Origin of the sequence: Pedobacter psychrodurus (genome assembly GCF_032678585.1) — a bacterium.
GTDB classification, from domain to species: domain Bacteria; phylum Bacteroidota; class Bacteroidia; order Sphingobacteriales; family Sphingobacteriaceae; genus Pedobacter; species Pedobacter psychrodurus_A.
Map to the genome: position 1 here is coordinate 1 of NZ_JAVTSN010000036.1, position 57671 is coordinate 57671.

Consider the following 57671-nt stretch of genomic DNA (forward strand, 5'->3'; position numbering starts at 1 on the left):
TGCCGCTGCTGTCAGGTTTAGGAACAAAGGTAGGTGAACGCTGCAGCCCCAAAAATGAAATACGGTTTTGGCCAATTTAGCCCCGGTTGTAGCGATACCCTGCAGCAACGAAGTATGAGGCAGCGAAGCGTATAAGCGTAAAATGGGAAGAAACTTAATGTTTTGAACTGGCCATGCGCTTCATAACAAAATTTGTGTGTTGAAAATGAAGCGTTTGTAACCCTGCTTTAATCATTAAATTGCTTTTAACACCCAGGTTTCGCGGATTCGGCCAATTTTATTCGCCTGCTCTTTCATTTTTTTTAGTAACTCACCATCAATGTATTTTAATGAGGAAAGCTGATGCCAAACTGAAGTTGCTTTGGTGATTAGCTTAAAACCTTGTTCTAAAAAGAAGTGTTCTGCCTGTTCAAAACTTTCAAACTTATTATCTTCTACATGGTGCGCCTCCAAAAATTGAGAAAAATGATCATTGTTCTCGTTTTTAAGTGCAGGGCGTTTAACATAAATATCAGCAGTGATCCAATAACCACCCCTTTGTTTTAACGATTTGTGGATGGTTTTACATAACGATATCTTTTCTTCGGTATTCAAATACACCAATAAACCTTCATTTATAATACTAACCGGACCAAGCGGCATTTGGTTCAGCGCATTCAGAAAAGCATCCTCGTCCAATACGTTTAAAGCTTCGGTTCTGAGTTTTCCTTTTAGGTTTAATTTCTCCTCAACAATTAGCCGCTCAACCAAATCTTTCTTGATATCGATAATGCCTTGCAGATCGGTATCCAGGTAATAAATAGTTGGATGCCTTAAAACCAGATCCAAGCCTCTAAAAGAGTAACCAGAAGAAATTTCTAAAATATTTAAAGAGCCAGAGGCAAAAAGTAAACTATCAAGTGATAAATACCTACTTTCGAAATGCACCAACCGTTTTAAAAATACCTCATCAAAATCTCTATTTGATAAATGTTCAAGCGCGTTATTGCCATAAATTAATTTTACGGCATCAGCAACAAAGGGAATATCCGTTAAGCTTTTGGCCAGCAATAGCGATTTTGCTGATGGACTTATCGAACTGTAATCACGATTCATTTGTAATTATACCAAAAAAATCTCTGTCTAAAACGGATACTTATTAAATGCGACCTGACTCATTGCGCTTTTTTCGAATAGCGCAATACAGGATTTATTATATTGAGGATCGAAGTTTACTTCTCCAGGCTCCAATGTTTTAGGCACATTGGCATTTTCCATAAAGAAGTAAACTTTTGTATTGCCATACTTGGTATGGGGCATTAAATTACCGTAATCTTCCATTTCTTGCCATACCGAATCTTTAACCGTTACTACATAAATCCGCTGTACAGGCCCGGTGTTGTTGGCATTTCGGTATTTCACGATTTCCTTGAAGCCTGCTTTCATATCTTCAATCCCCGGTTGGTCAAAAACATCTTTGACCATGAAAAATATCAGTATTAAAACGCCTATCGGGATGATATAAACTAACGATTTTTTGTTCATGCCTACAATAAAGGCAATATTTTCTCCATAACCGTCAATCCTTCGTCAATATGCTTTTGTTCGATACAAAGTGCTGGCCGGAAGCGGATGGTTTTTTCGCCACAACCTAAAAACATCACATTGTGTTCCAGTCCTTTAGAAATGAAAGTATTCCGCATTTCTTTGGTTGGGAAATCGAAAGAGCATAACAAGCCTCTTCCGCGTACATTGCTCATCTGATCGAATTTATGCGATAGACTTTCTAAGTTATCCTTTAAATAGGCACCCACTTTTGTGGCATTTTCACAAAGCTGGTCTTCTTCTATAATCTGTAAAATCTGTGTAGAACGTACCATATCTACGAGGTTTCCGCCCCAGGTAGAATTGATCCGGCTTGGCACTTTAAACACATTCGTTTCAATTTCATCTACCTTATTACCGACAAGGATACCACAAACCTGCATTTTTTTACCAAAAGCAATGATGTCTGGTCGGGCTTTTTCGTTAAAATGTTGATGGCACCAGAATTTACCTGTTAAACCAACACCGGTTTGTACCTCATCGTAGATTAAAAAGGCATCATTTTCATCGGCCAAAGTTTTAAGCTGGATCAGGAACTCTTCCCTCAGGTGATTATCGCCACCTTCAGATTGGATCGGCTCTACAATGATTGCACAGATATCATCTTTATTGTCGGCAAAAGCTTTTTTGATCTGCGCCAATGAAGTTTCTTCGGTTTGGATGGCATGACTTAAATGATCTCCCGAAAGCGGAAATTTAACCTCTGGAACAGAGACCCTTGGCCAATCAAATTTGGCAAACCATTTGGTTTTATCGGGAAGTGTATTAGTTAAACTTAAAGTATAACCGGTTCTTCCATGGAAAGCCCTTTCGAAATGTAAAACCTTAAAACCTTTTTCTTCATTATATCCTTTTGCGAAGTTTTTTTGAACCTTCCAGTCCATGGCTACCTTAATTGCGTTTTCTACCGCCAAGCCGCCGCCAGCAATAAAAAATGCATGTGGCAAGTAAGCTGGAATACCAACTTTAGAAAATGTTTCTACAAACTGTGCGTATTGCTGGGTATAAACATCCGAATTAGAAGGATTTGCCAGGGCCGCCTGAAAAAGACTTTTTTTAAATTCTTCATCATTGATCATTTTAGGATGGTTATAACCCAAAGGAACGGAAGCAAAACAAGTGAAAAAATCAAGTAAGGTTCTGTTGTATTTCGAATCGTAAATGTAGGCACCATTACTTTTCTCCATATCGTAGGTCAGGTCGAAACCATCAGCCAAAATATGCTTACTTAAAGATTCGTTAACGCGATTTGCTGGTACTGTTAATTGATACATAAACTTGGTTTTGGTACATTTCAAATTTAGTTAAATGTGCCTGAAATCAAAATTTAAGCGCTTTTTGTACCCTAATGGTAAAAAATAGGTTTAAACAGTTTAAAGTATGATTATAGACAAAATCGGGTTTTGGACTTCGCAGATGTGGAAAACTTTTTTGCTAAAACCTAGCGAAAAATTTTTAGTTCGCCCATTTTTAGTGGTCAATGCAGGTTCGGTACCCTTCTTGCATATTTCACTAATAGTAGTGACCCCTCCATTTCATTGCAAAGTGGCCGCCAATTGGATTGCCGAGTAAATACAATATTGTTCCTTTCCTTCTGAACAAATACCAACATCTCCTCCCAACTGCTTTTTATATTCAGTTTTTTCTAAAATAATCCATCCTGGACTCAAATTAGCCCAAAACCAGACGTTCTGGGTAACCCAAGTTACGAAATCTCAGAAAATGCGATATAAGCAGCTCAAAAGGACTGATGAACTAACACCATACCTTTAATCATAGAACTTCCTACAGGCTCTAATTTTGCTTAAATTCGAAGTAATATTTCTTGAAACTATGATCTAAAAAAGCGGCTAAGACAACCAAAACGGCCACTTTGCTCCGAAATCGAGCGTCAGTTTGAAGCAAAATGAGACGTCACTTTGAAAACGGAACGAACGGCCATTTTTCCTGAAATACCCAGCCTTGTTTCTTAATAATGTTTGCAGCCAGGATTTATGCGCTTCGGCTTGATGATACGGCTTGTTTCTCTAAAAGTTCAATCAAGGCCTTGGCTGTAGGTCCAGCCGAAAGCGGATTTTGCCCGGTAATGAGTAATCCATCTGTTTCTACGTGTGAAAGGAAGGGTACTAGTGCGGTTTTTAGCTTTGCGCCAAGTTCTTCAAGTCTGGTTTGCAGCAAATAGGGCATATTGCCACTACGGCCAACCATGGTTTCTTCGGTATTGCTGAAGGCAGAAATTGTTTTACCTTTCAGAAAACCCGGTCTTTGTTTTTCTGCGTTGATTAGCGCTGCGGGGCCATGACATACTGCGGCAACGGGTTTGCCTGCGTCAAGAAAATCATGTATCAAAATTCCGCTGTTGTTGTCAAAGGCCAGATCCCATATAGGACCATGTCCGCCAGGATAAAATACAGCATTATAATCTGTAGAGTGGATCTGGTTCAACGCTGTTGTATGTGAGAAAGCCTCTTTCGCTAATTCATCATCCAAAAATCTGCGGTTGGAACCGGTAATGTGTTCGGTCAGTTCACTCATCGGATCAATGGGTGGCCGGCCTCCTTTTGGACTGGCGAGGCTTACCGTAAAGCCGGCATCAATAAACTCATAATAAGGATCGGTAAATTCACCTAACCATACACCTGTTTTGTTCTCCGTGTTTTCCATCCCGCTATGCGAGGTAAGCACCATTAATATCTTCTTCATCTGGTCTTATTTAACATCATCTGGACCCAGTTCATTGCCTTCCTCATCGATCCGCTGGTGCTCGTCCCAATTTGACCCATCGCCGGGTTTGGTTTGTGGCTTGGTATCAGCTTGATTTTCTTGCTGTGCTTTTTCGTCTTTTTCTTTTGGATCTTCCATTTTTATTGATTTTTAGTTTAATTGATAACAAAACAGAAACACAATGGTTCGGGAATGTTGAAAAGACTTCGCGGAATAAGCGCTCTTTTAAATGGCCTGGTAAACAGGTTTACCAGGTTCCGATATGCGGAAGGTGAGGTTGATCCTCGGGCCGACATTCCTGGTAGTTTTTGGTATGTGGTGTTCGTACTGATCCTGCATAGTCTCATCCATCAGTAGAAAACTTCCAGGGGTCAGCGGTATATCCAAAATTGGAATGTCTTTTCTGGATTTATGGCGGACCTTAAAAATTCTGGTATCACCGAAAGTTACCGATGCAATATGATGATGTCTGCCGTCGGCTGGAAGGGTATCACTGTGCCAGGCAACCGAATCCTTTCCGTCTCGGTAAAGGTTTAACAATACGCGGTCAAAGATAACGTTACAGGTGTTTTCTGCCGCTTGTTTGATCTCCAGCAGGGTAGGCGTCCACTCGTTTCCGTTTTCACCACCATAATAGGCCGTCAGTCTGGGGTCAGCTACTATTTTATCATACATTTTACGCGTTCGCTGTTGCCAGGGTGTTTCGTTACGGAGCGTATTGAAATATTTATCAGCCAAGGTCTTGCTGAAAAAATGTTGCCATAACCTTAAGCTTGTTTGCGGGAATTGGAAATCGGTATACATTTTTATGCCTCCGTCAAACAGTTCCGTCTCTTCAAAAAGGGTCATAACGTAAAGTTACACTTTTTAATTAAAAACTAAAAATATTAGTATTTTGTGTGTCCATAACACATGATTTATTAAGTTTTGCCAGCAAAGCGTTACTGGTAAGGAGGGATCATAAGGATAACTTTGTTTAAATATTCTCATATTAAATATTTTATTTAGACTGGTCTGTCTAAAATTATAATTTTGTTTCATGAAAGAGAACAGCTTGCGCGAGCGGTTATTGGATACCGCTGGGCGTTTATTCTACGAACAGGGTTACCAGCAGACTGGGATTAACCAGATTATTGCCGAAGCAGGTATCGCCAGGGGTTCATTTTATTATCATTTCAGTTCCAAAAGTGGATTGCTGGTGGCCTACCTTGATCGTTTTGTGAACAATTGGATTGTGGGTGCTGATATTTTTCTCGCTGAAATCATAGATCCTAAAGCGCGTATTGCCGGACTGATCAGGTACCGTATCGCGAACCAAAAGAAAAATGGATTTAACGGTTGTGCTCTGGTGAAAGCAAATGCGGGGCTTGAGGCGGTAGACGGAGAACTGCGCAAACATATAGGAGAGCTTAAACAGCAGATGCGTGATTATGTTGCAGCTGTAATATCCCGTTCTGGCCATCAAAAGATTCTTTCTGATGAAGCATTGACCGATATGGTGGTGCTATTGGCTGATGGTGCGCTGGTGGGCACGGCGATTTATCACCATACAGAAGATCTTGAAAAAGCAGTTGAACTAATCACTGCACTGGTATGAACCGTCATGTTTCGCCATGGTTGGCGCTGTTGATTGTATTAACCGCTCCACTGTTATCCGTTATTGATGTATTTATTATAAACGTTGCTATTCCCTCAATCAAAACAGGTGTTCATGCGAGTGATGCCCAGATTCAGCTTGTTATTGCGGGCTATCTTTTGGGCTATGCTTCATTTTTGATCACAGGAGGAAGAATGGGCGATCATTATGGGAGAAAGCGTATTTTCTTTTGGGGAATGGTCGGTTTTACGCTGTTTTCTTGCCTTTGTGGAGTATCCCAAACGGCTACCCAGCTCAATATTGTGCGATTTTTGCAAGGGGTAAGTGCTGCTTTCATGGTTCCACAAGCCATTGCTTTTATCCAGGTGCTGTTTACCGATCCAACAGAACGGTCTAAGGCGGTCGGCTGGTTTGGTATTTCACTAGGTCTGGCTTCCATTATCGGGCAGGTGTTGGGCGGTTATTTTGCCGGGGGACATTTTTTTGTAGCAGGATGGAGGCTGATTTTTTTGGTCAACCTGCCGATCGGTATTTTATCGCTTTTGGCGGCACACCGCTATCTTCCCAAAACGGTTAGGCATAAGGGAGCCAAAATGGATGTTTCCGGTGTGGCAATTTTAACGCTGGCTTTGTTCAGTCTCATTTATCCACTCATTCAGGGACGCGAATCGGGCTGGCCCTGGTGGAGTTTTGCCTTATTGGTATTATCGGTACTGATCTTTGCATTTTTCTTTTTTAATCAGCGTAAAAAGAAATCGCTGGGCAAAAGCCCTTTGGTTGATGAAATGCTATTCGGTTTTCGCGATTTTAATATCGGTCTTTTGGCAGTGCTGTTCCATTTTATGATGCATACCTGTTATCTGTTGATGAGTGCGGTTTTCCTGCAAAACGGACTTGGTTTAAGTCCGTTGGTGTCAGGTCTGTATTTTGTTGCTCCGGGGCTGTTGTTTACATTAACTTCGGTATTGGCTTCAAGGTTGTTGCCCAGATATGGCACGCTTGTGATGCAGGTCGGGATCGTAATCATTGTCTTGACTTTTGGCCTTCAGATCGGTTATTTTAAAACAGGTGTCAGCGTGGTCACACTTTTTGTGCTGCAGGCACTTTATGGGTTTGGGAATGGTTTGGTGCTGCCTTCTTTATTGAATGTTACCCTACGCACAATGCCTGCTGAATTTGCGGGTGCCGCTGCAGGAATTTATTCCACTGTGCAGCAAACAGCTTCGGCTTTGGGTATCTGTATTATTGGCGGTCTGTTTTATAACATCAGTGAAAGCACCAAAAGCCCACAGCTCGCTTTTCATTATGGGCTTGTTGCAGATATTGTTTGTCTTTTACTGGTCAGTGTACTTTTGTTTTTCCTACCTAAAAAGGTGAATAGTAAGGTAGTGGATCATATTGGAGAATAAGCGGGCTGCCTGAAGGGATCTGGCCTATAATATGGGGCAAACAACGATTGTTTTAACCAACTGCCATTGTTGCCAGAATGTGTTACTTAATTCCCAGTTGGTGAAAAATATAGGCCAGCAACATTAAAATCAGTTGGAAAGATAATGCGCCGAGAATACAACATATGATCGCTTTAATATAATTTATTACCTTTTTTTCGCCAAAAAATTGTCCGATGGACCAAAAGATGTAAAAATATGAAGCAAATACGCCAACAGATGCTATTGGCTTCGTTTTAAATATTATCGAAATAAAAGCAGATAAACTAATGATCAAAAGCCCCTGACCAACCGAGTAACATAATAAAATGGTGATTTCGTAAACGTTGTATTTATGCTTTTTAAAAAACAGAGCAGTCCATAATGCTATGAAGAAGCCTATAATAAGTGAAGAATAACCTATATGGTTATTTGTCCAATCACTAATCTTTCTTTTTTCTAAAAATGTGTCAATGTTCCCAATTTTCTGGTCGAGTGAAAAGAAAATATATTCAATGTGGAAAAAGTGAAAAATAAGCGTGAATATCGTACCTGATAATATCAAAAAAATTAGCGGTTTTGTAACCTTGCTTCTGTCTTCCAAAATAAAATTTCGAACTAATCTTCCTGGTCTGACAAATAATTGTTTTACTGTGAACAAAAAACCGCTTTCAATATGTAGAAGGTGTTTTATTTCGTGAATGATATACGATGAATCGATCCGTTTTAACTTATTGTGGTGCGCTACACTGTCAACTTCTTCCATTTTAATTTTCAATCTGCGTTTTGCTGGTTTATAATTTTTGTTTACTTCTCAATAAGTGAACGCTATAATTTTTAAAGTAGAGTTCAGACATTAAAATTTTCCTACTCATGGATACAAGGCAAATATATCACATAGTTGTGATATTTGTGTTATCGGATATCATATTGGGACAATCCTAATTCTTCAAATAATAAAAATGCCTCAGAACCAGAGCTCAATTTTTAGGATCCTTGATATTTACAGTTTCTCGTCTTGAAGATTAAATATCTATACGCCATCTAAATAATTGATTTTCAGGAAAATAATTTGAAATATTATAAATCTTTGCCAATGTGATCTTGAAATCTATTCGGAATCAAATTCACTGATAAAATCAAGGCCTAATGCTTGGCCTATTTGTTGGGCATTGATCCCAATATCTTTGTTCAGCGTAAGCACCAGAATGGCATTTGATGTTGGTGAAATGTACATATCGTCTACTTCTAGGATCATACGCTCGGCAAGATCCAAATCTTGTACTTCCATGATAATGATTTCATCAAGCCGCTTTTTCGCTTTGTTATAGTAAAAATTAATATTCTTGATTTCACTGTTCTGCAGCCCCGTACTTTTAATGATTTGCGCCGGGCTAACTTTAACTTCTCCAGTCCATAAATAATGTTTTAGGTTTGTTTTTGAATTTGATTCTGGATGATCCAACTGCCCAAGATACCTTAGAAGACCCTGATAAGAAAACTGTTTAGGATTTAGACTTTTGTCCTGATAAGCGATTATGGCATTACAGGTTTCCATCTTGTTTTTTTTAAATAGCTTCCTAAGTTGTTCGGTATCAACCTGGCTATCCCTTGCAATCGTATTAATGTCTACAAGATCATCGTAATACTTAAAGATCATCAAGTCCTCATCATAGGTATCAAGACCTGTTTCTTTGCAGAACTGGCATCTTAATGTGGGTGAGGGTTCTGAATCCTCGTCGTGGCCTCCTATTGATGGCCCGTGATCATATGCTGCCCAGGCCTTTAAGTATATATTTTGATCTAAATAGGTTTCCAGTAATCTTTCGGACTCGATTTTTCCGGCCCATAGGTGTGTTATATGCATAGCGGATTGATGTTGAAGAATAAAACTATTGAAAATAAATCACGTATTTGTGATATTTTATAAAAAAGTTAACTTTGATTTTACTTCCTGAATTGATATGGCCAGCTTGATCAATGTTTTCATACCATTAGAAATTTTCCTTAAAGAGTTTGACAGTCTTTTAGCAAGCTCGGGCATGCATGTTTATGTCGAAAAGAAAGTTGGCAAAAAAAGCGTATTGCAAAACTTCAAACAAGGAGAAGCGCTTCCAACATCTGCGACTAAAGGTCATCCGGAAGTTTATATCACTTCTGAGGCTTTTGATCCGGAAAAGTACGCGAGTATCTATGATGATGGTTTTTGTATCCATGCCATTGTGCTACTGGGTGGTAGATCTACGCCCGGTGAGCTGGAGAACCTGAGCTTAAGGGTGATTTCGAAGACGCCGGATAAAGTAATAAAATACTTTTTTAATAAGTTGAACAAATATCTTAAAGGAAGCGGAGATTATGGGATAGGAGTGGGTGAAGGAATGTTATACAGCAAGACATTTTATCATCTTAAAGAAGTGAAAGGCAAAACTTTATGGTTCGATTTTGACAGGAAGTTCGGTTCGGTTTTAATCGGCGCAAGCTAAGCACAAAATTGGAAGCTCTGCCGCGTATTTTAAATTGTGCTGATTATTTTCTGTCTACAGTAAGGTCCTCGATTGAAAACGACTCATCAAGTAAGCAATAAATCTCCATATCCGGGTATTCTTTTTCAGCCTCAAAAATAAGCGAAAATACTGAGTCCGGATAAAACCTCACCATTGTAATGTTGAGGTCTCTTTGAAGATTGATATAGTCGCTGCTGGATGGTTTGTAATCAGAACCGGTATAGGCTGCATCGGTTAGCTCATTTGCAATAGCAATCATTAATCTATCCAGAATTTCTTTGGTAAGCCCTTTTATCCAGATTTGCGATATTGAAATCAGCGCATTAAAATCCTCCAACTTGCTATCCTCTTCTTCAAGATCAAATTCAATTGCGATTTTTCCAATATGAGGCAAACAAAAATTTGCATTTAACCTATCTTCAAGGAGTTTTAAATCCGTAAATCTTTCCATTTTTTCACTGATGTCTATCTTTTTGTTGTGGATCAGATTTTAAGCATTCAGGTCTTATATAGCTGAAATGAGATGTGGTGTCCATATGGCCGCTTATTTGCCGTCCATCAAGCTTCCAGCTTTCCCGTTTTCTAACTCTAGTTGCAAAAGCTGCCCTTTACAATCACCGCTGCAGTACGGTAAAGAGATTATTCCAGTTAAGATTAAAAATAGCTCGTATTTTTTCTTCATTGTAAAAATTGCTACTAGCCTTAGCCTGTTTTCTGCTTCAGAAGACATAAGAAAAGTTTAAGGCCTTTTAGGTATACCAAAAATAATAAATAATTTTTAAATCACAAATATGAGATATATTTTGTGTGCGTATTTAAGGTTGCTAATTCGGATTCTGTTCCAAAACATGGTTCCGTTAAACCGAAATGATTAAAATTTGACAACAGTTGAGTCGGCTGTTTGTGGCGCAATATCTTTGATGATGGCTTAAAAAATTGCATTTTGCAGCAAAGTTGAATGAAATGTTGAGAAAAGTTACGGATGGACCGGTTAGGAATAAGGAACGCACGAGGGATAAGATGATCGTTGCGGTGGGTGAGATTCTGAAAAAGGATGGTTTTTCTGGACTGAATATCAGTAGGATTGCTGATGAGGCCAAAGTTGACAGAAAGCTGATTTATGGATATTTTGGGAGCCTGGAGGGGCTGGTGCAGGCCTATCTCAATAAAAATGATTATTGGAAAATCAATGAGGAGGATATAGAAGGAATGGTGCAAACAGGTAGAGCAGATGGTGGGAAAGCGCTTGCATACAGTGTACTCGAAAATCAATTCGATAGCCTGATCGGCAACGAAGAAATGCGGCGGATCATCACCTGGGGCTTAAGTGAAAAAATGCCAATGTTAAAGGAGCTTGATCTAAAAAGGGAGAACATTGGCGACCAAGTACTGCGTGAGTTGATTGATGAGCACTTCGCAGGTAAGGATAAAAACTTTAGGGCGATGTACGCCTTATTAATGGGTGGAGTGTATTATCTTACGCTGCATGCCAAGATGCAGGAAAATCCATTCTGTGGCATAGACCTTCAGCAGGTTTCCGGTCAGGAGGAGATCAAAAAAGCACTCAAACAGTTTATCGATCTGGCCTATCTATAATGATTTGTATTTAATTATTCACTGCCATTTACCCCTTCTGCTATGGGTTCTGGATTTAATACAAATCTTTTGATTTTAGGATTAAAACGAACATTGAGATAACCACCAACTCTTCCAATTTGATTGGAAACGATAAAATCATTGCCTTTTCCAGTGGTAATATTATCGTAGATGATGGTCATCAGGTTTCCTGTCGGCGTCTCTACTGCCTCAAAATCGAGTATTTGAAAAATTTTGTTGTCTGCCTTTTTGATGATTTTTAAAGCAGTCATGCTGGCATCCCTGCCTTCCGTTTTCTTTGCGTATAAGCCCTCGAAATAGTAGTCTTTCAATGAAGGAGACTGAAGGATCTGGATATTGTTAAAGGATTCTGCTGCGAGGTCGCTGAGCCTGTTTGTAAGATTTAAGTTTACCTTTAATCTGTTTTTGCCTCCGCTCCAGCTACCTGTTAACTGTTGAAGCGAAAAATGAAGACTAAAAGTGGCAGAAGTCTGGTCACCCTTCCCAATTTCATAAAATTTAATCTTCTGGGTATTTTGATTAAAAACACCCTCGAGCCTTATGGGATTATTGAATCTATCATATTTATAAACACCAATAATATTATAGTTTTTTTTTGCCGGCTCTCCAAAATAACCTTCTTTTAACTGGAATGATAAAGTAACGGCATGCCGGTCAATAAATCCGGTGTAATTGTAGATATCATACCAACCAGCAAAGGTTTTTATTGAAGTAAAAAAAAGGAGAGTTATCAATACAATAAGTTTTGCTTTCATGATTATGAATGGGGTCATTATTCTGGCCCGGCAATATGCTCATTTTTTTCCTTTGCCACACACTTTGGTTTCGCGTTATCACGATTTTTCCAGACTCAGCAGGGTTTTGCGGTTTTCTGTAACCTCGCAGAAAAATGAAAAGGGTTGAACATATTTTGTCCAACCCTTTCTCTTTATCGTTTATAGATCTGAGTTCTGTTGTCTGTAATTTTACCTTTCCAGTTTAAACCAAAACCAAAGTCGTAGTGGTTTCCATCTAAATCTTTATAGGTTTCTACATCGAAAGGAACATCTTCTTTTTGTTTTTCAACGGTACTCATGTTTGCTGGCATCTGAATAGGCAATAAACCTGAAGGCTCATATTTGCCCGAGATGATATCTAAAACAGCTTGAGAGGAAACACTGAAGTTTAAAACAATAGCATCGGCATGCGATTCGAATTCGCTGAAAATCATGGGTTTGGTAGCCGTAACCGAAACAATTACCGGTTTATCTTTCATCATTTCTTTAGTGTCGAGGATGGTTTTTAAATCCATTGTATTGCTTGCTGTTACCGATTTACCTCTGAAGCTTCTGTCTGTAATTGTGGGGTCGATTACCGGATCTCCTGCTGCCATACTTTTTTCGCGGGCATCGCTTGCCGTATAAGTACCATACTGAAGCGTAATTGGAATATAACCATTCCCACCATTTTTGCGGTCTTCAGGATCGTAACCACCCAAGGCGCTTTGCGGACTGCTTACAAATACGATAGCAAAATCGGCCTGCTGTGGATCTGAAGTAAAGTTGTAGTACTTTTTAATCGTATTGGTATCTACAGGGTAATCGAATTTTGCCGCTACAAAATTACCCCACCAATCTTTACTGGCAGGCGTATAGATTTTCGGAACATAAACCGTTTTCTTTAATTGAATTGGCAAAACAGATTGGTGGTTTTTTAATAAAATAACCGATTTAACCTGTGCTTCATACCCTGCTCTCATAAATTCTTTGTTGCCCACAATTTCCTGACTTTCATCTGCATTGAGGTATGGGTTTTCGAATAAACCTACACGGAAAATATTTTTTAACAAACGGATGCCCGAAATTTCGAAACGTTCTCTGAAATTCTTTTCTCCAAATTGTTTTACACCCATTTGGTAAGCTTCCAGAACGGGTTTAACATCGTTATTTCCGCCAAACTGGTCAACGCCGGCCAATAAAACTTTATAATGTCTTTCAGCAACAGATAGTTTTTCTACTCCCCACGATTTTCCTGCAAACTGATCAGGTGTTTTACCTTCGTCGCCAGTGATTAACCAGTCTGTACAAACCACCCCATCGTATTTATATTTATCGCGGAGTAAATCGGTAATGATGTATTTACTAAAGCCATTGCCCACATTTTCTTTGTTTTTCGTGTCCTGATCAAAAGAAATGGTATAATAGGGCATTACCGCCGAAGCTTTGGCCGTTTTTCCATTTAATTTAAAAGCACCATTAATAAAGGGGCTAATATGTTCCTGGAGATTATTGCCCGGATAAACAGCAAACTTTCCGTACGCCCAGTGTCCATCGCGGCCACCTTCTTCAGGGCCACCGCTTGGCCAGTGTTTCACCATCGCATTTACGCTGTTATAACCCCATCCATCCTTAATTTCTGCTTTGCCCAATGAGGTTTGAAAACCATCAATGTACCCTCTGGCCATATCCGTAGTGAGCTTGCTGCTTTCGCCAAAAGTCATGTTGATACGGTACCAACGGGGTTCTGTTCCCAAATCAATTTGTGGTGAAAGTGCCGTGGCTATACCTAAGGCCCTATATTCTTTAGCTGCAATTTGCCCGAATTGTTGAACAATTGTCGGGTCGAATGTTGCCGCCATTGCCAGGCCATCTGGCCAAAGCGAAATCTGTCCGCCCGATCCCTCATTAAACTCCGAAGTTACGGTAGCGGTATGTCTGGGGTCGCTACTGTTGTTCGTTGGAATTCCCAATCCAATGGCTTCAACAAAAGCCTGCGCATTATTATTCCAAAGTGCAGCATCTTTTGGCGATTTTACAGTTGTAATGAGCACATGACGTAAATTATCGTTCTTTAAAAATGCCTTTTGCTGATCGGTTAAATCAGATGTTTTAGCACCGCTTTTTGCAAAAGTTTTACCACCGTACATACCTGCTCTAATACCGCTTTCTGCACCAGGGATCGATTGGTGGATACTATAAAGCATCAATCCGGCAATTTGCTCAACCGACATTTTTTTAACGAGGTCTTTTGCTCTTTCCTCTGCCGGTAAACGCCAGTCTTCATATTTGTCGAGCTTGCCGTTTTTGTTTAAGTCCTTAAATTTTAATCCATTTAAGATAAGGATTTTTACTCCTGAAAGAGGGGAATAACCTAAGGTTGCTCCGTTTTTGTTGGTCACCGTAGTGAAAACATCCTGCGCCATAAGCCCAGAAAAACCCAGCATAAAAAGTCCGGTAAGGAGAATTTGGCTAATAAACTTTGATTTCATAATCTTTATTGTTGATGTCAGATCTGATTTGGTTAGGTAAATCCACTTGAAAAGATTTATCATTGTATCATATTGATACAATGATAAAATTATTTTCTAAGAGTTCAAAATTTATATTTTTGTGTATGGATGAAATGTCGGTATTTGAGCAAAGGAGTAAAGCATTCTATCAAACCCATCTGCCTCACATTTCGATAGATTGTGTGGTTTTCGGGTTTCATATCAATACCCTTAAAGTTTTGCTTGTTAAAATGAAAGGGCAAGAAAAATGGGCTTTGCCGGGTGGTTTTTTAAATAAGGAGCAAGACTTGAATGAGGCTGCAAAAACGATCCTTGAGGAGAGGACAGGCGCCGAAAAAGTTTTTTTAGAGCAATTCAAAACTTTTGGTGAGCTGGGAAGATCAGAAAGCGATCTGGGTTATATGCCGGAAGATTTTTGGTTCAGACAGCGATTTCTTTCCATCGGTTATTATGCCTTGGTGGATTATGAAAAAATTATGCCCGTTGTGGATGAAATTTCAATTGCCTGCGAATGGAAGGATATAAACGATCTGCCGGAGATGATGATGGATCATCGGAAGATTTATGAAGAAGCATTAGCGGTAATGCGTTTTCAATTAAATTTTAAACCAATCGGTTATAACTTGTTACCGGAAGAATTTACGATGCCCGAATTGCAAAAACTGTACGAAACTATTCTTGGCAAAACACTAAGCCGGGGGAATTTCCAGCGTAAAATGTTGGCCTACGATATTTTTATCAAACATGATAAAGGAAGGAGAGGCGGGGCACACCGTTCGCCAATTCTATACAGTTTTGATCAGGATAAATATAATCACGCACTTAGCAGGGGATTAAAGGAAGCCTGGTAAATGTTTGCAGATTTTACGCTTATATGGCTAAGGTTTTTACCAGTGTAGCTACTTTTTTGATTGGGCATAACACCACATTTGTATCATATTAAAGCGATGGGATATGAAAAATGAAATTAAAGGAAAAGTTGTTGTTATTACTGGTGCAAGTAGTGGAATTGGCAGGGCGATTGCCAAAGAACTGGGGCGTGCAGGTGCAAAAATAGTTTTGGGTGCGAGGCGAAAAAAACAATTGAGCAACTTGTCTGAGGAAATCAACAATCAAGGTGGAGAATCATCCTATATAGAAACGGACGTAATAAATAGAACTGCTTTGGTAGCATTGGTTAATAAAGCTGTCGATAATTATGGTACATTGGATGTAATCATCAACAACGCTGGTGTTGGACAGTTGAGTAGAATCGATGCCCTTGATGTGGAAGGTTGGGAAGAAATGATCGATATTAATCTTAAAGGTGTATTATACGGAATGGCAGCAGCTATACCTGTCTTTAAAAGACAAAATTCAGGGCATATCATCAATATTATTTCTACCTCTGGAATAAAAATTGTGCCCGAACAAGGTGTATATGCCGCAACGAAAAACGCCGTACGTACAATTGCAGAAGCCTTTAGGCAGGAATCGGATGGAACTATCCGCATCACGGGAATTTCCCCAGGCGTAGTGAAGACTGATTTGGCAAATGGTATGAAAAATGAGGCTATGAAAAACGCAATTATCGAAAATATGGAGAAAATGGCCATAAGCCCTCAAGCCATTGCCGATGCAGTAATATACGCAATGAGTCAACCCCTTGATGTTGAAGTGGGTGATATGGTTATCCGTCCGTCGGCGCAACGCTAAAATTTTATCATATGCAAACAGGTCCAGATCACTATCATTTTAAAAGTATTTCAAAACTGATGCACTTTTTGGGATATCCCGCACCTTTGCACCCATTGGTGGCTTTGGTTAATTATGATAACCTGGTGCCACCATCTTTCGGGGCTGGAAAAAGGATCAGTCTTGATTTTTATAAAATTTCGTTTAAGGATAAATTTAGCGGAAGTGTAAGGTATGGCCAGGGCTATTATGACTTTGAAGAAGGTGATATGGCATTTTTGAAACCAAGACAGGTGGTGGTATCTTCAGGTCATTCTGACGGTTACGAAGGTTATGTTCTGTATTTTCATGCCGATCTGATTAAGAATTATGAATTGGACAGTTTGATCAACCAGTATGGTTTTTTTTCATACGATGTTTCTGAAGCATTGTTTTTATCGGCAAAAGAAAAAGAAATCATTTCAGGTTTATTTGCCGGGATTGCTACGGAGCTTGAAAACAATATTGATCAGTTTAGTCAGGATGTGCTGGTATCCCAACTTGCGCTGATCCTGAATTTTAGCAACCGGTTTTACAACAGACAGTTCATTACCCGAAAGCAAATCAATCACCAAACAGTGGCTGCGCTGGATAAGTTACTTGATGTTTACTTTAATGATGGTGTCGGACTCAAAAACGGACTGCCTACGGTAAAATATGTAAGCGGACAAATGGGTTTATCAGCGCGTTATCTGAGTGATATGTTAGGTTCACTTACCGGATTAAATACCCAGCGGTACATTCAGGATAAGATTATCGAACATTCCAAATCCTTGCTGGGGGCATCATTACTTTCGATATCAGAAATCGCTTATCAGCTTGGTTTTAGTCATCCACAATCGTTTAGCAAGTTTTTTAAGATCAAAACAGACCTCTCGCCATTGGCCTTCCGGCAATCGTTCAGTTGATAAAAGTATTTTTATCCGTCAGCCATTTCTTTCTTTGATTTCCTATCGATTTTCTCTTCATTTTTCGAAGGTTCTAAAGGATTGTAATAGTTCTTTAACATCACAAAGATTGATCGGATAAATAGCGCAGCTTAATTGTTTGAGTTAACATTAACTTAATACGGATCGTGTTCTTTTGTCAAAGATTGCAATGAAAATGCACAATGACATGATAAAATACCTTATCCTCCTCTTAATACCCCTAAGTTTTATCTCTGTTACCAAGGCTCAGGACGAAAAGTTCGAATCTATAATTTCCGTTAATCAGAAAAATCCAACGCAGGCCTTAGTTGAACTGAAGAAAATTTATGCAAAGGCCATTGATGGAAATGATGAACTTTTAGAAGGAAAGTGTTTACAGCAAATGGGAAAGGTTTGTTATACCCAGGGACACTTTAGTCTATCCTTAGAGTTTTTTTTAAAAGCCGATCATATCTTTAATATTGAAGAAAAACCCTTACTTATTGCAGCTAATTTGGCCGATGTGGGCATTTTATATTATTATATGAAACAGCCTGTTAAGGCCATGAATGCCTACGGAAGAGCCCTGAATATCTATAAAAAGCACGATGATTTAAAAGGACAGGCGGCTGTTTTTGGAAATATCGGACAACTTTACGAAAAGCGGCAAAATTACGATAGTGCCTTTTATTACCAGAGGATAGCCTTAAAAATAAACGAAAGGATTAATGATAAAAGTGGCGCCGCTAAAATATACGAGAATTTAGGAAGCATATATGAAGATCAGGAAAAATACGACCTGGCTTATGCAAATTTCAAACAATCGCTTGATCTTTATAAGCTCGATCATAACAATTTAGCGAGCATTGAGGTGATTAATAATTTGGGCGATATTTTGCGCAAAACCGGTCGCTACAAAGAAAGTATTAAACAAACTGCTGCGGCAATGAAACTGGCCGGCGATTTGGGCAATATTTATCAACTGGCATCATGTTGCAGAGATCTGGGCAAAGCCTACGAACTGTTGCATCAGATGGATAGTGCTTATTTTTATGTTAAACTCGGCTATAAACATACGATCGACCTTTACTCTCAGGATGGAGCAAGGCAAGTAGCTTTTTTACAGGTATTGTACGACATCAACAAAAAAACCACTGAAATAAATAAACTGGAAAATGATAAAAAAGTGAATAGAATCATTGCTTTTGCCTCAACCATAGTGGTTATCTTATTAATTGTGTTGGGTTTTGTGGTTTTCAGCAGGCAACGCTTTAAACTTAAAGATCAGCAAACATTGGCCAGGCAAAAGGATATCGAACACGATATGACGAGTTTGGCGTTAAAAAATCTTCAGCTCGAAGAACACAATCTAAAGCAATTGCTCGAGGTTAAAAGTAGAGAACTGTCTACCCATACCTTAAACCTGATTAAACACAACCAGTTTTTGGAGAACCTTCGGACCACCTTACAGGCCATGGTAAAAGAAGATAAGCGCGATCAGAAAAAGCAGATGAACCAAATCCTGACAGAAATTAACCAGAGCTTTAACCACGAGCGTAACTGGAAAGAATTTACTGTTGCTTTCGAACAGGTACACCATCAGTTTCTCGAAGGCCTCAAAAAATATAGCAACGAGCTTACTTCTGCCGATATGCGCCTGATCGCATTGCTAAAAATGAATCTCGATTCAGGAGATATCGCAACATTGCTTGGCATTTCTACTGATAGTTTGCGGGTATCTCGTTACAGGCTCCGGAAAAAGTTAAATCTTGCACAAGGTGATAATTTATCAGCCTTTATTCAGGCGTTATAAGCGTTACATCAGCTACAATATATCTGCTCTCTTTAACCCTTTTTAGGGGCTTAACAATTTGTTAATGTAACGGTAATAAAAGCATAACGGAGTTTTTTGTGATATGTAATTAGTTGATAATCATTTGATTGTATTTTTATGTTGCTTTTTGATATATGGCCTTTGTAACGCTGTTGCCTTTATGTAACCCCAATAATTTCTTTGTGTAAACTGGTGTATACACCTTTGCCCCGTCGATAAATAAAAAGGACATTACCAAACAATGAATAAACGATTACAAATTCTGTTTTTACTTCTTTTTTGTGCGGGCACAGCCAATGCCACAAAACTGAAGGGCCACGTTTATGATAAACAGACCGGAGAGGCTATAGTAGGTGCTACGGTGGTTTTAGAAAGCCCAAGGCGTATCACCAATACAGGTCTGGATGGGACTTTTGAATTTAAGGATGTAAAAGTAGGTGCTGCCACCATCAGTGTAAGTTACATTACCTACAAAACGATTATCCAAACCGTAACTGTGGTGAAAGAGGATAATGATCACTTAAAGTTTTATATGGAAAGTGATTCGAAAAGCCTTGATGATATTACCATTAAAACCAATGCCGTGAGTTCTACCGATCAGGGGGCAAGGCGTTTGGAAAAAAATGCTACCCAACTGATGAACATCGTATCCGGCAAGTCGATCGAGATTTCGCCAGATTTAACCGTTGCAAACGTGATGCAACGTATTTCGGGAGTTTCCATTGAGCGCAACAGCAATGGCGACGGACAATACGCCATATTAAGGGGCATGGATAAACGCTATAATTACACACTCGTAAATGGTGTGAAAATCCCGAGTCCGGACAATAAATACCGTTATGTTCCGCTTGATCTTTTCCCTTCCGACCTGCTCGACCGCTTAGAGGTGTATAAAACCCTTACACCGAATTTAGAGGGCGATGCCATTGGTGGAGCCATTAACATGGTGATGAAAAATGCGCCCCGCCAGTTACAGGTAAATGCGAATATCTCAACCGGTTACAGTCAGTTGTTTTTCGATCGTAAGTTTGCCAGTTATGATGCTTCAGGTATCAATTATAAATCGCCTTATGAGTTAAATGGAAAAAGCTATAATGCTACACAGAACGACTTTACAAAGGGCACGATTGATTATAAATATAAAAATCCGGCGCCTAACTTAATCGGAAGTTTATCTATAGGTAAACGCTTCCTGGATGAAAAACTAGGGGTGATTTTAGCCGGAAGCTATCAAAATACATACCGTGGCAGCAACAGTACGTTTTATAACAATGCTGTTGTTGGAAGTGATACGTATGCCACCATTACAAGTAAAAGTTACCGCGAATTTTCTGAGCAACAGCAACGTACTGGTTTACACGGAAAAATTGATTACGTTTTTAACAAAGATCATCAGATCAGCCTTTATAACGTGTATGTTAACCTGAAAAATCAACAGGTTAGAGATGCGGTAACCACCACTTATAACGGAGTGTATAATCCTACCGCAGGAAATGCAGAATTGGTTTACGATACGCGTAGCCGCTTAACCGAACAGCAGATTTACAACAGTACCCTGCATGGCGATCATAAATTCTTCGATAGTAAATTTAAGCTACAGTGGTCTGCGGTTTATTCTTCGGCTAAAAACGATGTACCCGAAAATACAAGTATCAGCCTGAATGGAATGGAACAAAATTTTCAGCGCAAACGTACCAGTTTGGTTAATAGTAATCCGGTTACCCGTAGGTGGGAACGCAATACTGATGAAGATTTAGCAGGTTATCTGGATTTGACCTATCGTGTTTTAACAGGTGAGCATAAATTGGATATCATGGCCGGAGGTTTATATCGCGATAAACAAAGAAGCAGCTTCTTTAATAATTACAGTTTGGCTCCGAACGCAGATGATGCACACGATATTTATGGGGTAGATTTTCAGAATTATACCGATCTGAACCTGGTGGTAAGTAACCCAACTGGAGCGGTAGCCAATTCGCTTACCTATGATGCAACTGAAAAAATCGGTGCTGGTTATGGAATGTTTAAATATGCCTCAGCTAAGTTAGAAGTAGTTGGTGGAGCGAGGGTAGAGCATACGAATCAGGGTTATAACCTGCTTTTTGCGGCAGGAGAATCCTTTCCAAAGGGAAACCAGATTTACACGGATATATTACCCAGTTTAACAGCAAAATATTTTCTAACAGAAAAAGCTCAATTGCACGCTTCTTATTACAAAGCGCTAAACCGTCCGGGATTCTATGAAATTGTGCCCGGAAAAGTAGTCAATGAAGAATTCCAGGAACGCGGTAATCCAAACCTGCAACGTGCACTGGCCGATAACTACGATCTACGGTACGAGCTTTTTCCAGGTGCTTCTGAGCAATTGTTGGTTGGTGTTTTCTATAAAAAGATCAAAAATCCTATCGAATATACATTTCAGGCTGATGCCACCCGCGGACAGGATATTTATTATACCCCCGGAAACTTTGGTACGGCAAATAACTATGGTGCAGAATTAGATTATATCAAGTATTTCAGTAAAATCGGCTTAAAAGCCAATTATACCTATACGCATTCGCGTATTGTTACCACTAAAACGACAAGAAGCATTAATAGTACAACTGGTGATATACAGGCGCTTTCTGTTGATCAGGAACGCCCGCTTTATGGTCAGTCGGCACATATTGCCAACGTATCGTTATTATTTAAAGACAGTAAAAAAGGCTGGGACGCTCAAATTGCAGGTGCTTACACTGGGCCGCGTATCAATACGGTTTCTCAATTTTTAAACAACGATTTATGGCAGGAAGGATTCATCCAGATGGATGCATCTGCCGAGAAACGCTTTAAGGGTGGAATCAGCGTTTTTGTAAAAGCCAACAACATTTTAAATACGCCAACAAAATTATTTATTAAAGGTACCAATCCAGAAAACGATAAGATCAATGAAGATCTGGTTAAAAATGGAAATACATTGATCAGAAGTGATTATTACGGCCAAAACTACCTTGTTGGCTTCAGATATAAATTTAATTAATTAGAATTTAAAGATACAAAGACATGAAATCGAATCAGATTTTTAAATTATTGATCCTTGTTATGCTTGCCTTAGCAGGATGCGAAAAAGCCAATGTGGATGTAGATACCACTGCTGTTGATGGTTCAGCAATCGGAGAAATTTCGGGTGTTTGGGCAAAAGGTAGCACTCAGGTAATTAAAGGTGATGTGGTGATCCCGGAAGGTAAATCCTTAACCATCGAAGAGGGGGTAACGATTTTAATGGATACACTTGCAAAACCCGAATTTATCGTAAAAGGTAATCTTTATGCGCTGGGAACTGCAGAAAATCCAGTTAAGTTCACGGTGAACGAATTTTATAAAACACCAGCCAAAAAATTCGGGAAACTTTGGGGCGGTATTTTGGCCGGACCAACCTGTGAAGAATTGGTGTTAGATCACGTTATTGTTGAATATGGTGGATCTGCAACTTCAGATGCCTCAACATCTGTTAAAATGGGACTTTATAAAGCTAAAGCTGGTGAAAACTTGCCCGCACTTTGGTTTGCGAATGCAAATGGTAAATTAGTCGTTCAAAATACTGTTTTCAGAAACCTTCAGGAAGATTGTACCTACATTGAGGGCGGAAAAATTATTTTTGCCAACAATGTTTTTTATACCACTGGTGTAACAGGGGGAGAAGCCATGAATTTTAAATCAGGCTGCCTGGCAGATGTGGCTTATAATTTAGTGTATAGTACCAATACCAATGCTTTAAAATTATCGAACACAGGAGATAAAACACCACAGGCCTATATTATTGCCTATAACAATACCATGGTAAATACAGGCTGGAGAAGACCTACAGCCAAAGGAGGATCAATTTGGTTGGAAAGTACCGTACGTGCCGATCTTTATAATAACTTGTTTGCCAATGCCCGTTTCGGTGTAAAAAGAGATCCGAAAAAACCGGAAGATAGCCGCTCTGCTTATAGTAATAACTGGTATTACGGCTATGATCAAACCACAGTTAATCAGTTTCAGCCAACAGGCGACATTGTTGGTGGTAAAAATGATGTAATTAGCAATGTTGCCCAGGCCAACGACCCTAAATTTGTAAATTATCCTTTAAATACCGCGCTAAGCAATGCCGATTTTAATACCACCTGGGATTTTCATTTGCAAGGAAATTCTCCTGCACTGGGCAAGGGGATTACAAACTTTACCCGTCATCATCAGGGAGGAATTGTGATGAAAAATGGAATTACTTATACCTCACCACAGCCGTCAACCTTTGTTGGTGCTTATGGAACTAAATTATAAAATGAAAAGAAATTATATTTTAAACCTGACTATACTTGCCGCTTTAAGCGTAACCGCAGCTTGCAATAACAGTACAATAAAGAGTAGTACCGATATAGCTGAGGTAAAACCATTGTACATTTCAGATACTGTAGATTTTGACACCGATGACCCGGCGATTTGGGTAAACCCTGCAGATCCGGCTCAATCGCTTGTAGTTGGAACCGATAAAGATGAAAACGGTGGCCTGTATGTTTTTGATCTTAAAGGTAAGATCATCAAGGCAAAAACCGTTAAGGGCTTAAAAAGACCAGATAACGTAGATATTGCTTATGGTTTAACCTTAAACGGAAAACCGACCGACATTGCAGTTACTACAGAACGTTTAAGCCACAAACTCAGGATTTTTTCCCTTCCGGATATGAAGCCTGTAGACAATGGGGGAATTGAGGTTTTTGTAGGGGAAACTGGCGCCGAATTTCGCGACCTGATGGGGATTTCCATGTACAAGAACAAAGCCGGACAGATTTATGCAATTGTTGGTCGTAAAAGCGGGCCAAAAGAAGGATCTTATCTTTGGCAATATTTATTAACTGATGATGGTAAAGGCAATGTAAAAGCAGATTTGGTGCGGAAATTTGGTCAGTACAGCGGGAAAAAGGAGATAGAAGCCATTGCTGTTGATAACGAACTGGGGTATGTTTATTACTGCGATGAGCAGGTAGGCGTGCGCAAATATTATGCAGATCCAGAAAAAGGAAATCAGGAACTTTCATTTTTTGGTCAGGGCGACTTTGCTGTAGATAATGAAGGAATTGCAATATACAAAACCGCTGTAGATAAAGGTTATATTCTCGTTTCTGATCAGGGCGCTAAACAACTCAAGGTGTACAATAGGGTAGCTGATCAAAAAGGTGGAGTTTTTAAACATCCTTTGTTAGCCACGATTAAGTATGCAGCAAACCAGACTGATGGAATTGATGTCGTATCTGTTCCGCTAAACGCGGATTTTAAACATGGTTTGCTAGTAGCGATGAGTGACGATAAAACCTTTCATTTTTATAGATGGGAAGATATAGCGGGTAAAAAACTTGCCATAAATTAGATAAATGACGAAGTTAATTATCTAATCACATTATTTCAGGTAATTAAGATTTGTTGATAAGATAACATAATTGCACCCTTGGGTTAAAATGCTTTCTCTTGTTTTGCAATTAAAGAAAAGACGATATCAACATGGAAAAACAAGAGGTAAATGTAAAATCAGATTTGCAGCAGTTTATTGATAAGTTTGAACCTATAAAGTTTAAAATAATGGCCAAAGGAGTAGAAATAAGGGGAATAAATGATATTCATAGAAATATTACCCAGGCCAAAGAAATTATCGAGAGAATGAAGCTTAAGCTGGTGGTATCGCACAATGCCGAAATGCTCAGTTATCGTGGTTTCGAAGTAAATAATCTGTAATTAATTTTAAGGCCTCGTGTTAACATGAGGCCTTTATTTTAAAAAATACCTGTGCAGATGGCTAGTTGACGTATTTTTTAAAAACATTAACCAAACTTTCTGCAATAACCTTATTTCCTTTATCAGATGGATGCAACCCATCGTAAGTCATCTTCATGGCATCTGTAGGATAAGGGTAGTCATCATCTTTTGGATGAAAGGGTATTGTTGATGATTCAGGATAGCTATAGTTTTGGTAATTCCCTGTGGATGGATTTTTTAATCTTTTAAATTTAACCAGTTTTTCTAGTGTAAGCTTTTTATTGTGATAGAGATCAACAACAGGAAAATGCTCATGTTTGCCGATTTCGGCTACGGCTTTCGCAAACATTTCTAAAGTTTGTCCGTTTTTTTCTTTGTACGATCCATAAGCATTGTTATTTGCATCGGCTATATACACAAAATCATTTCGCTGCATAGGCGTAATCAGCACAATTTTGGCATTAGGGTTCAAACTTCTAATTTTATCAATAATCTTACGATAAGCACCACTGGTAGTGCCTGTGCCCGTATTATTGATGTAATCATCAATTGATCCAACAGGAATTCCTGACCACCAATCGTTAGTGCCCAAAAAAATAGAGTAGAGGTCTGATTGCTCGATGCCCAGCTTATCTATTGCATTTGCAATGCCAACGGTAGTCCAGCCGTTATGCCCCTGATTAATATAGTTAACATTTGGCAATCGCTCTTTAACCCTATCCAGATAGCCTTTTTGCGTTCTGTTACCCGTTTCATTCAAATGATTATTCAGGTAGGTAATAGAATCGCCAATGGCTGTCCATTTCATTTCTTTTGCAGGAATAAATGAAAAGTTAATAATGGCAATGAATAAAAGTGACGAAATTAATGGCTTAAATGCTTTTCTGCTCATATGTATAAAAATCTTCGTTCATCTACGGAAAAGATCAGCGATGAATTTAGGGAGAATATTTTAAGTTTTAAGAGTAGTTTATCCTTTTAAAAAAACAGATAGCTGGATATAACCGGAAATATCTATTTTTTTAGGGCGTTGATCGATTTTTGTTTCTTCTTATTTCAAGGCCATATACATTTACATCAAGCAACACGTTCATCACAAGTTAAATAATTTATAGGGGGTTCCTCAGTAATGCGGAACCTTTTTTATTCAACGGTCATTATATTTCTCAAAAAATCAAGTGCATCGGCAGAATGAAGTGCTGCAGTTGATTGCATGGTCAGTTCAGCCGTTTCTGAAGCTCTTTTTAACATTTGTTTTTCGTAAACTGAAATGGCTTCCTGACTATTTTGGAAATCTTCATTTTTAAAACATCGGCTCAGTTCCAAAGCATCAAGCATAGCCATATTTACGCCTTCGCCAGCATAAGGCGGCATCAAATGTGCAGCATCACCAAGCATGGTTAAGTTTGAAACCGTTTCCCAGCTCTGATCAAAAGGCATACAATATTGCGGGCGGGGAACAAAAGCTGTTGATGCATTTTCAAATAGTTCTAACCAAATAGCATCCCAATCTGAAAACTCATTTTTAAACCAATTAATCACCTGGTGTTTATCTGAAAAATCGATACCAGATTCGTTTGCCCAATTTTCTGTTGTATTACAACCCGTGTAAAACACTAAACTGCCATCACCTTTCGAACTTACAATCAGGGATTTTTCGCTACCCATGGCAAATATTTTTCCACCGTTTAATAAAGTATGTATTTTCGGGCTTGCAGTTGCTGATGCATAAACAGCCCCTTCTACAACAGTAACCCCCGAATAAAATGCTTTGATAGGGGTGATGTAAGGTCTGATTTTGGAGTGAGCACCATCTGCGGCGATGACGATATCAGCCTGTACCGAATTTCTATTTTTAAATTCGATCAGCCACGAATCTCCCTCCGGCTTTAACGTTTCGAAATGGCTGTTCCAGATCACGGTGTCTTTCGCTAATGAATCTAGAAGAATCTTTTGTAATGGTCCGCGATCTATTTCCGGGCGGAAAGCCTCTCTATTTTGGGTATCGTTGTCCTCAAATACAATATGACCATGTTGATCCACAATACGTGTGCGATCGGCCCCGGGGCGAAAATTTGCCATAAAAGCATCCATAAGGCCAGCTTCGCGAAGGGCTGCCAGTCCCGATTCCTCGTGTAGGTCTAAAGTGGCTCCTTTTGGGCGTGCATTTTCATCGGTATCGCGTTCGTAAACATTTACGTTAAATCCGTCCATTTGCAAAAGTCTGGCTAAGGTTAACCCCCCAGGACCAGCGCCAATGATGGCAATTTTTTTATCTTTAATATTCTTCATTGTTTTTCTGATTTAATTATCCCTTTAATTATGATTTCACAGCTGGTTAAAATCATTTCTTCATTAATTATCTGTATTGGCCGATCTAAATGATCAAAATATTCGGCTACCAGATCTTGGATGGGCGAAAAGAGTAAGGCTCTGAGTACATCATGTGGTAAATCTGGTATCAATCCGGCCTCAATATTTGTTTTTAAGAAGACGTGGATGGGCGCGAAGAATTCACCTTGCCGAATATTTTTTGCCTGAAAAGCATTATTTAACAAGGGAGAAGATTTTCCATATTGGATTAAAGAGAACGAAGGTTTATTGTTTTTAAGGTAATGAAAAGTATTTAACCATAACCTTTTCATGCCTTCGTCAAAGCCCATTTCAGGATCAAAATTTTCCAATACCGCTTTTTCATAAGTACCGAGAACTTCTTCAATAAAAAGTTTTACCAGTAAATCTTCCTTGTTTTCATATTTAATGTAAATCGTACGGGGCGATATATTGGCTGCTTTTGCCAACTTTTGCATGCTCAGGTTTTCCAGCCCTTCTTCAGAGATGATCTGTAGCGCAATAGATCGGATTGCTTCTTCTTTCGCTAAATTTTTTGGCCGCATATATTCCTTATCATTAGTACGGATCAAAAGTAAGTAAACGTTTGTTTACTTAATAATGTTCTACGAATTTTTAATTTCTGGTGACAATCAGAGGATTGGTAGTTGGATAAATTTTTGTTTTGAATAGTCCGGGGGATGCGTATTATAGTTTGTTTCTTAGGTAGGTATCCCTACAAACCAAAATTTTGAAATACCCAATCGCCTCGGATCGTGTCCTCACGAATCGAAATTAGGATGATACGCCGTTTAAAACTTATCCTTCATCCCAAAGAGCCCCATCAGTCCACCGGTATGGACAGCCAGCACTTTCTCCTCTTGACGGATTATTCCTTTGTACTGAAGATCCTGGATGGCGTAAAACATTTTTGCGGTATAAACGGGATCCAAAAGCAAGCCTGTTTGTGCAGTGAAGGTTTTGATAAATTCGATCAATTCGGGGGTGGTTTTCGCATAACCTCCGAAATGATAATCGAGGTGAAGCTCCAGGTGACTGGAAAGGAGAGTGTATTTCGCTATTTCATCTTTGATAAAAGAGCCCCCTTTTAATACAGGGATGATGTGTAGTTTGGTATGTAACCCGTGTTGCTGAATTCCTTTTAATAAGCCAGCTGCAGTGGTTCCGGTTCCGGCGGCGCAGAAAATATGGTCGTATGTTTCGCTTAGTTCACCAATTACTTCTGCACAGCCGATGGTAGCTTCGACAGATGCGCCGCCTTCATCGATAAAATAAGCCTGGGCATCATCCGCGAAGTGTTGCTGAAACAGCATTTGCTTATTGCGATAGCTTTCACGGTCGGTAAAAATGAGTTTCATGCCAAATAAACTGCACAAAAGCAACATTTCATTTTTCACTTCTTCTCCACGAACAAAAGCGGTCGACTTTAAGCCCGATCTTGATGCTGCGGCGGCAGTTGCCAAAAGGTGATTGGAATATGCACCACCAAAGGTAACCAGGTGCGTTTTGTTTTCTGCCTTGGCTCTGGCTAAAATATATTTGAGTTTACGCCACTTGTTACCAGAAATATAAGGGTCTATAAGATCATCCCTTTTAACAAAGAGCTGGCTAAAGGGCATAAATGCTAATTTTTGTACAGGGCTATATATTTCTTCAAACACGCGTAAAAATAAAGAATATATCAGAAAATTAATTTCTATTAACTTATACCTGCATTAACCACGATACTTTACGGTATACAAACAGCAAAATAAATGCCTTAGAATGTTTTGATTGTGCGTAAAATAAGTCTGTTTTTCGAAAACTGCAATCATTAAAAAATTCTTGAAGTTAAAAGTTTATTTTTGCGCCATGGAAAATGTGGTCGAATTGCAGGAATCAGAAGAGCAGGAATTATATGAACATCTCAAAATCATTGTAGATAAAGGGCAGTCTTTGCTGCGTATCGATAAATTTTTGATGGTGCGCGTAGAAAATGCCTCTCGAAACCGTATTCAGAATGCAATTGATGCAGGCAATGTATTGGTTAATCAGAAACAGATCAAATCGAGTTATAAGGTTAAACCTCATGATGAGATATCTATTGTTTTGCCCCATCCTCCACGCGATACCGAAGTTTATCCGGAAGATTTACCGCTTGATATCATTTACGAGGACAGCGATCTTTTAGTGGTAAATAAAGCTGCCGGCATGGTGGTACACCCGGGTTTTAACAATTATACAGGTACTTTGGTTAATGCCTTGGCATTCCACTTTGAGCAGCTTCCACAATTGCCAGGAAACGATGGTCGTCCGGGTTTGGTACACCGTATTGATAAGGATACCTCGGGTTTATTGCTCATCAGTAAAAATGAAAAGTCGATCACACATTTGGCGCGTCAGTTTTTTGACCACAGCATTACCCGTAAATATATTGCGCTGGTTTGGGGTGATATCGAAAATGATGGAACGGTAACGGGTTACATTGGACGAAGCGTGAAAGACCGCCGTGTAATGGATATTTACGATGATGAAGAAAAAGGCAAATGGTCGGTAACACACTATAAAGTATTAAAACGGTTGGGATATGTAACCTTGATCAGTTGTGAGCTGGAAACTGGCCGTACGCACCAGATCAGGGCACACATGCAACACATTGGACACCCATTATTTAACGATGCCATGTATGGTGGCGATAAGATTTTAAAGGGAACTACCTTTAACAAATACAAACAGTTTGTAGACAATTGTTTCGAAATATTGCCCCGTCAGGCCTTACACGCACAAAGTTTAGGTTTTATTCATCCAAGCACTAAAGAATACATGTATTTCGAATCTCCATTACCACCCGATTTTAAAGCCGGTTTAACCAAATGGGAAAATTATATCGTTACATCATAAAATATGCTTCAGGAGTACCTTTTATTTAATGATGAATTTCATTCAGTAGATGTTCCGGTTTTGATGGCTTCGAACAGAAGTTTCAAATTTGGCGATGGACTGTTTGAAAGTATGCGGATGATTAACAACAAGCTGCAATTTGCCGATTTACATGCCGATAGGCTAACTGCGGGTATGAAAGCGCTGAAAATAGATGGTCATGCCTTAATGGACGATTATTTTTTGCGTCAAAAAACAACAGATTTAGCCAAAAGAAACAAATGGAACGGTAATGTACGCTTTCGCCTTTCGGTTTATAGGGGCGGAGCGGGAGTTTACACACCCGAAATCAATAAAGCGGGTTATGTTTTGGAAGGAATTCCTTTAAAAGCTTCCACATACGAATTAAACAGCAAAGGTTTAATTATTGATGTATTCGACGAAATAACCAAACCGGTTAATAAACTATCTAATTTTAAAACATCCAATGCCCTGCTTTATGTAATGGCCGGACTATTTAAAAGCCAAAACCGCTTAGATGAAGCGATGATCCTGAACCAATATGGTTTTCTTTGTGAAAGTATCAGTGCCAACGTTTTTGTGGTTTATAATAAACAAATTTATACTCCTTCATTGGCTGAAGGCTGCGTAAGTGGTATAATGCGAACGGCGATTATGCAATTGTGCAAAATGAACGATATGCCCTTGATCGAAGCGCAGATTAATCCCGAAATATTAAAGGAAGCCGAAGAAGTTTTCATAACCAATGCTACGCAGGGGATTCAGTGGGTGATGGGCTACGGCAGAAAACGTTATTTTAACGAGGTGTCGAAGTTTTTGATCGATAAACTGAATGCCATTTAGTTCACTGGTTCATTCGTCATTGGGTTAATCGGTTAATTGTTTAAATCGGTTAACTGATTACAAACGCTAAATCGCTATCCCCTGGTCTGGGCGCACAGACCATCAACAATAAATTTAAAAGAAGAGTTGTCAACTTTCAGGCAGACAGGCTAGTAAAGTTGACAATTCTACATATATTATCATTAGCTCATTGGGTTAATTGTTTAAATTGGTTAATTGACTTTAGACTCCAGGCTTCGGACTGCTGTTCACAGTATCTTTTATGTTATAACCGCATTTATCTAAATCAGAGGTATTTTATTTTAGAGAATTTTGGTATTATTGGTTACACACAAATTTAACCGAAATGAAAAAACTACTCATTCTCGTGATGGCTTGCTATGGCCTGAACGCCCGTTCGCAGGAGAACGGATCCAGAAACTTTCTGTACCTCAATTCAGATTCAATCGTTTATGCCCAAAAGATCAGGCTACGCCCCGATTTTTCTGGTTCCTGGACAATTAGGGCCGATTCCAGAAAGGTGCCAACAGGCCAGGTCAAGTTCTTTAATAATGAAGATGGTTTCTTTGCCAATACAAGGAAACTCAATTTTTTAAGACAGTCGTCCTTTGCGGAGAGAATCATCGAAGGTAAGATCAATCTCTACCAGGAGGTTGTTTACGATGATGCTCCATTTGAGGGAGATTATTACAGGTTTAGAGATTATAGACGACAGGTTGTAAACACAAGAATGTTCTTTAACAAGGATTTTTCTGATCTGAAAAAGGTGAGTTATAATAATCTGAATGAGGCAATGGCCGATAACCCTAAAAGTTTAGCCCTCCTAAAACGCTACCGAAGTACTAAAATAACCGGAATTGTAATGTATGTAGCGGCAGGAGCAGCAATTATAGCGAGTGGGGTTACACTGATGTCGGGCTCAGGAATTAAACTTGATGGAAAAGTGCCAAGCCTCGAAAATCGAAGTTATACCGGCAGTTTTGTTTTATTGGGTCTTGGTGCCGGCTTAAGTTTAGGAGGCTTTCTTGTAGGCGAGTCAGGTAAAAAGAATATAGAAAGAGCTATCGATAATTATAACCGATAGTTTATATTGAACAAACAGGCAGGTGATATCACCTGCCTGTTTGTTCAATATATTAATTTTTCAATTATTGATGGCAGATGATTTTTGTTTTCCTAATTTAATCTGTTTTTTAGTAAAGCAAAGCTTGTAGTGCTTCGGTTCCGCTAGTCCCGCCCTCTGCTTAATCCCGATAGAAGGAATCGGGGATAACGCTGTCGGTCGGGTTTATTTAACTCAGGTTTGCAGTATTATCCATGCTGCGTAAACCCGATCGAAGCGAGACCAATTGGCAAAAGCGGGAGCCAGGGTTGGATGAAGCCAAAAGCTACTGCAACTGCTTTCCAAAAAAAATAATGATTTATTAATTGCTATCGAATCAAGATAACGGCCATTTATGGAACCAACTAAAAGAGTTGTCAACTTCCTTGCAAACTGGCTATTAAAGTTAACAACTCACGCTCCAAATTACAACCGCATCCCCCTTAAAAAGTCTTTGATCAACATGCGTTTTTTACCCTCGTACTGAATATCCAAAAGTTTGATGAAACCATCCTTTGCGGCAAATTTTAGATAGGTCTTACCATCGGTTAAAAATCCACCTGCGGTAATGCCAGGTTCTTTATCTTCTATTTCTGCCTTAAATACCTTTAAATTTTTATCGTTAAGTAAAGTAAAAGCCGTTGGGTAAGGACTTAAACCGCGGATTAAATTGTGGATAGCCTGGGCCGAATCGTTCCAGTCGATTTTGCAATCTTCTTTAAAAATTTTTGGTGCATGTTTTAAATCATCACTTTGCGGTTGTGGCTGCTCCCTTATATTACCGGCTTCAATGGCATGGAGCGTTTTAACCAAAAGCGCTGCACCAACAACCATTAGTTTATCATGCAGTTCGCCAGCAGTTTCGTCATCAGCGATCGGAACACTATCGCTTAATATAATATCTCCTGTATCAATTTGTTCTTTAAGGAAAAAAGTAGTTACACCACTTTCTTTCTCTCCGTTAATAATGGCATGGTTAATTGGCGCTGCACCCCGGTATTGTGGCAACAACGAACCATGTAAATTTATGGTTCCTTTGGCAGGCATGCTCCAAACCACCACTGGTAACATCCTGAAGGCTACCACCACTTGTAAATCAGCCTGGTATGACCTTAATTCCTCGATAAACTCAGGGTTTTTTAATTTTTCGGGCTGTAGAACAGGGATTCCTTTTTCTACAGCATATTTTTTTACCGCACTTTCATTCAGTTTTTGGCCACGGCCAGCAGGTTTATCTGGTGCAGTTACTACCGCAACTACATCGAAATTGGCTTGAACTAAGGCATCTAAAGAGGCTACTGCAAAATCGGGCGTACCCATAAAAACTATTTTCATAACGAAATGTTGTGTTTCTAAAAATAACGTGGCTACCCGCGTTAAACTTTTGCAAAATAACTAAAAATAAACCCATACTTATAGGCAAAAAATGGTACAAGGCAAAGATGTTGTTAAAGCAAGTGGATTGGTGTACGTAACTGATGTTATGCCTGGGATTTACCGAAAAGGGAAACCTGGTAAATTTCATTATGAAGATAAGGATGGGAACAAAATTACCGAAGAAAAACACCTCGACCGGATAAAAGCACTGGTTATTCCCCCCGCCTGGCAAAATGTATGGATAGCCAATAAACCGAATGCGTATTTACAGGTCACCGGGATAGATGCGGCAGGAAGAAAACAATATAAATATCATGCAAAGTGGACCAGTCGCCGATCGGAAGATAAATATTTCCGTCTATTTGAATTTGGAAAAGCTTTACCCAATGCCAGGAAGAATCTGGAGAAAGATCTGCGTAGAAAGGATTTTGATGAGCGTAAGGTACTGGCCATTTCGGTAGATGTGCTTCAAAAAACATTGATCCGTGTAGGTAACGAGAGCTACAAGCAGCTTTATGGTTCATTCGGCCTCACTACCCTTCGTGATAAACATGTTAAAATTGAGGGCAGTAAAATCACCATGGATTTTATAGGTAAAAAGGGTGTTCAGCAAAAGGTAGAACTAAATGATCGGTCGCTGGCCAAACTGGTTAAAAAATGCAGGGATATCCCCGGGCAAGAACTTTTTCAATTTTATTCTAACGGAAAAGAACATAAAAGCATCGATTCGGGCAAAATAAATGCCTATATCAAAGAAATTACAGGTGATGATTTTACGGCAAAGGATTTTAGAACCTGGGGCGGGACGCTCGAAGCCTTGCGCCAGTTTTCAAAATGCAGTACCGATGAAAGTTTAAATCTAAATTCGAAAAAAACCATTGTCACTGTTTTAGATTGTGTAGCGAAAAAATTAGGAAATACAAGAGCCGTTTGTAAGAGTTCTTACGTATATCCCTTATTGCTTATCGCCTACGAAAACGATGCGCTTGGCAAATACATGAAAAAAATGAACAACAATAAAGTTTCTGGTAAATTGGGTTTGGCGCATGACGAGAAAGTATTGTTGTCGTTTTTAAAATCGAATAGTAAATAGAAAACCCATTATATTTGTTCTTTTACCCCCTATATGTATATTAACCTTGACGATAACGCAGCTATTTTTTACACTTTAATTGAAGAATCTCCAATGCCAATTGCATTATATATTGGAGAAAAAATGATCATTAAAGTAGCCAACAAAGCTATTCTTAAGGCTTGGGGGCGAGACAGTACTGTTATCGGGCAAGAGCTTGCCAATGCATTACCCGAACTGAAAGATCAACCGTTTTTAGGGATCCTGCAAAATGTACGCGAAACCGGGATTGCTTACGAAAGTAAGGAAGACCGCGTATTGCTCGTTAATGATGGGGTATTGCAAACCTTTTATTTCGACTTTATTTATAAGCCTTTAAAAGATGATGAAGGCCATGTTTGGGGTATTTTAAACAATGCTACCAATGTTACCGAATTGGTTAATGCCCGGTTAAAAGTAAAAGCCAGCGAAGAACTTTTCCGGAAAATGATCCAGGATGCACCAGTGGCAATAGGTATTTTGAGAGGAGAAAATTTTATTATAGAGCAGGCAAATGAAGATTTATTGAGGATTTGGGGGAAAACTGATAAAGTTATTGGCTTAAAACTGATAGATGGTTTGCCTGAAATCAAAGACCAGCTTTTTCCTGAATTATTGGCTCAGGTTTATAAAACAGGCGTAGCACATTATGGCTATGAAACCATGGCGAGGATAGAAAGAGATGGTGCTTTGCAAGATTATTATTTCAATTTCGTATATGATCCGATCCGCGATCAACATAATGTAGTTACGGGGATTATGGTCGTCGCCAATGAAATTACCTCTTCGGTGCATTCGCGCATGGAAGTGGCCAAAAGCGAGGAACGTTTCCGAAATTTATTGCTCGATACACCAATGGCTACAGGCTATTATGAAACTGAAGATATCATTATCTCTTTAGCCAACGATGAAATGCTGCGGTTTTGGGGTAAAGATAAAAGTGTACTTGGAAAACCGATGGAAGAAGCTATTCCCGAATTAAAAGGGCAACCCTTTATCGGTATTTTAAAAGAAGTCTATCGAACCGGTATCCCTTACCACGCTGATCAGCAGGAAGCGCTATTACCCGTGAACGGTAAATTGGAAAAGGTATGGTTTAATTTTACCTATAAACCTTTGCGCAATGCCGAAGGTGAAGTTTACGCTATTTTACATGCAGCTATGGATGTAAGCAAGCAGGTACAGCTTCAGCAACAAAAAGACGAATTTTTGGGTATTGCAAGTCACGAACTGAAAACACCTGTAACCAGTATCAAAGCTTATGCTCAGGTGCTTGAAAGGATGATCAGAAATGAAGGGGATGAGAAAAAAGCAGGCATGGTACGCAAAATGGACCTTCAATTAAACCGTTTAACAGGTTTAATAGGTGATCTGCTTGATGTGACCAAAATTCAGTCGGGTAAAATGACTTTTAACCCGACAAGATTCGATTTTGACCTTGCTGTAAACGAAATAGTAGAAGAAATGCAACACATTACTTCCCAACATCGTATTAAGACCAATTTAAACACCAATAGCATGGTTTATTTCGATCGGGAGCGCATTGGGCAAGTGATTACCAATTTTCTATCCAATGCCATTAAATATTCTACAGATGCCCACCAAATTGATGTAAATACTTATATTCAAGATAATGAGGTAGTTTTAAGCGTGCACGATTATGGTATCGGTATCTCAAAAGAACTACAACATCTGGTTTTCGATCAGTTTTATCGCGTTGGAGGTAACTTGCAACATACCTATCCTGGTTTAGGCCTGGGGCTCTATATCTCTTCAGAAATTATTAAAAATGAAGGTGGCAGGATTTGGGTAGAAAGCGAAGACGGAGAGGGATCTACGTTCTGTTTTGCATTAAAAATCTGATTCCACCCACCGGTTAAAGTAGGTGGAATCATTTATCATTCTTTTGGTGCTTTTTTGATTGGATGAACGGGTTGTTCATCTTGCTCCCTTTGCTTCGCTGGATTATTGGTTTTAGGCGCTTTATTTGGCGTACTGTCATTTTCCTTCCTAACCGTTTTATGGTCAACAGGTTCTCTGCCTTTTGGCACCTCTTCCTGGTAATTGCTTCCAGGTTTATCGCTTTTAACTTTCGGACCGCTCATAATTATAATGATTGAATGATTGAGTTTTGAATGATTGAATGTTAGACGAGGATAATCCCTTCATCTTCGATTCAGTTAATAATAACAATTCTACACTGGTTAAGTTTGAAAAATTACTTGTTTAAATCACTCAATCAATCTCTCATTCAGTCATTCTATAATTCAATCATTAATTATATAGCAGATATTTTTTTCGCATGGTTTTATAGGCACTTAAGCCAGGTTCCCAGCTTGCCCTGATTTCTGCTTCGCTTTTTCCATCAATTACCTGTTGCCTAAAATCGGCCACACCTACCAATCTTTCAATGGTTCCCATTTCTTTACTTAATTTGGTGTTAAAGAAATCTTCCTTTTTTGGTGATGCATTATACAATTCGATTAACCAGCTGATATTTACCTGTTTTGATTTAACCAGTTCTGAGGTATCGTAATTTCTCAAATCCAGTCCATAACATTCCTGATCCTGAAATAATGGTGTTTCCGACATCCCTTTTATGCTTTTTGGCGTAAAACTGAAATCGAATTTGCCTTTTAAATATGGTGCGCCCACCACGGTGAATGGAAACATTGTGCCACGGCCATGGTTTAAATAAGTGCCTTCAAATAAACAGGTAGATGGGTAAAGTAAAATAGATTGTTGCGTGTTTAAATTTGGAGATGGTTTAACTGGTAAGGTATATTCCATGTCGTGGTTGTAATTGGCATTTTTGATAATCTTGATTTTACATTTCACTTTATCTTTTAACCAGCCTTCGCCATTTAACATTTGTGCATACTCGCCAACAGTTAAACCGTGCGCTATTGGAATTGGCTGCACACCAATGCCCGATTTAAATTTAGGGTCTAAAATCGGTCCGTCGATTAAATAACCATTTGGATTTGGACGATCTAAAATCAATAATGTTTTATTGTTCACCGCACAGGCTTCCATCACATGTTGCAAAGTATTAATATAGGTGTAAAAGCGCACGCCAACATCCTGGATGTCAAAAACCATAATGTCGATATCGGCCAAATCCTCAGCTGTAGGGGTGCTATGCTTGCCATAAAGCGAAATAGCTTTGATACCTGTTTTGCTATCAATATCATCATTAACTGTAACTCCTGCGCTGGCATTGCCCCTAAAACCATGCTCTGGACCAAATATTTTCTGAATTTTAACGCCAAGTTTCAACAGGCTATCAACAGAAGTTTCTGTGCCTATAACTGAAGTTGGGTTAACCACCATGCCCACACGTTTTCCCTTTAAAATGGAGAGGTATTTTTCGGTCTGCTCGGCACCTGTTTTAAAAGTTGAGGGCAGCTTAACATCCCTGATCATCAATTTTCTGCTTTCAGGGCTTTTTCTGCCAAGCACTTCCTGTTCGAGTGGTTTTGGTTGCCCACAGGCCGATAGTGAAATTAAACTGGTTAAAACAAAGCTGATATAGTTTTTCATTTTCAATATTGTGTTAGTCTCCGGGATTATTAGCAAAACAATTTACCGTCTATTTTGATTTATGCTATGGGTATTTGCTTATGATAACTTGACGATTGATCTTTAAAGTTGCTTATTTATTTTCGAAAATGCCATTTTTAAAAAGGAATTGAGCATTTTTGTTACTTACAAATTGATTAAATTGAATTTCGAATATTTCATTGCCGGGCGCATAGCCATTAAATCTGAACGTACTTTTTCAAAACTGATCGTCCGTATTGCAATAGCAGGCGTGATGCTGAGTTTAGCTGTAATGATTTTATCCATTGCCATTATAAAAGGTTTCAAAACTGAAATTCAGGATAAGGTAAGGGGATATCTGGGTGATGTACAGATTACACGTTATGATCTGAATAATTCTTTTGAGCATTCTCCATTCGTTTTGGATGCAGAAACCCAAAAAATGCTCAAAACCAATAACGATATAGATTATTATTATCCTTTTGCTACAAAACCAGCCATTCTTTCGGCCAATAGTGAAATAGAAGGTATTAATTTCAAAGGTGTAGACAAAAATTACAAGTGGGATTACATCAAACAACATATCATCAGCGGAACGATTATCGATTTTGCCGATAGCACCGCTGCCATGCAGGAACTGCTGATCTCGAATTATACGGCCAACCGTTTAAAGCTCAAAACAGGTGATGATTTTATCATGTATTTTGTTCAGAACCAGTTGCGGCCGCGTAAATTTAAAATTGTGGGGATTTATGATATAGGGGTAGAGGATATTGATAAAGGTTTTGTGCTGGGCAATCTGAATATCATCAAACGTTTAAATAATTGGAAAGCCGACGAAATAGGGGGTATAGAGATTAGGATCAAAGATTTTAATAAGCTTAAGCCTATAGCCGGGCAAATTTACGACGGACTTCCACGTAACCTGCGTTCGTATTCTATTGAAGAAAATTTTCCGAATATTTTCACCTGGTTAGGACTGCTCGATGTGAATACCAATGTGCTTCTAATCCTGATGCTCATTGTTGGTGTAATCAATATGGTTACCGCATTATTGATTATGATTTTAGAAAAAACGAATATGATTGGGATGTTAAAATCTTTTGGGGCAACCAATTGGAGCATCATGAAGATTTTTCTTTATAATGCGGCTTATCTCATCGGTATCGGCCTTTTACTTGGTAATATTTTAGGTTTAGGGCTTGGTTTCTTACAGCAATCGACACATATCTTCAAGCTTAACCAGGCTTCTTATTTTCTGGCTTATGCGCCGATCGAATTCCATTTTATCGATGTGCTTTTGCTTAATGTAGTTACGGTTGTGGTGTGTTTAACTGTTCTGATTGTGCCTTCACTATTAATCAGCAAAGTTTCTCCATTGAAGGCCATCAGATTTAAATAAAAAAACTTGGGTCACCGAACAGATCAATTTCCGGTGCCCAAGCAAACCTAAACCTAAGTTCTTGTCAATTAAATATTAATTGCTTCTCTTTAAAATGTATTCATATTCCAGCGTGGCATAAGAGGTAGCTGGAGAAAAATCTGTTTTTGCCTTAGCTCTTCTTCTGAGTGTTAAATCAATGCTGCTGCTTCTGATATCGTATTCGCCATTTAAAATCATATTCCAATCGAAATCTGCTGTCCAAACGCCTTCGTCTGCAAAATAACCGATTCCATTTTTGAAAGTATAAGTTCCCTTGCCGCCCGAGGGTTTTAGATTCGTATTGGCGTTGGGTTCGATGTTAAACCTGCCATCTTTTAATGTAATCGAAATCGGACGGGTTTCTGGTACGGATTTTACGCTATTGGTAATCACCAAAACACCTGTATAATTGCCATCCAATAAAACATCAACGGTGGTTGCCTTTTTACAGCCCAACGATAACACGAAGACAAATAAAAGAATACAGATTTGAACTTTCATACCCCTTAAACGGAGCTCAGAATAAAAACGCTACACTTAAAGCAAAATCCATTCTGTGCCCTGTGTACCATGGATAAACTCAGTACGAGGCTCAAGATTTAAATAAGGATAGGTAACCTTAGAAAGGTATAAGCCTGTTGGGTGGGCAGGCAACGAAAGTTTGGAAGGTTTTAGGGTAATGAGCTCTCTTTCAAATTCATCAAAACTCAGTTCTCCTTTACCCACCATCAATAATTTACCCATAATAATGCGGATCATTTTGCCCAGAAAGCGGTTGCTGGCAATATGGAACCTAAATCTGTCGCCCTTTGCATTTACAAATAAAGCTGCTTCCATTACATTACAGATAGTGTGTTCGTATTTATCCGGATGTGTGCAAAAAGCCCTGTAATCTTTGTATTTGGGCAATAGTGCTACAACGGCTTTCATTTGATCAAAATCGAGATCGTCTAACTGATAAAATGAACTTTGTGTACTGAGGAAAGGGTCTTTATAGGTATGCACAAAATAATCGTATTTCCGTTGTACTGCATCGAACCTTGCATGAGGCTTGCCTTCCATTTTAATAATGTCGAATACCGCAATATTGTATGGTAATGCTTTATTGAGGATGTAGAGGAGGTCGAAATCGATGTCTTTTTCGATGTCAGCATGAAAGAAAAACTGACTCGCATGCACATGCGCATCTGTTCGCCCACAGCCATTAATGGCAATTGGTGACTTTAAAATCTTCGAAAGTGTTTGTTCAATAACTTCCTGAACGCTCTTAACCCCGGGTTGTTTTTGCCACCCACTAAAATATTGACCTTGATAGGCGATGTGAAAGAAATACCTCATTTTTCAGCTGCAATTTTACGGAAATTTTAGCAGCAGGAATATTAAATCCTATTTTTGCCCTGTAAATTTTAATCATGGATCTCATAAACTGTCCTTGCGGAAGCGGAAACACCTTTCAGAACTGTTGCCAGCCTTATCATTTGAAAATGAAAACAGCGCCAACAGCTGAGGTTTTGATGCGCTCCAGGTATTCGGCATTTGTAGTGGCCGATGCCGATCATCTTTACGAAACCACACATGTCAGCAAAAGAAAAGGTCATTCGAAAAGTGCTTATCTAAGCAGTGCAAAAAACACCAAATGGCTCAAGCTCGAAATTGTTTTTTCGGATTTTGATGTGGTGGAGTTTAAGGCTTTTTATCTGAACAAGAAGTTTCAAACAGAAGTACTGCATGAAAAATCTAATTTTAAACTAGAAGATGGCAGGTGGTATTATGTGGATGGTGAATTTTATGATTAAAATTGAAATCGCAAAATTCATATAAAATTTGCGATTCCATTCGCAGAATTAATATAAATTTTGCGATTTTACTCCTTTTAGCTATAATTTTTTGGCTTCGTTCCAATAAATATCCATCTCTGCAAGCGTCATATCAGCAAGCGCTTTTCCGTTTTCTTTTGCTTTGGTTTCGAGATATTGAAAACGTTTGATAAATTTTTTATTGGTTTTTTCAAGGGCATTTTCGGGGTTGATGTTGATGAAACGTGCATAATTGATCAAAGAGAATAATACATCACCAAATTCGGATTCGGCTCTTTCAATATCAATAGCGGTATTGTCGGTAACATTAAATTCGGCTTTAAATTCCTGCAGTTCTTCTTCTACCTTTTCCCAAACCTGATTTTTATCTTCCCAATCGAAACCTACTCCACGGGCTTTTTCCTGAATGCGGGCAGCCTTAACCAACGCAGGTAACGACGATGGAACACCGGCCAATACCGATTTATTACCTTCTTTTAGTTTAATCTGCTCCCAGTTGCGTTTTACATCTTCCTCATTTTGCACTTCAACATCACCATAAATATGTGGGTGCCGGTTTACCAGTTTATCGCAAACCCCATTTAAAACATCTGTGATATTAAAATCGTTGGTTTCGGAGGCAATTCGCGAATAGAACACCAAATGCATCATCACATCGCCAAGTTCCTTTTTAATTTCGTTTAAATCACCTTCTAAAATGGCATCACTCAGCTCATAAGTCTCCTCAATGGTTAAGTGGCGCAGAGTCTCCATCGTTTGTTTTTTATCCCATGGACATTGCGTACGCAGGGTATCTAAAACGGTTAATAAACGTGTAAAGGCATCGGCTGGATTATTGGCGCTTGCCGGAATCGGGTTGTTAGGCATGTTGTATGAAGCTAAATTATCGGATGCTAAAGTACCAAACCCAGGCGATTAAGAAAAGCTGAAAAGGTATTCTGAACCATAAATATTTTGGTCCAGGCCCCGGTTTATACAAATCTTCGTAATTGATCCTGTGTTTGGCTGCATAAATATTGGTAGGTAAAATGGCGATGAAGAAAACAATCAAGGCAATTCCGGTATAATATCGGGTGCTTTCTATAGCCAGGCCAATTGCAAATAAGATTTCCAGTACACCTGTCAACAGTACAATTTCTACCTTTTTAGGAATAAACAAAGGAATCATGGCTGCCATGCTCGTTTTAAATTTGAAATGACCAATGGCCGTAAAAAGCAACATTACGCCCATGGCAATATTGCCCGCGAAAATATTTCCTTTATCAAATGTAGTGTGACCGCCAAAGGCTAATAAAGCCACATATACAATAACCAATACGAATAAAGGTTTCATGACCGAATATCCTATTTTATTAGATTAAAAGCAATTAGTATGGTAGCTACAAACAAGATCACAAGGCCGGAAAGAAAAACGAAGTCGGCTACTTTTTCCAGTCGTTGGCTTGCTGTTTTTACCCTCCTCATCGAGATAAACGATAAGATACAACTCGTCATAAAAAACATTACTGCCGCCACGGCAAATTCATCAATTAAAGAGCCATCGGTAAGGGCAAGTTTTTTTAACGAAGTAAGCACAACAAAGCAGATGCCCAGCAGATTGGCAGAAGTGCTTAAAATATGTGGCGATCTATTTTCGGCCATTTTAATCTTTTTCCTCTAGTTTGATCTTCTTTGTAATGCGGTAAACACGTTTCTTTTTGTTGGGTTTATGTTCTTCACCCATTAAAATACCCCAGGGTTTTAGGTTATCAACGCGATCAAAGATGATTTTTAACATGGCGAGATAGGGGATACATAAAAACATACCCGAAATGCCCCAGATCATTTCGCCAACCACAATACCAATAAAAGCGAACAATGCATTTATTTTAACCTTGGAACCCACCACCAATGGCATCAGGACGTTCCCATCTATAGCGTGTACGCCAACAAAAGCAATTAAAACCAAAAGTACCTTACCTGCACCTGCTGTAGCGAAAGTGATTAGGCTGCTCACCAAGAGCGCGAAAAATATTCCCAGATAAGGCACCACATTAAATATACCGGCCACTAAGCCCAATAAAACAGCATATTTAACACCAAGCAAGCTAAGCACTGTGATCATTAATACCGTAACAATGAGCATCTGTAAGAATAAACCGATAATGTATTTTTTGATAATGTATTGAATCTGGCCCACGATTTCAGTAACCTTTTCTTTATGTTCTTCTCTGAAAACAGAAGTTAAAAAGGTAAATAAAACACGTCTGTAATTTAAAATGAAGAATGTAAACAGCAAGGTAAAGCCTAAAAACAGTAAGGTAGACGATAAAGTGGCTAAAGTTGTTGCTACAATTGCAGCACTCGTGGCCAGCGCTTTTTCGGTACTATCGTTTAAATAATCGAGTTGTTTCTGAGAATTTACACCAAAAGTATGCGAAATCCATTTTTGCAACTCATGGTACGAAACATTGGCTTTTTCTTTTAACAAAGGCCAATCGGCCCATAAATCGCTCAATTGGTTCCCAAAGAAATAGATAATACCACCAATTACGGCAATCATCAGGATGACCGATGCCAGTGTTGATAAGCCCCTTTTGAATTTTAACCGGCGCTCTAAAAAATTGCCCACAGGCAATAATAAAATGGCCATTAGAAAGGAAAAAAGCAGTGGAGCCAGCAAAGATTGCCCCAAAATGGCAATGTAGGTTAAGCTTATTAAACAGAAAAGAACCAATGCGAGTTTGGGCAGAAATGATAATTTGTCTTTCATATATTTTAAATCCTGTTTAATACAAAATGCCCGGTTAATTGTTTCATTAATCGGGCATTTAAATATAAGGGATTATTTTTTAATAGCTACTGGCTTTGTCTAAAAGAGAAATATCTTCAGGAGATAATTTTAAGTTTGCAGCTTCTGTAAACGATTTCAGCTGACTTAAATCGGTGACACTGGCAATTGGAGCTGTAATGGATGGATGGTGAATTAACCAGGCCAAAGCTACCGAAGCCTGCTCTACATGGTGTTTGTCTGCCACCTGATCCAATGCATCTAAAATTTTGAAACCGCGATCATTCAAAAATTTTTTAACGCCGCCGCCGCGCTGGCTTTTATTAAGATCGTCTTCACTGCGGTATTTCCCGGTTAAAAATCCACTTGCTAAGGAATAATAGGTAACTACACCCAAGCCATACTCTAAACATATTTTCTCATGTTCCTGTTCAAATTCTGCTCTATCATAAAGGTTATAACCTGGCTGGTAAACTTCGTAACGTGGTAAACTATGCGCGGTAGAATAAACTAACGATTCTTTTAACCGGTCCGCAGAAAAATTCGATGCGCCAATCCAGCGCACCTTTCCGTCCCTGATCAAGGTTTCGTAAGCACTTAATGTTTCCTCAACTGGAGTAGTTTCATCATCGAAATGCGAAAAGTAAAGATCTATATAATCGGTTTGAAGGCGCGATAAAGAATGCTCAACCTGGTTGATGATATAATCTTTTTTGAGCGATTTGCCCTGGCCCATATCCGAGCCAACTTTTGTAGCAATCACTACATCATGACGTTTATTATGCTGTTTGAGCCAGTTACCGATAATGGTTTCCGATTCTCCACCTTTATTTCCCGGAACCCAACGCGAGTATACATCGGCAGTATCAATAAAGTTGAATCCGCTTTCTACAAATTGATCTAATATTTCAAACGATTTCTTTTCGTCAATCGTCCAGCCAAAAACGTTTCCTCCAAATACTATGGGCGCAATATTTAAGTCGGTTTTTCCTAAAGTTCTTTTTTCCATGATATGAATGTTAATGTTATGCTAACAAATTTTGGAAGGTGTGGTTTTTGCAGGAGATCGAATTTGTGTTAAAATGAGATGAGTATGTTTTTTTTGGAAAGCAATCTACTGTTTCATATTATCGTTAATCCTGTTTTCCGCTGTAGCGCCATAGAAAAAACGGCGGCTGCCGCTACACCCAGGTTTAAGTACTTGGGCTGCTGCTTCTATTGAGGTTTTACTGCAAATTGCTTAAAAAGCCTATCCCCTCCACCTGCTAACCTTCTGCCTTAATTGCTCTCAGCATTTCCCGCTTTCCTGGTGCACCAGGTAGTTTTTCGATGGTAAATCCGCAGGCCTTAACCGCTCTCTTCAGTTTTCCGGTAATGGCATAGGTTACAAAAGTTCCGCCTGGTTTTAAGAAACTGCAGGCATGAGCAATGATTTCATCAGTCCACATTTCGGGTTGATGCTGAACAGAGAATGCATCGTAATAAATGATATCAAACTTTTGATCAGTTTGGTATTCGGCAAGCGTAGTATGTTGAATTTCCAGTGTGCTAAGTGATGATAGCTCTTGAGACACCTTCAACGCATTAGGATAATTGGAAATAAAATCAGTCCATATCTTTTCTGGAACATAGGCCGAATAACCCGTTTGCTCAATTACATCGCTGGTAAGTGGAAAAGCTTCTATACTGGTATAATTCAGGCTAATGTTGTTTGCTTCAGCATATTCGAAACTTAAAATAAAATTCAGTCCGGTGCCAAAACCAACTTCTAAAATGGAGATCTCCGCTTGGCCGGCAGAGGCAAATTTTAATCCTGCATCAATAAATACATGTTTACTTTCCTGCAATGCGCCATGTTTACTATGGTAATGTTCGCCTATCGTTTCGTTGTAAAGTGTATTCGAACCATCAGCAGTAGGGGTAATAATATTCATGGGCTTGGATTAGTAATGATTATTAGATTTCAAGATCGTGGTACAAATATAGATATAGGATGAATAGGATTATTGGATTTCAGGATAAATGAGTTTATTTAGATTCGGATTCCCGGCTTTGATCACCAGCTAAGTGAACGTATGCTTTGTTTGGCCGATTAATCATCGGACTCCCGACTCCCGACCCCAAACTTTTTTCTTTAATCTTTTGTTGCTAGCTTTGGTCTTACCCTAAACCCTAAACCCTAAACCCTAAACCCTAAACCCTAAACCTAAATATGGATATCGAATCTTTCAGAGAATATTGTTTGAGTTTGCCTGGTACAACCGAAGGGATGAAATGGGAACATCTGTGTTTTATGATTGAGGAAAAAATCTATGTGATCATTGCTATTGATGAGGGGAACAGCTTTTCCATTAAATGTAATCCCGATGAATTTGATGAACTTGCTGCCAGAGATGGCATCGCGCAGGCCTATCACATGGCAAAAAGACAATGGATACAGATCGAAAATTTAGATGTTTTAAATGATAAAGAACTTAAAAACAGGGTAGCCGACTCAAGAGCGATGGTTCTGGCTAAACTGCCAAAGAAAACGCAGGCAAAATATGCTTAAATCTGCAGGGCTTTTACACCAGTTTTTTTAAAGCCATGATGTAACCAATATGCATACCTTCGTGGAAAGGGACAAAATTTATAGCGTCTTCGATCGAGTTTAGTTTCATGCCATAACGTTTATCCCACGGATCAAACTGTTTAAAAATACCATTTTTATAGTCAGCCGCTAAACGGTCCATGCTGTTTAAAAGTACACTAAAAATAGATTCAATCTCTTCCTTTTCAAGAAAGGTATCTGGTTTTGTTCCGCTTAAAAAAGGAGTAAAATATTTTTCTTTTACAGTTATTTCAAGTCCAGATCTAACATAACACATATTTTGCTGCGCTGCGGTTAAGTGTGCAATGTTCCAGATGATGTTATTGTTAAAGCCCGCTGGAATTTTATTTAACTGTTCGGTATTTAAATCTTTTACCAGTTCCAGAATGAAAAGCCTGGTGTTTTTGATCTGAGTAATGGTAGCAAGTGTATCCAAAATTTAAATTTTTTTAGGGGCAGCAAACTAATGTTTACTGTTAGTTTTTGGATTCCTCTTTTTTAGAATCGTCTTTTTTTATACCCTTATCAGCATTTAATTCCTTCGATTTCATAATATTGAAACGGTACATATCTTCGATACCCACCAATTTTCTGGTACATTTTTCAATATCTGTTCCTTCTTGCCATAAATATGGACGGAAACTATAAGTCTTGGTGCCGTCTAAATTCGCAATAAACTGGTTCCAATTGCTCCAACGGAGACCCTTGTAAAATTTAGAAAGATCGCTATCAAAACAGAAAACAAGAAATTCGCCATAACCTGCACCAAGTGGTTGCCATGTTAAGGTGTTTGGCTCCAGGTAGTAAACATTTTTAATGTCTTTACCCAAACCACCATAATTAATGGCGAAAAAACCGCCTACAGCATCGTCGGCAATTAAAAGATATGGAATGTTATCGCCATATTCTTTAATCGTTTTTCCCTTGTTCCACTCCGCAATATTTCTCGTTAACCTTTCACTGCCCGAACCTAAAATTCTGATCCAGCCATTATCTATCAGAATGCCACCGGTATTGTAAATTACTGAGCCAAGTGTGGCATAAGTAGTCATTTGTGCGTTATACAACACCTCCTTTGCCTTAGCAGAATCGACAGGCAAGATTTCAACTTTATTCTTTGCAGAATCGACCCATTTTTTTACCAATGGCCAGGCTGGGTCTGTTTTATTTATTAATGCGTCGAGGCTTATTAATTTATTGTCTTGGGCGATGGCTGCTGAAGAAAATAAAGTTAAACCGAGGATAAAGAGGGTTTTGAATACGCTTTTCATGGAAAGGATGCTTATGTTTTCCAAAGATAGAATGATAATCAAGAATTGTTGAAAGGAGTGAGATAATTTTTGATTCTCTAGAAAATAATATAATGTCCTTCAACTGCTTTTTCCGATTCATCTGCATGTACAGGATAACAAATAATAAAAGTGAATATCAGTATCAGATGGTAACATCTGACACCACATCTATAAAAACAAAACGCCCCGAATATTTCGGAGCGTTTGTAATATAGGGATGATATTAATGTTTAAAATTTAGATTATTGCGGGGAAAACCCTATGCCATCAACCTTTAAACCTTCAACCTTAATCTACCACATTCTAATCCTGTCTTCTGGTTTCTTATACAATTTATCACCAGGTTTAACATCAAAAGCGGTGTACCAGGCGTCCATGTTTACCGGAGCACCAATCGTGCGGTACGGACCTGGAGAGTGTGGATCGGTTTTAATCAATTGAGCGGCACTTTCTGGCAAAATATTACCTCTCCAAACCTGTGCCCAGGCCAAGAAGAAACGTTGATCTGGGGTAAATCCATCAATTTTCTCATTGCTTTGACCTTGTTTAGTCATTTTAAACGCAGTATAAGCAGCATTTAATCCGCCTAAATCGCCAATGTTTTCACCCATGGTCAACTTTCCGATTACATGAACCGTATCCAATACAGTATACGCATCAAACTGCTCACCTAAAGCTTTGGTTTTGGCATCAAATTTAGCTTTGTCCTCAGCCGTCCACCAATTTTTTAAGTTACCCGAAGCATCATACTGACTTCCGCTATCATCGAAACCATGGCTCATTTCATGTCCGATTACAGCGCCAATACCACCATAATTTAAGGCATCATCAGCATTGGGATCAAAGAAAGGAAACTGTAAAATGCCGGCAGGAAAAGTAATTTCATTCATGGTTGGACTGTAAGAGGCGTTAACCGTAGGAGGTGTCATGCCAAAACGGGTACGGTCTAAAGGTTTGCCCAATCTATTTACATTTTCATTGTAGCCCCAAACACCCGCATTGCGTAAGTTTTGGAAATAGGTGTTTTTGTTGATTTCTAAGCCTGTATAGGTTTCCCATTTTGTGGTGTAACCAACTTTTGGTCTGAACGCGGCTAATTTCTCCAGAGCTTTTTTCTTGGTTTCGGCACTCATCCATTCTAAACCATTGATTCTGATTTCGAAAGCTTTACGCAGGTTCACAATCATGGCATCCATACGGGCTTTTGCTTCAGGCTTGAAATATTTAGCCACATACAGCTGCCCTAATAATTCGCCAATCGTACCATCTGTTAAAGATGACATGCGTTGCCAGCGTGGGGTTTGAACCTTTTGACCGGTTTGCGCCTGTGTAAAAGCAAAACTAGCCTTAACAAAAGGAGAACTCAAACTTGAGGCCGAACCTTTTAAAATATTCCATTCCAGATAAGTTTTCCAATCAGCTACTGAAACAGATTTCAACATCCCATCTAAACTGGTCATAAACTTGGGCGACGATACCAATAAAGTATCCTGACCTTTAATTTTGAATTTAGGTAAATAGGTTGCCCAGTTAATATCGGGAGTTTTTGCATTCAGCTCTGCAACAGTAAGTTTATTGTAGGTGGCGTAAGGATCGCGCATTTCTAAACGGCTCATTTGTGCTTCCGCAAATTGCTTTTCGATTTTATAAACCGTTGCTGCTTTTTGTTTGGCATCTTCGGTATTACTTCCGGTTAAGCCAAATAAGGTAGTCATATAAGTGTTGTAAGCCTCGCGGATTTTAACACTACGGGTATCATCTTTTAAATAATAATCACGATCTGGCAAAGTAGTTCCACCCTGACCAATATTAACCATATATTTATTTACATTTTTACGGTCCTGGCCAACACCAACACCGAACATGGCGCCGCCTAAGCCATTCACACGCATGTAAGCCACCTGATCTAAAACGCCTTGAATATCTTTAATTTGTTTGATTTTTTCTAAATCAGCCTTAATTGGTGTGTAACCTAATTTTTCGATCGTCACGGTGTCCATAGCGGCTGTAAAGAAATCGCCAACCCTGCGTTTCACTGAACCTGCAGGAGCTGATTTATCAGCAGCGGCATCTTCAACCAATGATTTTACTGCATTGATGTTAAAATCGCGGAGTTCGTTAAATGAACCCCAACGTGTTTCTTTAGCTGGAACAGGATTGTTTTTTACCCATGTACCACTTGCATAGGTGTAGAAATCATCGCCAGGTTTAACAGATAAATCCATGTTGGCCGGGTCGATAAATTTTTTGGTTGTTTGTGCGTTTGCAGAAAAGCCAGCAGCGACTATACCCAGTGCCGCAAAATATCTTTTCAAATTTTGGTATTTCATTCGCTTAATAAGTTAGTATTTAGGCGAAATTTATGAAATACAAATTAATACTGAAACAATATACTAAGAATATTACTTGTTAAACCAGTAGTAAATTTTTGCCAAGCCTAACCTTCTAATAAATTCGGCCGGTGAGAATAGGGTTTTAATAGATTTCATGATTTTAAATCTTTTATACACTATTAACATTTTTTAACAAAATTTATTGTGTGCTTGTGAAAAATATTGCTATTAAGAATGATTCGGGATAAAGCATTTTATTTTCCATAAATTTGAACATAATTGGCTAAACCCCGAAGGTTTTTAAAACCAATTCGGTTTATTCAACTGATAAATGATGTTATAAGCATATATAATGAGTCACTCCCACGATAAAGAAGATAGCTGTTGCAGCAGTAAAGTACATCCGGCACCAAAACATAACCATGATCATGCGCATGAAGATGGTGATGAGCACGACCACGACCATGGCGGCGATCCATCGGCTTTTAAAACCTACCTTCCGGCCATTGTAACATTGGTTATGTTATTGATCGGAATCGCTTTTGATAATCTTTTCAAAGTGCGTGCATTCCAGATCATCAGGCCTTATTGGTATATCGTGGCATATTTACCTGTGGGTATTCCGGTTTTGCGCGAGGTTTGGGAGACTTTTAAAGCCAAAGATTTTTTTACCGAATTCTCTTTAATGTCGATCGCTACTATTGGTGCCTTTGGCATTGGCCAGTATCCAGAAGGTGTAACGGTAATGCTTTTTTATACCATTGGCGAACTGTTTCAAATGGCCGCGGTAAACCGTGCGAAAAGAAATATTAAAGCTTTGCTCGATGTGCGTGCCGATGTAGCACATGTATTGCGCAATGGGAAATATGAGGATGTTAATCCCGAAAAAGTAGAAATTGGCGAAACCATACAGGTTAAAGCTGGCGAGAAAATTCCTTTAGATGGCGAATTGATCAGCGATAAAAGCAGTTTTAATACCGCCGCGTTAACTGGTGAAAGTAAACCCCGTACGATTAATAAAGGTGAGCCGATTTTAGCAGGGATGCTTAATTTAGATAAAGTAATCGAAGTAAAGGTAACTAAAGCTTTTGCCGATAGCGCATTGTCGCGCATATTGGAAATGGTTCAAAATGCCACCACCCGCAAAGCGAAAACAGAATTGTTCATCCGCAAGTTTGCTAAAATATATACACCGATAGTTTTCTTTTTAGCACTAGCCTTGGTTACTATCCCGATTCTGGTTTTAGGTAGCGAATACCATTTTCAAACCTGGCTGTACCGCTCGCTTGTTTTTCTGGTGATATCTTGCCCTTGCGCACTGGTTATTTCTATTCCACTGGGTTATTTTGGCGGAATCGGCGCCGCATCAGCCAATGGCATTCTTTTTAAAGGCTCTAACTTTCTGGATTTAATTACCAAATTGAATACTGTGGTGATGGATAAAACCGGAACCTTAACAAAAGGTGTTTTTAAAGTACAGAAAGTAGAAAGCAGTATTGATGAAAAGGAATTTTTAAACTTATTAACCGCTGTTGAAGCCAAATCTACCCATCCCATTGCGAAAGCAATAGTGGAATATGCTGGCGAAAAAGAAATCCATCCGGCCGAAAATATCGAAGAAATTGCCGGAATGGGCTTGAAGGGATTGGTAAATGGGAAAGAGGTTTTAGCAGGTAATGTCAAACTTTTGGAGAAATTCAAAATTGAGTTTGATGCCAGCATAAAGGACATTGAAGAAAGTATCGTAGTGGTGGCCATTGATCAGAAATATGTTGGTTATGTTTTAATTGCCGATGAAATAAAAGAGGATTCGGCAGAAGCCATTAAACAGCTCCATGAAAGTGGAATAAAACAGGTGGTGATGTTAAGCGGTGATAAAACATCGATCGTTAAAAAAGTAGCAATAAGTTTGGGCATCGATACTTACTTTGGCGACTTACTGCCCGAAGATAAAGTGGCCAAACTGGAAGAAATCAAAAGTGATAAAAGCAAAGTAGTGGCTTTTGTTGGCGATGGGATAAACGATACGCCGGTTTTGGCCATTAGTGATATTGGTATGGCTATGGGCGCAATGGGAAGTGATGCGGCTATTGAAACTGCAGATGTGGTTATTCAAACCGATCAGCCTTCTAAAATTGCGACTGCGATTAAAATCGGCAAGGCAACCAAAAATGTGGTGATTCAGAATATTGTTTTGGCCTTTGCGGTAAAAGCATTGGTTTTAATTTTAGGTGCAGGCGGCATTGCTACCATGTGGGAAGCCGTATTTGCCGATGTTGGGGTTGCGCTTTTGGCCATTTTAAATGCGGTAAGGATACAGAAAATGAAATTTCCTTAATTGGTTAACTGACCTTGGAGTAGCGACTTTAGATTAAAACATTGATTTGCTTGATCGTTAATTTAATGATATCTGCCAATTTCAAACTTAAAACCTATTGATAGTAAGTAAGATGTGTTGAAAAAAAGCGCAACAAATTACTATAAAAATTAGTATATTCGTTTGTGTCTAAGCCTATTCCATATCCAGTTTTAAACGATGATGAGCCTGTTAGGCAATTCAATGAACTTGATGCATCATTAACTTATAGTTATTCCAATTATTTAAACTGGCTTTTCCCTGAAAGGGTAGAGCTGATTAAGGGTAAAATCTTTAAGATGAGCCCTGCACCATCGAGAGTGCATCAGGAAGTTGCGGGTAGTATCTTCTTAAAACTAGGTAATTTTTTGGTTGGCAAACCTTGTAAGGTGTATTCAGCACCGTTTGATGTTCGTTTTCCAAAAGAAAGTAAAGCAGACAAAGATGTATATACTGTCTTGCAGCCAGATATTTGCGTCATCTGCGATAAAAGTAAACTAGATGCCCGTGGTTGTATCGGCGCACCCGATCTTGTAGTCGAGGTTTTATCTCCGGGCAATACCAAAATGGAACTGCTCAATAAATACCGTGTTTACGAAGAATTCGGTGTGAAAGAATACTGGGTGGTGAGCCAAAGTGATCAGAATATTTTAATTTACACCTTAAACAAGGAAGGTAAATTCCAGCCTTCTAAAATATTCACATTAAGTGAAAAAATTACCTCATCTGTGTTACCAGGTTTCGAATTGGCATTGGATGATGTTTTTGAAGATTTGTAAAATTCATCATTTTATCTGTTAATTTTTTTAGTGAGTTCGATTATGTCTAAGCCTATTCCATATCCAATTTTAAACGATGATGAGCCCGTTAAGCAGTTTAATGAGCTTGATGCATCATTAACTTATAGTTATGCCAATTATCTCAATTGGCTTTTTCCTGAAAGGGTAGAGCTGATTAAAGGTAAAATCTTTAAGATGAGCCCTGCACCATCAAGTGTTCATCAAGAAGTGATAGGCAACATATTTCTTAAATTAGGAAACTTTTTAAAAAAGCAACCTTGTAAAGTTTATATATCTCCTTTTGACGTTCGTTTTCCAAAGGAAAGTAACAACGATAAAGCTATCTTTACCGTGTTACAGCCAGATATTTGCGTAATCTGCGATAGAAATAAGATTGATGCCCGGGGTTGTATCGGCGCACCCGACCTTGTGGTTGAAGTTCTTTCTCCCGGCAATAGCAAAATGGAATTGCTTAATAAATATCGCGTTTACGAAGAGTTTGGTGTGAGAGAATACTGGGTGGTGAGCCAAAGCGATCAGAATATTTTAGTATACACCTTAAACGAGGAAGGTAAATTCCAGCCCTCTAAAATATTTACCCTTAGCGAAAAAATTACCTCATCCGTATTGCCAGGTTTCGAATTGACATTGGATGATGTTTTTGAGGATTTGTAATTCATCATTTTATCTGTTAATTTTTTTTAGTGAGTTCGATTATGTCTAAACCTATTCCATATCCAATTTTAAACGTTGATGAGCCCGTTAAGCAGTTTAATGAACTAGATGCATCATTAACTTATAGTTATGCCAATTATCTCAATTGGCTTTTTCCTGAAAGGGTAGAACTGATTAAAGGTAAAATCTTTAAAATGAGTCCTGCGCCCTCAAGGGTTCATCAAGAGGTTTCTATTAATTTATTAAATCCTATAATCAATTTTTTAAAGGGTAAGCCCTGTAAAGTTTATGCGGCACCGTTTGATGTTCGCTTTCCAAAAGAAAGTAAAGCTGATAAGGATGTGTTTACTGTACTCCAACCCGATATTTGCGTCATCTGCGATAAAAGTAAACTAGATGCCCGTGGTTGTATCGGCGCACCCGATCTAGTTGTCGAGATTCTATCTCCCGGCAATAGCAAAATGGAACTGCTTAATAAATACCGTGTTTACGAAGAATTTGGTGTGAAAGAATACTGGGTAGTGAGCCAAAGCGATCAGAATATTTTAATCTATACCTTAAACGAGGAAGGTAAATTCCAACCCTCTAAAATATTTACCCTCAGCGAAAAAATTACCTCAACCGTATTGCCAGGTTTCGAACTGGTATTGGATGATGTTTTTGAGGATATCGATTAACTCATTTTTCCTTTTGCGTATTACCATTTGAATCCGAGTTAACAAACACGATCGCGGTTAATACACATATCAGTACAAAATTGTATTCAATACCGTTTCTTCCGCCACCTACAACAAACCAACCTTCTTTAAAGTGGACCATAATAATACCCATAATCAACACAAATATGGTTGCGAAACAGGCCAGACGGATATATTTATTCATCACCAAAAGTATGGCGCAAACCACGTGTGAAAGTTTAATGGTCCAGGCAATAGCGACTCCAAAAGGAGCAAAGCCTATTTTGTTCAGGTAAAAGTTTCCAAAATCATTAATCCCGCCATCAAATATGCCTAAAACACTGTGCGATAATAAAATTATAGCAATGGTTACACGTAATATGGCAAAAGCAATATTGGAATTTCTAGTATTCATGGTCGTTTGAAGGTTATATCTATACTAAAATACAATTATCGATGAAAAGATGAACTAAATCGTTCACGTTTAAATTTATAAAATTTCATTTCTATACTTGCTTTCAGGCGATTTCTACTTTAGTTTTTGGCCTTAAAAACGTATTTTTGCCAATTAAATTGATATTGAATAATTTTTCATGAGCATATCCACCAAGTACAATCCTGCAGAAACAGAAGATAAATGGTATAGCTATTGGCTATCGAAGAAATTTTTTCACTCAGAACCCGATGAGCGCGAACCTTACACAATCGTTATTCCGCCGCCAAACGTTACAGGGGTGCTGCACATGGGGCATATGCTTAACAATACCATCCAGGATGTTTTGATCCGGAAAGCCCGTATGCAGGGCAAAAATGCATGCTGGGTTCCTGGTACCGACCATGCTTCTATTGCTACTGAAGCAAAAGTAGTAGCCATGTTAAAGGAGCAGGGGATCAATAAAAAAGATCTTTCGCGTGAAGAGTTTTTGAAATATGCATGGGAATGGAAAGAAAAATACGGCGGTATTATTTTAGAACAGTTAAAGAAATTGGGTGCCAGCTGTGATTGGGACCGTACCCGTTTCACCATGGAAGAAGATCTTTCTGAAGCAGTTATCGATTCGTTTATCCATTTATATAAAAAAGGATGGATTTATCGCGGTATCCGTATGGTAAACTGGGATCCGGCTGGTAAAACCGCTGTTTCTGACGAAGAAGTAATCCGTAAGGAAGTAAATCAAAAACTATATTATATTAGATATACCATTGTAGGCAATACGACTTCGGACTCCGGACTTCAGACTCCCGACTATCTTGTTGTAGCTACTACGCGACCGGAAACGATCATGGCTGATGCAGCAATCTGCATTAACCCGAACGACGAACGTTTTACGCACTTAAAAGGTAAAAAAGTTTTTGTGCCCCTGGTTAACCACGAAATTCCGGTTATCGAGGATGAATACGTAGATATTGAATTTGGAACGGGCTGTTTAAAAGTTACACCAGCGCACGATTTAAACGATTATGAACTGGGGGTGAAACACAATTTACCAGTTACCGATATTTTAAATGATGACGGGACTTTAAACGAACTGGCCGTTATTTTAGTAGGCGAAGACCGGTTTGTTGCCCGTAAAAAAATCGCCAAAATGCTCGAAGAGGCAGGTCATTTGGATAAAGTTGAAGATTATAAATCGCAGGTTGGTTTTTCTGAACGTACCGATGCCGCTATCGAACCTAAACTTTCGATGCAATGGTTTGTGAAAATGAAAGAAATGGCACAGCCTGCTTTGGATGATGTGCTGAATGGAGAGGTAAACCTGATTCCGAATAAGTTTGAGAATACCTATCGCCACTGGATGGAAAATGTTCGCGATTGGAACATCAGTCGCCAGTTATGGTGGGGACAAAGAATACCGGCCTGGTACGATGATAAAGGAAATTGGGTAGTTGCCAAAACGAAAGATGAAGCTTTAGAAGAATTCTGGAAGAAAAAACACCTGGATGAAAGCTGTGCAGAGACAGAAAAAGCCGGATTCAAACATCAGTTGGAACCTTTTTTAAGACAGGATGATGATGTAATGGATACCTGGTTCTCCTCATGGTTATGGCCGATTTCAGTTTTCGATGGTTTTAAAAACCCAGAAAATAAAGACATCAATTATTATTATCCAACCAACGATCTGGTTACCGCACCTGAAATTTTATTCTTCTGGGTGGCCCGTATGATTATGGCCGGACATGAGTTTATGGGTAAAAAACCATTTACAAATGTGTATCTAACTGGTATTGTACGCGATAAATTAGGCCGTAAAATGTCTAAATCGCTGGGTAATTCACCAGATCCGATCGGATTGATCGAAAAATATGGTGCAGATGCAGTGCGTGTGGGGATGTTAATGTCGTCGCCTGCCGGGAACGATTTAATGTTCGATGAAAGCTACTGTGAGCAGGGGCGTAATTTTGCCAGCAAAATCTGGAATGCTTTCCGTTTGGTAAAAGGATGGGAAGTTGACGAAAACTTAGCAAACCCGAATACCCAGGCCATATCGTGGTTCGAAAACCGCTTTAACGAAGCTTTAGTAGAAATTGAAGCCAATTTTAAACAATACCGCCTGTCGGAGGCGTTAATGATCACCTACAAATTGGTTTGGGATGATTTCTGTGCCTGGTATTTAGAAATGGTAAAACCAGCTTACCAACAATCAATTGATGCGGAGAGTTATAAAGCTACGATCGGATTTTTCGAAAATATCATCAAATTATTGCACCCCAACATGCCTTTCTTAACCGAAGAGTTATGGCATGATGATTTATTTGCCGAACGTGGCGAAATGGACTGCTGTATTGTTGCTGAGTTTCCAAAAGG

56 protein-coding genes (1 of these 56 running past the window's edge) are annotated in these 57671 nt (G+C 38.9%); 25 read left to right on the forward strand and 31 right to left on the reverse strand.

Annotation, left to right across the window (positions count from 1 at the left end):
- Positions 1-234: 234 nt before the first annotated feature.
- From R2S57_RS21090 to R2S57_RS21115, 6 genes are all read right to left on the reverse strand, one after another.
- Entirely contained in the window at positions 235-1095 is an 861-nt protein-coding gene (locus tag R2S57_RS21090) for a hypothetical protein (protein WP_316846923.1), read from the reverse strand.
- Between the two features lie 27 nt (positions 1096-1122).
- Positions 1123-1524 carry a hypothetical protein gene (locus R2S57_RS21095; protein WP_316846924.1) on the reverse strand — a complete coding sequence of 134 codons (402 nt, stop codon included), beginning with the start codon at positions 1522-1524 and terminating at the stop codon, positions 1123-1125.
- A gap of 2 nt (positions 1525-1526) precedes the next feature.
- Complete coding sequence (gene lat, locus R2S57_RS21100; protein ID WP_316846925.1) at positions 1527-2858, reverse strand: L-lysine 6-transaminase; 1332 nt, start codon at positions 2856-2858, stop codon at positions 1527-1529.
- A 718-nt stretch (positions 2859-3576) separates the two neighbouring features.
- Positions 3577-4287, reverse strand: coding sequence for a type 1 glutamine amidotransferase domain-containing protein (locus R2S57_RS21105; protein WP_316846926.1), 711 nt, complete (start codon positions 4285-4287; stop codon positions 3577-3579).
- Between the two features lie 6 nt (positions 4288-4293).
- Positions 4294-4446, reverse strand: a complete 153-nt coding sequence (locus tag R2S57_RS21110; protein WP_316846927.1) for a hypothetical protein — start codon at positions 4444-4446, stop codon at positions 4294-4296.
- Between the two features lie 87 nt (positions 4447-4533).
- Positions 4534-5157 (reverse strand): alpha-ketoglutarate-dependent dioxygenase AlkB family protein, encoded by a 624-nt coding sequence (locus R2S57_RS21115; RefSeq protein ID WP_316846928.1) that lies wholly within the window; start codon positions 5155-5157, stop codon positions 4534-4536.
- Between the two features lie 190 nt (positions 5158-5347).
- Between R2S57_RS21115 and R2S57_RS21120 the strand changes: the two genes are divergently transcribed.
- Both R2S57_RS21120 and R2S57_RS21125 read left to right on the forward strand, forming a co-directional pair.
- On the forward strand, positions 5348-5905 hold the full coding sequence (locus R2S57_RS21120) for a TetR/AcrR family transcriptional regulator (RefSeq protein ID WP_316846929.1): 558 nt from the start codon (positions 5348-5350) through the stop codon (positions 5903-5905).
- On the forward strand, positions 5902-7314 hold the full coding sequence (locus tag R2S57_RS21125; RefSeq protein WP_316846930.1) for an MFS transporter: 1413 nt from the start codon (positions 5902-5904) through the stop codon (positions 7312-7314). The genes R2S57_RS21120 and R2S57_RS21125 overlap by 4 nt, the downstream gene beginning before the upstream one ends.
- 82 nt (positions 7315-7396) lie before the next feature.
- On the opposite strand, the gene R2S57_RS21130 is transcribed toward R2S57_RS21125, so the two are convergent.
- Together R2S57_RS21130 and R2S57_RS21135 are read right to left on the reverse strand one after the other, a co-directional pair.
- A complete protein-coding gene (locus R2S57_RS21130; protein ID WP_316846931.1) occupies positions 7397-8098 on the reverse strand; it encodes a DUF3667 domain-containing protein in 702 nt (233 codons plus the stop codon).
- 345 nt (positions 8099-8443) lie between these two features.
- Positions 8444-9199 carry an immunity 22 family protein gene (locus tag R2S57_RS21135; RefSeq protein WP_316846932.1) on the reverse strand — a complete coding sequence of 252 codons (756 nt, stop codon included), beginning with the start codon at positions 9197-9199 and terminating at the stop codon, positions 8444-8446.
- Between the two features lie 97 nt (positions 9200-9296).
- On the opposite strand from R2S57_RS21135, the gene R2S57_RS21140 reads away from it, so the two are divergent.
- Entirely contained in the window at positions 9297-9815 is a 519-nt protein-coding gene (locus R2S57_RS21140; protein WP_316846933.1) for a hypothetical protein, read from the forward strand.
- Positions 9816-9858: 43 nt separating this feature from the next.
- On the opposite strand, the gene R2S57_RS21145 is transcribed toward R2S57_RS21140, so the two are convergent.
- Both R2S57_RS21145 and R2S57_RS21150 read right to left on the reverse strand, forming a co-directional pair.
- Positions 9859-10287: a hypothetical protein gene (locus tag R2S57_RS21145; RefSeq protein ID WP_316846934.1), complete on the reverse strand. Its 429-nt coding sequence runs from the start codon at positions 10285-10287 to the stop codon at positions 9859-9861.
- Positions 10288-10380: 93 nt separating this feature from the next.
- The gene (locus R2S57_RS21150; RefSeq protein WP_316846935.1) at positions 10381-10566 is read right to left on the reverse strand and encodes a hypothetical protein; all 186 of its coding nucleotides are present in this window, start codon (positions 10564-10566) and stop codon (positions 10381-10383) included.
- 233 nt (positions 10567-10799) lie between these two features.
- Here R2S57_RS21150 and R2S57_RS21155 point away from each other — a divergent pair, with 233 nt between their 5' ends.
- A complete protein-coding gene (locus R2S57_RS21155) occupies positions 10800-11432 on the forward strand; it encodes a TetR/AcrR family transcriptional regulator (protein WP_316846936.1) in 633 nt (210 codons plus the stop codon).
- Positions 11433-11446: 14 nt separating this feature from the next.
- Here the strand turns inward: R2S57_RS21155 and R2S57_RS21160 are convergent, their stop codons facing one another.
- A complete protein-coding gene (locus R2S57_RS21160) occupies positions 11447-12208 on the reverse strand; it encodes a hypothetical protein (protein ID WP_316846937.1) in 762 nt (253 codons plus the stop codon).
- Between the two features lie 173 nt (positions 12209-12381).
- Complete coding sequence (locus R2S57_RS21165) at positions 12382-14700, reverse strand: glycoside hydrolase family 3 protein (protein ID WP_316846938.1); 2319 nt, start codon at positions 14698-14700, stop codon at positions 12382-12384.
- A gap of 125 nt (positions 14701-14825) precedes the next feature.
- Here R2S57_RS21165 and R2S57_RS21170 point away from each other — a divergent pair, with 125 nt between their 5' ends.
- The 8 genes from R2S57_RS21170 to R2S57_RS21205 all read left to right on the forward strand — a co-directional run bounded on the left by R2S57_RS21170 (position 14826) and on the right by R2S57_RS21205 (position 24924).
- Complete coding sequence (locus R2S57_RS21170; protein WP_316846939.1) at positions 14826-15572, forward strand: NUDIX hydrolase; 747 nt, start codon at positions 14826-14828, stop codon at positions 15570-15572.
- Between the two features lie 103 nt (positions 15573-15675).
- Positions 15676-16416, forward strand: a complete 741-nt coding sequence (locus R2S57_RS21175) for an SDR family oxidoreductase (RefSeq protein WP_316846940.1) — start codon at positions 15676-15678, stop codon at positions 16414-16416.
- A gap of 11 nt (positions 16417-16427) precedes the next feature.
- Positions 16428-17342: an AraC family transcriptional regulator gene (locus tag R2S57_RS21180; RefSeq protein WP_316846941.1), complete on the forward strand. Its 915-nt coding sequence runs from the start codon at positions 16428-16430 to the stop codon at positions 17340-17342.
- A 208-nt stretch (positions 17343-17550) separates the two neighbouring features.
- Positions 17551-19155, forward strand: a complete 1605-nt coding sequence (locus R2S57_RS21185; RefSeq protein WP_316846942.1) for a tetratricopeptide repeat protein — start codon at positions 17551-17553, stop codon at positions 19153-19155.
- 262 nt (positions 19156-19417) lie between these two features.
- Entirely contained in the window at positions 19418-22195 is a 2778-nt protein-coding gene (locus R2S57_RS21190; protein WP_316846943.1) for a TonB-dependent receptor, read from the forward strand.
- Between the two features lie 23 nt (positions 22196-22218).
- Positions 22219-23478 (forward strand): right-handed parallel beta-helix repeat-containing protein, encoded by a 1260-nt coding sequence (locus tag R2S57_RS21195; RefSeq protein ID WP_316846944.1) that lies wholly within the window; start codon positions 22219-22221, stop codon positions 23476-23478.
- A 1-nt stretch (position 23479) separates the two neighbouring features.
- Positions 23480-24562: a phytase gene (locus tag R2S57_RS21200; RefSeq protein WP_316846945.1), complete on the forward strand. Its 1083-nt coding sequence runs from the start codon at positions 23480-23482 to the stop codon at positions 24560-24562.
- Between the two features lie 131 nt (positions 24563-24693).
- Positions 24694-24924 carry a hypothetical protein gene (locus R2S57_RS21205; protein ID WP_316846946.1) on the forward strand — a complete coding sequence of 77 codons (231 nt, stop codon included), beginning with the start codon at positions 24694-24696 and terminating at the stop codon, positions 24922-24924.
- Positions 24925-24985: 61 nt separating this feature from the next.
- Here the strand turns inward: R2S57_RS21205 and R2S57_RS21210 are convergent, their stop codons facing one another.
- The 4 genes from R2S57_RS21210 to R2S57_RS21225 all read right to left on the reverse strand — a co-directional run bounded on the left by R2S57_RS21210 (position 24986) and on the right by R2S57_RS21225 (position 28916).
- Positions 24986-25837, reverse strand: coding sequence for an SGNH/GDSL hydrolase family protein (locus R2S57_RS21210; RefSeq protein WP_316846947.1), 852 nt, complete (start codon positions 25835-25837; stop codon positions 24986-24988).
- Between the two features lie 251 nt (positions 25838-26088).
- On the reverse strand, positions 26089-27237 hold the full coding sequence (locus R2S57_RS21215; RefSeq protein ID WP_316846948.1) for an NAD(P)/FAD-dependent oxidoreductase: 1149 nt from the start codon (positions 27235-27237) through the stop codon (positions 26089-26091).
- A complete protein-coding gene (locus R2S57_RS21220; RefSeq protein ID WP_316846949.1) occupies positions 27234-27869 on the reverse strand; it encodes a TetR/AcrR family transcriptional regulator in 636 nt (211 codons plus the stop codon). Before R2S57_RS21220 ends, R2S57_RS21215 begins: the two co-directional genes overlap by 4 nt.
- 219 nt (positions 27870-28088) lie before the next feature.
- Entirely contained in the window at positions 28089-28916 is an 828-nt protein-coding gene (locus tag R2S57_RS21225; RefSeq protein ID WP_316846950.1) for a 1-aminocyclopropane-1-carboxylate deaminase/D-cysteine desulfhydrase, read from the reverse strand.
- A 232-nt stretch (positions 28917-29148) separates the two neighbouring features.
- Here R2S57_RS21225 and R2S57_RS21230 point away from each other — a divergent pair, with 232 nt between their 5' ends.
- From R2S57_RS21230 to R2S57_RS21240, 3 genes are all read left to right on the forward strand, one after another.
- The gene (locus R2S57_RS21230; RefSeq protein WP_316846990.1) at positions 29149-30177 is read left to right on the forward strand and encodes an RluA family pseudouridine synthase; all 1029 of its coding nucleotides are present in this window, start codon (positions 29149-29151) and stop codon (positions 30175-30177) included.
- A gap of 3 nt (positions 30178-30180) precedes the next feature.
- Positions 30181-31020, forward strand: coding sequence for an aminotransferase class IV (locus R2S57_RS21235; protein ID WP_316846951.1), 840 nt, complete (start codon positions 30181-30183; stop codon positions 31018-31020).
- A gap of 346 nt (positions 31021-31366) precedes the next feature.
- The gene (locus R2S57_RS21240) at positions 31367-32104 is read left to right on the forward strand and encodes a hypothetical protein (protein WP_316846952.1); all 738 of its coding nucleotides are present in this window, start codon (positions 31367-31369) and stop codon (positions 32102-32104) included.
- Positions 32105-32548: 444 nt separating this feature from the next.
- Here the strand turns inward: R2S57_RS21240 and fmt are convergent, their stop codons facing one another.
- On the reverse strand, positions 32549-33457 hold the full coding sequence (gene fmt / locus R2S57_RS21245) for a methionyl-tRNA formyltransferase (protein ID WP_316846953.1): 909 nt from the start codon (positions 33455-33457) through the stop codon (positions 32549-32551).
- A gap of 91 nt (positions 33458-33548) precedes the next feature.
- Between fmt and R2S57_RS21250 the strand changes: the two genes are divergently transcribed.
- Entirely contained in the window at positions 33549-34592 is a 1044-nt protein-coding gene (locus R2S57_RS21250) for a DNA topoisomerase IB (RefSeq protein ID WP_316846954.1), read from the forward strand.
- A gap of 33 nt (positions 34593-34625) precedes the next feature.
- Positions 34626-36473 (forward strand): ATP-binding protein, encoded by a 1848-nt coding sequence (locus R2S57_RS21255; protein WP_316846955.1) that lies wholly within the window; start codon positions 34626-34628, stop codon positions 36471-36473.
- Positions 36474-36508: 35 nt separating this feature from the next.
- On the opposite strand, the gene R2S57_RS21260 is transcribed toward R2S57_RS21255, so the two are convergent.
- Both R2S57_RS21260 and R2S57_RS21265 read right to left on the reverse strand, forming a co-directional pair.
- A complete protein-coding gene (locus tag R2S57_RS21260; protein ID WP_316846956.1) occupies positions 36509-36715 on the reverse strand; it encodes a hypothetical protein in 207 nt (68 codons plus the stop codon).
- Positions 36716-36884: 169 nt separating this feature from the next.
- Entirely contained in the window at positions 36885-38036 is a 1152-nt protein-coding gene (locus R2S57_RS21265) for an exo-beta-N-acetylmuramidase NamZ domain-containing protein (RefSeq protein WP_410479098.1), read from the reverse strand.
- Between the two features lie 265 nt (positions 38037-38301).
- Here R2S57_RS21265 and R2S57_RS21270 point away from each other — a divergent pair, with 265 nt between their 5' ends.
- Complete coding sequence (locus R2S57_RS21270) at positions 38302-39555, forward strand: ABC transporter permease (protein ID WP_316846958.1); 1254 nt, start codon at positions 38302-38304, stop codon at positions 39553-39555.
- A 75-nt stretch (positions 39556-39630) separates the two neighbouring features.
- Here the strand turns inward: R2S57_RS21270 and R2S57_RS21275 are convergent, their stop codons facing one another.
- Positions 39631-40077 carry a hypothetical protein gene (locus R2S57_RS21275; RefSeq protein WP_316846959.1) on the reverse strand — a complete coding sequence of 149 codons (447 nt, stop codon included), beginning with the start codon at positions 40075-40077 and terminating at the stop codon, positions 39631-39633.
- 36 nt (positions 40078-40113) lie between these two features.
- On the reverse strand, positions 40114-40914 hold the full coding sequence (locus tag R2S57_RS21280; protein ID WP_316846960.1) for a tRNA pseudouridine synthase A: 801 nt from the start codon (positions 40912-40914) through the stop codon (positions 40114-40116).
- Positions 40915-40988: 74 nt separating this feature from the next.
- On the opposite strand from R2S57_RS21280, the gene R2S57_RS21285 reads away from it, so the two are divergent.
- The gene (locus tag R2S57_RS21285) at positions 40989-41372 is read left to right on the forward strand and encodes a YchJ family protein (protein WP_316846961.1); all 384 of its coding nucleotides are present in this window, start codon (positions 40989-40991) and stop codon (positions 41370-41372) included.
- Positions 41373-41453: 81 nt separating this feature from the next.
- On the opposite strand, the gene mazG is transcribed toward R2S57_RS21285, so the two are convergent.
- The 6 genes from mazG to mnmD all read right to left on the reverse strand — a co-directional run bounded on the left by mazG (position 41454) and on the right by mnmD (position 46097).
- Positions 41454-42260: a nucleoside triphosphate pyrophosphohydrolase gene (gene mazG / locus R2S57_RS21290; RefSeq protein WP_316846962.1), complete on the reverse strand. Its 807-nt coding sequence runs from the start codon at positions 42258-42260 to the stop codon at positions 41454-41456.
- Positions 42261-42276: 16 nt separating this feature from the next.
- A complete protein-coding gene (locus tag R2S57_RS21295; RefSeq protein ID WP_316846963.1) occupies positions 42277-42726 on the reverse strand; it encodes a hypothetical protein in 450 nt (149 codons plus the stop codon).
- Positions 42727-42737: 11 nt separating this feature from the next.
- Entirely contained in the window at positions 42738-43034 is a 297-nt protein-coding gene (locus R2S57_RS21300) for a hypothetical protein (RefSeq protein ID WP_316846964.1), read from the reverse strand.
- A gap of 1 nt (position 43035) precedes the next feature.
- The gene (locus R2S57_RS21305; protein ID WP_316846965.1) at positions 43036-44145 is read right to left on the reverse strand and encodes an AI-2E family transporter; all 1110 of its coding nucleotides are present in this window, start codon (positions 44143-44145) and stop codon (positions 43036-43038) included.
- Between the two features lie 79 nt (positions 44146-44224).
- Positions 44225-45172: an aldo/keto reductase gene (locus R2S57_RS21310; RefSeq protein WP_316846966.1), complete on the reverse strand. Its 948-nt coding sequence runs from the start codon at positions 45170-45172 to the stop codon at positions 44225-44227.
- A gap of 256 nt (positions 45173-45428) precedes the next feature.
- The gene (gene mnmD / locus R2S57_RS21315; protein ID WP_316846967.1) at positions 45429-46097 is read right to left on the reverse strand and encodes a tRNA (5-methylaminomethyl-2-thiouridine)(34)-methyltransferase MnmD; all 669 of its coding nucleotides are present in this window, start codon (positions 46095-46097) and stop codon (positions 45429-45431) included.
- Between the two features lie 278 nt (positions 46098-46375).
- On the opposite strand from mnmD, the gene R2S57_RS21320 reads away from it, so the two are divergent.
- The gene (locus R2S57_RS21320) at positions 46376-46714 is read left to right on the forward strand and encodes an MmcQ/YjbR family DNA-binding protein (RefSeq protein WP_316846968.1); all 339 of its coding nucleotides are present in this window, start codon (positions 46376-46378) and stop codon (positions 46712-46714) included.
- Between the two features lie 13 nt (positions 46715-46727).
- Here the strand turns inward: R2S57_RS21320 and R2S57_RS21325 are convergent, their stop codons facing one another.
- From R2S57_RS21325 to R2S57_RS21335, 3 genes are all read right to left on the reverse strand, one after another.
- Positions 46728-47189 carry a DinB family protein gene (locus R2S57_RS21325; protein ID WP_316846969.1) on the reverse strand — a complete coding sequence of 154 codons (462 nt, stop codon included), beginning with the start codon at positions 47187-47189 and terminating at the stop codon, positions 46728-46730.
- A 40-nt stretch (positions 47190-47229) separates the two neighbouring features.
- Positions 47230-48024: a DUF2625 domain-containing protein gene (locus R2S57_RS21330; RefSeq protein ID WP_316846970.1), complete on the reverse strand. Its 795-nt coding sequence runs from the start codon at positions 48022-48024 to the stop codon at positions 47230-47232.
- 314 nt (positions 48025-48338) lie between these two features.
- On the reverse strand, positions 48339-50375 hold the full coding sequence (locus R2S57_RS21335) for a M13 family metallopeptidase (protein ID WP_316846971.1): 2037 nt from the start codon (positions 50373-50375) through the stop codon (positions 48339-48341).
- Positions 50376-50730: 355 nt separating this feature from the next.
- Here R2S57_RS21335 and R2S57_RS21340 point away from each other — a divergent pair, with 355 nt between their 5' ends.
- The 4 genes from R2S57_RS21340 (at position 50731) to R2S57_RS21355 (ending at position 54865) form a co-directional block, all read left to right on the forward strand.
- Entirely contained in the window at positions 50731-52716 is a 1986-nt protein-coding gene (locus R2S57_RS21340; RefSeq protein WP_410479096.1) for a heavy metal translocating P-type ATPase, read from the forward strand.
- Positions 52717-52880: 164 nt separating this feature from the next.
- Complete coding sequence (locus R2S57_RS21345) at positions 52881-53513, forward strand: Uma2 family endonuclease (RefSeq protein ID WP_316846972.1); 633 nt, start codon at positions 52881-52883, stop codon at positions 53511-53513.
- Between the two features lie 42 nt (positions 53514-53555).
- Entirely contained in the window at positions 53556-54188 is a 633-nt protein-coding gene (locus R2S57_RS21350; protein WP_316846973.1) for a Uma2 family endonuclease, read from the forward strand.
- Positions 54189-54229: 41 nt separating this feature from the next.
- Complete coding sequence (locus R2S57_RS21355; protein ID WP_316846974.1) at positions 54230-54865, forward strand: Uma2 family endonuclease; 636 nt, start codon at positions 54230-54232, stop codon at positions 54863-54865.
- 1 nt (position 54866) lies between these two features.
- Here the strand turns inward: R2S57_RS21355 and R2S57_RS21360 are convergent, their stop codons facing one another.
- The gene (locus tag R2S57_RS21360; RefSeq protein WP_316846975.1) at positions 54867-55280 is read right to left on the reverse strand and encodes a DoxX family protein; all 414 of its coding nucleotides are present in this window, start codon (positions 55278-55280) and stop codon (positions 54867-54869) included.
- A 178-nt stretch (positions 55281-55458) separates the two neighbouring features.
- On the opposite strand from R2S57_RS21360, the gene R2S57_RS21365 reads away from it, so the two are divergent.
- On the forward strand, positions 55459-57671 hold the 5' portion of the coding sequence (locus R2S57_RS21365; protein WP_316846976.1) for a valine--tRNA ligase. It continues 478 nt past the right edge of the window; the window shows 2213 of its 2691 coding nt (coding positions 1-2213); the start codon lies at positions 55459-55461; the stop codon falls past the right edge of the window.

Coding starts and splice junctions, on each gene's coding strand:
- R2S57_RS21185 (WP_316846942.1), top strand. CDS start 17,551: ATGATAAAATACCTTATCCTCCTCTTAATACCCCTAAGTTTTATCTCT.
- R2S57_RS21195 (WP_316846944.1), top strand. CDS start 22,219: ATGAAATCGAATCAGATTTTTAAATTATTGATCCTTGTTATGCTTGCC.
- R2S57_RS21190 (WP_316846943.1), top strand. CDS start 19,418: ATGAATAAACGATTACAAATTCTGTTTTTACTTCTTTTTTGTGCGGGC.
- R2S57_RS21300 (WP_316846964.1), bottom strand. CDS start 43,034: ATGGCCGAAAATAGATCGCCACATATTTTAAGCACTTCTGCCAATCTG.
- R2S57_RS21170 (WP_316846939.1), top strand. CDS start 14,826: ATGGATGAAATGTCGGTATTTGAGCAAAGGAGTAAAGCATTCTATCAA.
- R2S57_RS21115 (WP_316846928.1), bottom strand. CDS start 5,157: ATGACCCTTTTTGAAGAGACGGAACTGTTTGACGGAGGCATAAAAATG.
- R2S57_RS21130 (WP_316846931.1), bottom strand. CDS start 8,098: ATGGAAGAAGTTGACAGTGTAGCGCACCACAATAAGTTAAAACGGATC.
- R2S57_RS21210 (WP_316846947.1), bottom strand. CDS start 25,837: ATGAGCAGAAAAGCATTTAAGCCATTAATTTCGTCACTTTTATTCATT.
- R2S57_RS21090 (WP_316846923.1), bottom strand. CDS start 1,095: ATGAATCGTGATTACAGTTCGATAAGTCCATCAGCAAAATCGCTATTG.
- R2S57_RS21110 (WP_316846927.1), bottom strand. CDS start 4,446: ATGGAAGATCCAAAAGAAAAAGACGAAAAAGCACAGCAAGAAAATCAA.
- R2S57_RS21260 (WP_316846956.1), bottom strand. CDS start 36,715: ATGAGCGGTCCGAAAGTTAAAAGCGATAAACCTGGAAGCAATTACCAG.
- R2S57_RS21235 (WP_316846951.1), top strand. CDS start 30,181: ATGCTTCAGGAGTACCTTTTATTTAATGATGAATTTCATTCAGTAGAT.
- R2S57_RS21155 (WP_316846936.1), top strand. CDS start 10,800: ATGTTGAGAAAAGTTACGGATGGACCGGTTAGGAATAAGGAACGCACG.
- R2S57_RS21350 (WP_316846973.1), top strand. CDS start 53,556: ATGTCTAAGCCTATTCCATATCCAATTTTAAACGATGATGAGCCCGTT.
- R2S57_RS21295 (WP_316846963.1), bottom strand. CDS start 42,726: ATGAAACCTTTATTCGTATTGGTTATTGTATATGTGGCTTTATTAGCC.
- R2S57_RS21310 (WP_316846966.1), bottom strand. CDS start 45,172: ATGGAAAAAAGAACTTTAGGAAAAACCGACTTAAATATTGCGCCCATA.
- R2S57_RS21265 (WP_410479098.1), bottom strand. CDS start 38,036: ATGATCAGGGATGTTAAGCTGCCCTCAACTTTTAAAACAGGTGCCGAG.
- mnmD (WP_316846967.1), bottom strand. CDS start 46,097: ATGAATATTATTACCCCTACTGCTGATGGTTCGAATACACTTTACAAC.
- R2S57_RS21275 (WP_316846959.1), bottom strand. CDS start 40,077: ATGAAAGTTCAAATCTGTATTCTTTTATTTGTCTTCGTGTTATCGTTG.
- R2S57_RS21240 (WP_316846952.1), top strand. CDS start 31,367: ATGAAAAAACTACTCATTCTCGTGATGGCTTGCTATGGCCTGAACGCC.
- R2S57_RS21280 (WP_316846960.1), bottom strand. CDS start 40,914: ATGAGGTATTTCTTTCACATCGCCTATCAAGGTCAATATTTTAGTGGG.
- R2S57_RS21320 (WP_316846968.1), top strand. CDS start 46,376: ATGGATATCGAATCTTTCAGAGAATATTGTTTGAGTTTGCCTGGTACA.
- R2S57_RS21125 (WP_316846930.1), top strand. CDS start 5,902: ATGAACCGTCATGTTTCGCCATGGTTGGCGCTGTTGATTGTATTAACC.
- lat (WP_316846925.1), bottom strand. CDS start 2,858: ATGTATCAATTAACAGTACCAGCAAATCGCGTTAACGAATCTTTAAGT.
- R2S57_RS21330 (WP_316846970.1), bottom strand. CDS start 48,024: ATGAAAAGCGTATTCAAAACCCTCTTTATCCTCGGTTTAACTTTATTT.
- R2S57_RS21175 (WP_316846940.1), top strand. CDS start 15,676: ATGAAAAATGAAATTAAAGGAAAAGTTGTTGTTATTACTGGTGCAAGT.
- R2S57_RS21200 (WP_316846945.1), top strand. CDS start 23,480: ATGAAAAGAAATTATATTTTAAACCTGACTATACTTGCCGCTTTAAGC.
- R2S57_RS21335 (WP_316846971.1), bottom strand. CDS start 50,375: ATGAAATACCAAAATTTGAAAAGATATTTTGCGGCACTGGGTATAGTC.
- R2S57_RS21255 (WP_316846955.1), top strand. CDS start 34,626: ATGTATATTAACCTTGACGATAACGCAGCTATTTTTTACACTTTAATT.
- fmt (WP_316846953.1), bottom strand. CDS start 33,457: ATGAAAATAGTTTTTATGGGTACGCCCGATTTTGCAGTAGCCTCTTTA.
- R2S57_RS21145 (WP_316846934.1), bottom strand. CDS start 10,287: ATGGAAAGATTTACGGATTTAAAACTCCTTGAAGATAGGTTAAATGCA.
- R2S57_RS21340 (WP_410479096.1), top strand. CDS start 50,731: ATGAGTCACTCCCACGATAAAGAAGATAGCTGTTGCAGCAGTAAAGTA.
- R2S57_RS21305 (WP_316846965.1), bottom strand. CDS start 44,145: ATGAAAGACAAATTATCATTTCTGCCCAAACTCGCATTGGTTCTTTTC.
- R2S57_RS21250 (WP_316846954.1), top strand. CDS start 33,549: ATGGTACAAGGCAAAGATGTTGTTAAAGCAAGTGGATTGGTGTACGTA.
- R2S57_RS21150 (WP_316846935.1), bottom strand. CDS start 10,566: ATGTCTTCTGAAGCAGAAAACAGGCTAAGGCTAGTAGCAATTTTTACA.
- R2S57_RS21120 (WP_316846929.1), top strand. CDS start 5,348: ATGAAAGAGAACAGCTTGCGCGAGCGGTTATTGGATACCGCTGGGCGT.
- R2S57_RS21165 (WP_316846938.1), bottom strand. CDS start 14,700: ATGAAATCAAAGTTTATTAGCCAAATTCTCCTTACCGGACTTTTTATG.
- R2S57_RS21225 (WP_316846950.1), bottom strand. CDS start 28,916: ATGCCCTTTAGCCAGCTCTTTGTTAAAAGGGATGATCTTATAGACCCT.
- R2S57_RS21135 (WP_316846932.1), bottom strand. CDS start 9,199: ATGCATATAACACACCTATGGGCCGGAAAAATCGAGTCCGAAAGATTA.
- R2S57_RS21160 (WP_316846937.1), bottom strand. CDS start 12,208: ATGAAAGCAAAACTTATTGTATTGATAACTCTCCTTTTTTTTACTTCA.
- R2S57_RS21215 (WP_316846948.1), bottom strand. CDS start 27,237: ATGAAGAATATTAAAGATAAAAAAATTGCCATCATTGGCGCTGGTCCT.
- R2S57_RS21095 (WP_316846924.1), bottom strand. CDS start 1,524: ATGAACAAAAAATCGTTAGTTTATATCATCCCGATAGGCGTTTTAATA.
- mazG (WP_316846962.1), bottom strand. CDS start 42,260: ATGCCTAACAACCCGATTCCGGCAAGCGCCAATAATCCAGCCGATGCC.
- R2S57_RS21355 (WP_316846974.1), top strand. CDS start 54,230: ATGTCTAAACCTATTCCATATCCAATTTTAAACGTTGATGAGCCCGTT.
- R2S57_RS21140 (WP_316846933.1), top strand. CDS start 9,297: ATGGCCAGCTTGATCAATGTTTTCATACCATTAGAAATTTTCCTTAAA.
- R2S57_RS21105 (WP_316846926.1), bottom strand. CDS start 4,287: ATGAAGAAGATATTAATGGTGCTTACCTCGCATAGCGGGATGGAAAAC.
- R2S57_RS21180 (WP_316846941.1), top strand. CDS start 16,428: ATGCAAACAGGTCCAGATCACTATCATTTTAAAAGTATTTCAAAACTG.
- R2S57_RS21205 (WP_316846946.1), top strand. CDS start 24,694: ATGGAAAAACAAGAGGTAAATGTAAAATCAGATTTGCAGCAGTTTATT.
- R2S57_RS21285 (WP_316846961.1), top strand. CDS start 40,989: ATGGATCTCATAAACTGTCCTTGCGGAAGCGGAAACACCTTTCAGAAC.
- R2S57_RS21230 (WP_316846990.1), top strand. CDS start 29,149: ATGGAAAATGTGGTCGAATTGCAGGAATCAGAAGAGCAGGAATTATAT.
- R2S57_RS21360 (WP_316846975.1), bottom strand. CDS start 55,280: ATGAATACTAGAAATTCCAATATTGCTTTTGCCATATTACGTGTAACC.